Consider the following 55,447-nt stretch of genomic DNA (forward strand, 5'->3'; position numbering starts at 1 on the left):
GAGGGCATTCTCAATCACACCGATGACGGTGCGATGGATGAAGGCACGATGCGGCAGGTCTGGGGGAAGTGCCTTCTTCACTTGGGTTTTCGCACCTAATCCCTGCAGCTTCCTCGTTTCCCCCTTGTAGGACAGGATCACGTTCGCGACGTGGGCTACTGCCGGGCCGAATCGGAAGCTCTGGGACAGAGAGTGCGTTTCCGCACCCTCCATCCAGGGTGCATCGAGTGCATCCTCGGCGCCACGGAAGCGATATAGCTGCTGGTGGGGATCCCCAACAGCGACTCGCCGTATCTTCTGGATGCGCACAATATCGGCGATCACGGGGTTCACGTCCTGGGCCTCGTCCAGCAGGATGCAGTCGAAGCGCTGGCTCAGGTCAGGTTTACTCAACTGGTACAGCTTCAGGTAACCATCGTGGGGGATCAGCATGCTGGTGTCCTGCAGATCCTTCATTCGCGCCCAGATCGAGCGGGTGGCACCCAGCGCCTGCACGAGATAACGCTCCTGCGCTGTTGTCAGCATCTGCCTGCCCTTGAAACGCGGGAAGTGACCGCGGTCGATCTCGTCATCCGCGCTGGCCATGAAATTGTTGAGAGTGGACAGCACGTCCCTGACCAGCTCCCAGTCTTGGGTATTGAGCGCGCGGGCAATGTCAGTGAGCCGCAGATTCTTGGTCTGTTTGTGGCTGTATTGGGTCCCATAGACGGCGTAGGCCAGGCCGTGTGCGGTCTTACTTACCACGTTTTTTCGAGGGAAGCGGCTGCGCGCCGCCAACTCTACGGAGCTGTTGTAGCAAAGGTAGAGAATACGGAGCTCAGGGTGATGCTGTGCATAGCCAACCAGCGTGGTCGTTTTGCCCGTGCCGGCGAACGCCAAGATCCTGAGCTTGTTGGCTCGCGATCCAATGATGGGCTGTTGCTCTGGAGTCCACTGCATATCGTGCTCCTTAGAGGTACTTCTTGAAGCTGGCAGCTGTGATGCTGACCGAAACACCGAGCAGCGCTGCACAGGGCAGCAGGACCAGGAGAGGGCTGATGCTGATCGGGATGGCGAGATACAGCGTCCAGGGCAGGATCGCCAAGGGAAGCATCGTGCTCCTGGCCTTGTGGTACAGGTAGCTGGATTCCCGGCCGGCGCCGAACTTACGCAGGTCGCGCCGGACCAGTCCGTCGACCAGACCGGTGAAGGCCGCCATGGCGAAGAGCGGGATCGTCAGCACCAGGACCACTGTCCTGACGCAGAAGGTCAGAATTGTGAAGAGTGCGGCCAGGGCATAGGTCTGCACGGTGGACACTCCCTGGGCGGCGAGGTAGCGGACGTCGAATTCCGATCTGGGGCCTGCCTGCGCCACCGAGGACATCCCTTGCATCCAGTCAAAGAGGCCGGTTTTCACGATCAGCCACTCGTAGATCAGGCCCACGATCCATTTCGCCGTGTGGCCGGGTTCCTGGACCAGAACGCTGTGCAGAAGTCCCTGGGACAGCCATCCCAGCTCGTAATTGAGCATTTCCTGGGCATGCTGCCAGCCAGCCTCTGGCCAGAAGAAGTAGAGGCAGAGCCACTCCACTACCACCGCTGCCAGCAACGAGCCGAAGAGCACGCCGGCGAGCTGGAAGGGGAGGCCAATGATCGTACGCAGGAGGGACTCTGGGCGCTCCTGCTGGGTCTGGGCTCGTTCAGCGATTTCAGCCATGGTTCATCTCTCAAGCCGCCTCGTCGCTGCCGCCCAGGTGACGGAAATCGTCGACCAGGTCGGCAGGGAGCCCATCGTTGATGTTCTGGTAGCCGGGGGCCTCCCACCATTCCCCGGAGTTGGATGTCGCTCCTTTGCGCATGCCTGCTGCCATTTCCTGCAGGTTCTTCGGTAAGACCTCGTCGGGATCGTTGGCAGGTAGTGGCATGCGGATCTTCCACAGGTTTCCGCCCTCGATGAGGGCAAAGCACTGTCCCTTTGGCAGGCCTACCACGTGTGCCGGCTCAATCATTGGCACGCTGGTCATCTGCACCTGGTCGTGGGTATTCGAGGTGAATGCCGTCTTGCCGTTGACCGAGTCGTTCGCACTGCTCGCCGGCGTGCTGTTGTAGATCTGCACCTTGGGCAACTGATTGGTCAGCAGCTCGGCCGTAGCTGTCTCACGAACCCGTAGCATGAACAGGTTGTTGAAGTTACCCACGACCTGGCCAGCTTTTGCCCGGGAGCCGATCTTGGCCTCGATGTCGCTCAGGGTCTGCGTATACGCGGTCACCTGGATGCCGGCTCCGCCTGCCTTGTTGACCATGGGGATGAACTCGTCGCCGATCAGCTCGTTGAACTCGTCGGCGTGAAGGTTGATACGCACCTTGCCTGCGGCCAGGCCGCCGGGAAGGCCATCGTCGAGACCATGCTTGTAGATGTGGCCGGCAACCGAGACCAGGTCGCTGAACATCGAGTTGCCGACGGCCGAGGACACCTCGGTATCCGACAGGGCGTCGAGCCCAATGTAGACGACAGCGCGCTTCCGGATGACCTGCATCCAGTCGAAGATTGGCCGCGAGTCGTTGAGGTCCAGGTAGTCGGGTGAGAGCAGCTCTGCGATCCGGCCGGTCGTGAGTTTCTCCAGGAGCGGCAAGAGAGACGCGACGATCTTGTCGAAGTAGGTTTTGTCGTAGCGCACTGCGCTGCGCAAGCCATCCATGACGGAGTCCGAAATGCGCTTCTGCGTAAGGTAGGCATCGATGGCCACCACCCGCAGTGGCCGGTCTTTCATTGCGAAGCTGAGAGTCTTCCGGTCGATCTTGCCCTCGATGGCCACGATGGCTTCCCAGGCCTTGGGATCGTGATCGGCGAAGTATTTCTGCGCGTATTCCACAAATAGTTCGTCGATGTTGATGACGTGTCGGCGGATCTGCTCGTAGTCCGGACGCCTGCCTAGGGCGACCAGGGACTGGGCGATGATGTTGACGAATCGCCAGGCAAATTCTCGGAATGCCGCGCTGTTCCCCTCGCCAGACAGTTGCCCGGCGATGCGAGTCGCCACTTCGCTAATGCGGCCAAACCGCCCGACAGCATTGTAGCGGGCGGAAATGTCGGGCCAGCCCAAATGGAAGACGTAGAACTCATCCAGTCTTCCCGCACGGGCGCACTCGACGTACATGCGCTTGAGTAGATCGGCATCGCCCTTCGGATCGAAGACGATTACGACCTCGTGATCGGGCTGCTCGCTTTCGCGCCGACGTCGGTGGCCATGGTGAACGGTCTGGGTACGCCGCCCCATCTGGACGCGCCGGCGCCGGCGATGGGTTCGACGGATATCTTGGGTGATGAACAACTCGGCGAGTCGGGTCTTGCCCACCCGAGTTGTGCCCAGAACAAGCGTGTGGCCCGGCCGCTCCCCCAGCGGCAAGCTGACGTCGTGCTCCTCTGGCTCGATACCATGTAGCCGTGGCAGGCCTCCAACGGGTGGTAGAGGCCGCGCTGGGTTCCAGGATGAGTCCCACGATGTGGCCTTGGCCAGAACGCTCAGCGGGAATGGTGCGAACTCCAGTCGCTCCTCGAGGCGCCGCGCGCGCTGGTACAAGGGCGATGGCTCTACATAGGTGGCGAACTGAGGGAGGTAGGTATCAGCTAGGCGTTGCGTATGCTTTTGAGTCCAACGGAATCCCTTGCCGATAAACAAACGCTCGTTGCTGATGGGCATCTCGGCGCTGGTCATCGTGTAGTGCGGTAGTCGACGGATGTTCTTCTGGTAGCGAAGAACTCGAAGCGCTTGCATCAGCCGGATCGTTCCCAGGTAGGCGAACATCAGCGCAGCGATCAAGCCGAAGAGCGGCGTAAGGGCTAGTGCCCAGGGCGCTAGGACACAGAGCGCCGCGGCCATGTAGCTGATGGTGGTGGTGTATAGCTCCACAGGAGGGCGCAGTAGCGCATCCAGCGTGTACGTGGCGGCCATGGCAATTAGCTCCCCGGAGACGTGATGCTTTGTTGAGGATCCTGCTGGTTTCCTGTTGCGAGCCGTTCGCGCAGACGCTGGAGCATGGCTAGGAGGTCGTCCTCGGTTCTCCAGGCAACGCGGCCGCCGAAAAGAGTGATGACGTGTTGCATCTGGTCGAGCATGAGGTCCTGGCGCCGCACGTCCTTCGGCAATTCGATCATCAGGGTCATGCGTGGAGAGTTGAGCGACGACAAGAGCGCCTCCTACTGCTGGACGGTGGTCGATGTGATGAGGACGGGGTAGTGGCGTAGGCCGAGTCGACCGGCGATGTCCGATCCCGGCGTGGGGAGCAGTTGTAGGCCCGGTCCCCACTTCCTCACTTCGGCCAGACGGCTCGGCCCGCTGACGTTTACTACCAGCCCTACCGCCTGCAGTTGTTGGAGCTGCTGCAGGTGCTGCTGCAGCCAGGTCCTGGAACTCTCATCGTCCCCAACCAGGAACAGGGGCTGGAGCCCTGGAGCGTTGATCACCCGACCCTGAACTAGGCCGGGAGTCATCTCCGGCGTTACAACGGGAAAGGCTCCGCCGATTTGGACGCCCTGTAGTGGAGGGCGCTGGGCGTCAGCCGGATCAGGTACGAGGTCCTGGTAGTAGGGGAGGGCGGAAACACCACCATGATCCTCGACGACAACCAGTTGGCCAGCGGATGCCAGGGTGTAAGGGAAGGTTAGGCTGAGCGCGACCAGGCAGCGCGCGAGCGGAAGCTTCATGGGTTGGTCACCAGGAGGTTGATGCCGGTTACTCGGCTGAGGTGGCGGGCGAACGACTCGCGATAGCGCGCAGCTGGTGCGCCACCGGCAGGCCGGTGGTAGCGACCGGCAGCGTCAATCCAACTGCCTCCCTTCGCTTTTTGCTCGCTGAGAATTTCGGCAGTAACAGCCAGGTTCTTGTAGGGGTCGAGACCTTCGCAGGGGGAGCTGTAGCGATGGCCATTCGCGCCAATATTGGTTTGCCCGAGCCCGACGTCGACGCGAGCGGGGCCGGCTGTGATGAGAGCGATCATCAGCGCCTGGCAGGCGTCTTTCCGCGTGGCGAACCGGTAGCCGGCGCCGGCGACGTTCAGCGTCCAGGGCCATGGCACCAGTTGGTCGCGGATCCGCGCGCCACTCTCCTGCAGCGCGACGGAGTAGAGGACTACCGACGGTACGCCATGCGCGATCGCTATCGTCTGATAGGCCGGTGGTGGCTCTTCGGCGGCGTGGGCTGATACACAGAGCAGCAACGCGGTGACGAGGGCAAGGAAGCGGATCACTGGCGTTGCCATTGCCCGTTGACCTTCATGACGGCGGCGGGCAGCTCACCTCCCAAGCTCAGGCCAAGCCAGCGGCCCTGGTCATGGTTGAGCGTGATCTGCCGGCTCTTCACATTTGCCGGCTCGATGCCGGCGAGGATCGCCCAGCGGCGGATTCGATCGTCATCGCCCTGGCTACCTACGAAATACAGGTCGAAGGAGCGTTTTTCCGTCTGCAGCGCGCGCACCTGGTTGATGCACGGAGCGCAATCGTCCTTCACAAAGACTGCCAGGCGCCCGCTGCTCTCCAGGGTTGCCTTGCCGGCCGCGCCGTTGCGGCTGGAGCTCGGGGAGATCTGGATGACCTTTTCACCCGGGTACATGCGGGTGTTGGCTTCGTCGTAGGCACGCTGGTACGCAAGCTCTTTTTCGACACGCTGTCGTTCTGCTTGCACCTGCAGTTGGGCATACCGTTGCCGCTCCGCGTCCGATTGCGCCTCGATGCCCAGCGCTGTCAGCGGGTCAAGGCCTGGGGAGTAGATTCCGCGGGGACCTTGCATCAGCAGCTGATATCGCTCGTATTCCTGCTCAGTGAGCCCCCATTCACGGGCCAACTGGTCTTGCTGGGCCTGCTGACCGAGGTTCTGTTCTGCTGTGTGTTGCCACTGCGAGGCGGCGGACTGGGAGCTTTGCTCGGCGCCCGACGTGCAGATGCTTGCCAGCATCAAGCACGCCGAGGCAGCTGCTATTGCGAAGTGATTGAGAGCTCGTTTATGCATGGTCGGACCTATGGCTGCAGGCTGATGGTCTTGGTTGTGCCGGCGGCGTCGAACCGAGCGGCTCGGTCGTCGAGAGAGTTGAGTCGCCAGGTAGTGCCGGCGACTGCGTCGCCGGGGCGAATCAGGTAGATCTGGCTCAACCGCGTGCTGCCCGGTGGGGCGACCGAGAGGAAGCGTTCGCCTCCACGGTACTCGATGCCCACGATGTGGAACGGCGGAGGTTCCGGCGGAGAAGGTTTCGCTTTAGGAGGGGAGGGCTTGGCTTTCGCGACAGTGGATTTCTTGGTTGGGGCCGGCGTTGAGGCCAGTTGGGCTTGGGGCTTCTTCAGTTCCTGAACGGAGTTGCTGAGCGTCTCCAAGTCGGCCTTCAGTACCACGATGTCCCCTGCAGAGGCTGCCGTCTGCGCGAGCTGGTTCACGTTGTCGGCTGCTTGCTTGGCATATGCCTGAGCCGCGTCTATCCGGTTGGATAGCGCTTGCTGGGCAGCTCGGAAATCCTCGTCGCTGACCATGTGCTGGCCGGCGAAGGTGTCGACTCGCTCGTCGAGCTTGCCCATTCGGCCGAGAAGAGCGTTGATCGACGTTTTTTCGGCAGCACCTTCCAAGGAGCCTCGCATATTGACCAGCTGGTACTGCTGGTAAGCCGCGAGGCCCCCGAGGGCAAGAAATCCTATCGTGATGAGCAGCGATGATCGGGTAGGGCGCAGGTTCATGGGTGTCCTCTCGAAGCCGGGAACACCCTCGCGCATGAGGGGGTAGGCCTGCAGCAAGAAATGCGTAGCCCACCCACATGGATTTTTTCTGATGTTGGTTGACCTTAAAATGAGCTTCTTGACGTGACGTTGGGACCGCGGCGCCTAGATTAGGAAGGGAAACTATCTTTAATATTCATTGAGGCCAATCTCGGTTTTTTTGTAGAAAAGAATTGGCTGGGGCATGTGGTAGAGGAGCTGGACAGTGGGAACTGCAATCACATTGGATGTCGGAGGGTTGGAACTCTGTTACTCCAAAAATCATGTTGGGATAAATCACGGAGCTCTATTTCAGGAAATTGATAGAAAAAGAACTCGTGGTCGAAATATTAGTGATTATGGTGCGCGAGACGGCCTGGAGGATGATGCTGCTGAGTTGGAGTGGGCGTTTAGACGAACTTTGAGGCATGTCAAACCGAGGCTGGAGTTGCTCGGTTACACATTGAGGCGAGCAAAGTTCGAGTACGAGAATTATCTTGCCTCTATAGTTGATTCGGATGAGGGGGAAGCCTCTCCGATGAGTTTTGAAGAGCTCCTTGCTTTCATTAAGTCGCGGCCTCTTGAGACCTTTGAAGATATTTATGAAGGAGGTGTGGATTTTGAGTGGATGAAGGGGAATCTACTGCATGATCCACGGCTGGAGAGAATTCCTACCATTGAGAGTTATGATAATAATTTTTATTCTGAGCTGAGTTATTTTCGGACGCTTATAGATTTTTTGCATCCTTATTTGTTTATGCGAATGCTTTGTGAGAACTCAGACAATCTTAGATGCGAGGTGGTTTGGGAGTACGGCCCTTTGGTGGATGCTGGGTGGGCAAGTGAAAGTGATTTCAATGCCGGGGTCGAAAGAGCGGATAAGTTTCTAGTTGTGACAGAGGGAACGTCCGACGCGCTGATAATCTCCAAAGCGCTTAGTATCCTTAGGCCTGATGTGGCAGATTTTTTCAAATTTATTGATGCCGCAGGGCATCCCTTCTCTGGAACTGGAGGTTTGACAAAGTTTGCTGAGGGGCTAGTTAATATTGATGTTCAGAACCAGATAGTCTTTGTGTTCGATAATGATGCTGAAGGAGTAGAGGCTTATGGCAAGGTTGGAAAGCTAAAGCTCCCGAGTAATATGCGGAGGATGTGTTTGCCTGATCTTGTCGATTTTGAAAGTTTTCCGGTGTTTGGGCCGGAGGGTGAGGGTGTGGCTAATATTAATGGTAAGGCGGCTGCAATTGAGTGTTATTTGGATCTTGAGCTGCTGGGGTATGATGCGGCGCGTGTTACTTGGACTAATTATAAGCAGTCGCTAAAGTTGTATCATGGTTCTTTAGATTTTAAAGAGTCGTATACGCGGGATTTCATGTCCCTTGCTCCTGAGGAAATAAAAAATAGAAGTTACGACTTTCACAAGATTAGCGCTGTGCTTGATAAATTGCAGAAAGAATGCGTTCTCATGGCGCAAGGACCGGTGCTGTGAGGCTATTAACCTCGCAACGGAATGATTATAGATGGGTCATCCCTTCGTTGGCTGACAGCCTTGCTCACGCGATAGAACTCGAACTCGTCCGCCGGCAGGCCTTGATGCAGGAGCTGCTCGGCTCGCTGCGAGTTGGTCTGCAGGTCGAGCCACTCGCGAGCTTGAGTCGCGGATAGCACTACTGGCCTGCGGTCATGCACATCACGCATGCCGCCGGCGGCATCATCGGTAATCATGCGGAAGCCATCGGTGTCGCGTGGCTCATCCCCAGGATGAGGAAACTGGCCGACTGCCGGAATGAAAAGCACCGCACCATCACCGCGTCGCAAGAAGTACGGCTGCTTGTCCTTGGCGTCGCTCGGGTTTGCCACCCACTCGTACCAGCCGTCGGCGCAGATGATCGCTCTGTGTGGCCAGATTGCCCTGTAGAACGGGCTGGTGGCCACCTTATCGAGACGCGCGTTGAATTTGTTCCGCGGCCCGCCGCTACCTGCCCAGGATGGCTCCCACCACCATCGCACCGCTTGGAAGACCAGGCCGCCTGGCTCAGCATGTAGCAGCTGCGCTCGGGACTGAGGCATGACGTTGTAGCGGCCGAGCGGGGTTTCGTCCCAGCCGCTGATGACGTGCTGCTCGCTCATCAGCTCAGCGTAATAGTCAGAAATCGCCTGGTACTGGGCGAACCGTCCACACATTCTGAAGCCCTCCGTCGCGCGCTCGTTGTCAGAATAGCCTGATAGCGGATACTGTATATTAATACAGTATTGGAGAATTCCCCATGAACGCCACTCTGCTGGGCGCGCTCTCGGAGTCGCGCCACGAGCTGCCGCTGTACCTGTCCTGCGTGCGGGCCGGCTTCCCAAGTCCTTGTGAGGACCACATCGAGGCGACGCTGTCGCTCGATGAGCTGTGCATCACCCATCCTGCAGCGACGTACCTGGTGCGTATTCGAGGTGACAGTCTGCGCGATCTGGGCATCCTGGATGGGGATATCGCCGTAGTCGATCGCTCGATTGAAGCCCGGCAGGGCCAGGTGGTCGTCGCGGTGGTGCGCGGTGAGTTCACCGCCAAGGTGCTGATGTTCGAAGGCGGCATACCGGTGCTGCGCGCCGCGAACGCGGACTATCCCGATATCCGCCTCCAGCCGGAGGAGGACCTCGAAGTATTCGGGGTGGTAACCAGCATCGTTCGCCGTGGCCTGGTTGCGGCATGACGCGCCAGGTCTTCGCTCTGGTCGACTGCAGATCATCCGGACCCTTACTAACCGTTAGTACTGATTTTATTCTTACAATTCAATTCTTTACTGTTAGTAACTATTTATAGATTTTTCGAGTTCCGTATTCTACTGAATCCAGCCAATGGCAAGGATCTGCATGGCGCCACTCGAAATACTGCTTCCTTCATCGGCAGCAGTCGATGAAGGAAGCCGGCTGCGGCAGGCAGAAACCGGCCAGAAGCGGTCGTTGAAAGCGGCAAAAGAGAGGGCATACCCGCCGCCCCCTCGCATAGCTAGCCTTGTAGTGCCGGCATCACCACTTGCTGCACGATCTCACCGCCCTCCGGTGTACTCCAGCTGCCGGCCAGCTCGGCGATCACCTGATTGGTGCTGGAGAGCGTGACGCCAGCCTTCTCCATGCGGCGCAGAGCCATGTCGTCGCCAATCGCGCTCGGTGAGCCACCGGCATCGGCAATCACCTGTACTTCGTAGCCATCGCCCACCAGGCTCAGAGCCGGGAAGACTGTGCAAACGTCATTGGTCACGCCGGCGATGATGATTTTGCGTCGCCCGGTCGCACGAACAGCCGCTGCAAAGTTTTCGTCGTCCATCGCATTGACGATGCCGACCCGCTTGATACGGGCGGCGAACTCGGCCGGTAATATGCTTTCCAGCTCGGCCAGCAGCGGCCCTTGAGCGTATTCCTCCATGCTGGACGTCAGCACCACGGGCATCTTGAGGATGCGAGCGGTCTTCGCCAGCATCAGCGCGTTGCGCTTCATCTCCTCGAAGGGGATGGACTTGACCCAGCCCATGGTGCCGACCTGATGGTCGATCAGCAGCAGGGCGGAATTGGCAGCATCGAAACGTTGAAAAGCCATGGTCGTTACCTCTCGCTAGGTGGCACTGGGATAAAGGGGCACGCCGGCGAAGATCATCGCCTTGGCGGCCCCCTGGGGGGCCTGCAGCAGCAGGACGCGCTCGCTGCTGTCGGGTTGAAAAACAGGCAGTTTGATGGAGTCCCGCTCGAACAGCTGACCGTCTACCGACAGAGCGCCATGGATCGGCATGACGATGACGACATGCCCGGCCGCCAACGGAACCGTCAGCGCGGCGCCGTCATCCAGAGATACATCGAGCAGTGTCACCTCGGTTGGCGGTCGCAGCGGTGAAGCGGCTTGGCCGAACCTGCCAGCGGCCACTCGCACCTTGGCACCCGGCAGGCGCACCACGGGTATGTCCTGCGGCTCCAGGCTCAAGGCGAATGGAGGGCCGTCCCGATGTTCGGGCGGCAAAGCGACGAATATCTGCAGCGAATGCACCGTCATGTCCGGCTCGGCAGGGATTTCCTCATGGACTATCCCGCTGCCTGCCGCCGCCCAGTGCAGCCCACCCGGCTGGATCAGGTTGTGGTTGCCGAGCGAGTCCTTGTTCTCGATACCCGTCTCCGAGTCGAGAAACACATAGGACACCGCCGAGAAACCGGCATGCGGGTGGGGCGCGAAGGTGGGCGCGCTCATCCAGGCGTGATCGATGCCGAGGAACGGATCGAGCAGTTGCTCCTGGCCGCGCAGTGCGTAGACCCGGAAATAATTGCCCTTGCTGGCCCGCTGTAGCGTGGCGAGGGTTGTCATATCCGCAACCTCAGTTCGCCGCCGCGCCGTACAGCGCCGGGTAGTCGATATAGCCCTGTGCGTCGCCGCCGAAATAAGCCGCTCGATTGGCTTCGTTCAACGGGGCAGCATGGTACAGCCGCTCGACGAAATCAGGGTTGGCCAGAACCATCTGGCCATAGGCTTCCAGATCGGCCAGCCCTGCTGACAAGTCGGCACCGATCTCTTCGCGTGGCCGCCCTGGTCGGTTGAGAATCAGCGTGTGCCGCCACAGCTTTCGAATGTCGGCCAGCAGAGGTTCGTCACCCTGCTGCATGACATGCAGGTAGGCCAGGCTCAGCTTGTCGAGTTCAGCTACCAGGTAGCGGTACAGGTCGGGGCCCTCGGCTCCCTCGTCGATGCCCCACAGCGTGGTGCCAGGCGACAGGCGGATGGCCGTACGATCGGCGCCGATTTCCTCGGCGATGGCACTTGCCACCTCAATGGCGAAGCGGGCGCGATTCTCGATGGAGCCGCCATACTCGTCGGTGCGGGTGTTGGCACTCGGGGCAAAGAACTGCTGGATCAGGTAGGCGTTGGCAGCATGAATCTCGACGCCGTCGGCCCCGGCCTCGATGGCGCGGCGGGCGGCGAAGCGGAAGTCGACGACGGTCTGGCGAATCTCTTCGCGGCTAAGCGCGCGGGGGGCGGGAATGTCCTGCATACCCGTCGGGGTGAACATCTGGGTGTTCGGCGCGATTGCCGAGGGGGCGACGCCCTGACGATGGTGTGGTGTGTTGTCCGGGTGCGACATACGCCCGGCATGCATCAGCTGAATGAAGAGGTGGCCGCCCTTGGCATGCACCTGCTCGGTGACTTTCCTCCAGCCCGCAACATGGGCGTCGGTGTAGATGCCCGGGGTGGTGAGATAGCCCTGGCCATCATCCGACGGCTGGGTGCCCTCACTTACGATCAGGCCGAGACCGGCACGCTGTGCGTAGTATTCGACGGCCAGTTCTCCTGGTGTGCCGTCCGCTTGCGCGCGACTGCGGGTCATGGGCGCCATGACCAGGCGATTGCGCAGGGAGTAGCGGCCTACGTGGATGGGGGTGAACAACTGCTGCATGGTGAATTCCTCGAAGCGGGGGAATGGGGATTCGCTTGGAGCTATCTTCTGCTTCGCGCATCATGGAATAAATACGTTATATTGGAGAGGATTGATCCAATTTTGAGGCAATAGTCATGGAGCTCCTGAATGACATGGCCCTATTCGTCGAGGTGGTGAAGGCCAAGGGCTTTCGCGGTGCCTCCGAGGCGACCGGGGTGCCCAACTCGACGCTGTCGCGGCGCATTAGCACCCTGGAAAAAGCTATAGGCCTGCGCCTGCTGCATCGCACGACGCGCAAGGTCGAGGTGACGGAAGCCGGCCAGCTCTACTTCGAGCGCTGCAAACGCATCGTCGACGAGGCGCGACTGGCCCATGAGCAACTGGGCGAAATGCTGGCGCAGCCCAGCGGAGTGCTGCGTGCCTCGCTGCCGGTGGATTTCGCGGTAACTTACCTCGCGCCGTTAATCGCCGAGTTCGCCGACCTGTACCCAGGCATCACCTTCGATTTCGACCTCACCCCGAGACGCGTCGACCTGGTCAGCGAACCCTTCGATGTGGCCATCCGCATGGGCGAGCCGGAAAACTCGCAACTTATCGCGCGGCTGCTGGCGTCTCTGACGCCCAACTTGTATGCCTCGCCGGGCTATCTGCAGCGTGAAGGGGAACCCTCCAGCCCGGCCGACCTGGAAGCACATCAGTGTTTGGGCATCCTGAAAACCGGGGCCTGGACGCTACTGGATGGCCTGCAAACAGTCAGCGTGTCAGTGGGTGGGCGCTACCAATTGAATAGCGTGGGGATGATTCGGCGTCTGGCGACGCTCAATCAGGGCATCGTCCTGATGCCAGAAGAAATAGTCGCGGATGAACTAGAAAACGGCAGGCTGCGCCGCATCATGCCGAACTGGCGGGGACTGCCGATGCCAGTGTACGCCATCACTGAGACACGTCTGCTGCCGGCCAAGACGCAGCGGTTCATCGAGTTCCTGCGCGAGAGGTTGGCTTCAAGAGGGTGATTGATTGACCGCTTGTGGCCGCTAGCGGCCTCAAAGAGGCGCCGGCTTGCGGCGCGGCGCCAACAGGGGAGCATGATCAAACCTCAGTCTGCTCCGCCATCTCCAGAGCGTCATCAACCTCGATACCCAAGTACCTAACAGTGCTCTCCAGCTTTGTATGGCCAAGCAACAACTGCACTGCTCTCAGGTTTTTCGTTCTGCGATAGATCAGTGATGCTTTGGTTCTACGGAGCGTATGGGTTCCGTAGAGCGTGGGGTCTAGACCGATTGTAGTTACCCAGGCTTTCACAATGCGGGCGTACTGCCTTGTGGATATGTGAGCTGAGCGACGAGCACGACTGGGAAAGAGATAATCGTCGTTGCGACGGCGAGCAGCACGGATCCAAGCTTCAACTGATGCTCTCGTCTGAGCGGTGATTTCGAACTGCACCGGACGCTGAGTCTTCTGCTGCATCACGATCGCGCGCGTCGACACGTGATCACCATGAGCTATGTCCCTGACGCGCAGCTTCGTTAAATCGCAGGCTCGAAGCTTGCTGTCGATGGCAAGGTTGAACAGCGCCAGATCACGATCCTTGTTTGCGATTTCCAGTCGCACTCTGATAGCCCAAATGTCCCGAAGTCGCAGCGGTGCTTTCTGGCCGACCAGTTTGCCTTTGTTCCAAGGTTCGCGAGCTTTCGATGTGAGTGTGGCCATGATTTGTCCTCCACATGGGTGAAGGACTAGGGTGCATCGCTCGTAGCCTCAGGGCCGCTTCCGGCCAGAAGCAGCCAATTCATTAGCTGAATAATCTAATTTGCCCCCCTTTTCACGGCGTCCTGAATGTTGCTTGGGTGCTTCACGTGTCGCCAGGAACGCGCTGCGGTTCTATTCCGGCATACCACATGCTGCGGGCTGATTTCAGCCGAGCGCGAAGCCAGACAGCACTCTGGGCATGTCAGCCCGGAGACCTATGTCCGGCGATCTACTGGGAATTGAGTCGATAAAGGCTTGGATGGCTGGGCAGTCCAGGCTTGACCGTGCATAGCGACAGCCATTGCCAGCCGCCCGATAGTTATTCTGCGGCTCATCGTGATCTCCTTTCGAGCGTTTCCTCTTGCGGCGTGCCTGCGTTGTGATAAGTTAGTAACTGATTACTTACTTCTGGAAGCGCAAGTGATGAGCGGACACCCTAAGCATCTACCAGCCGATGAGCGGCGTGTGGCCACCATCGAGGCAGTCGTCGACCTGGCTGCCGAACAGAATCCCAGCGACATCACAACCACTGCCATCGCGCAGCGCATGGGGCTAACCCAGGGCGCACTGTTTCGTCACTTCCCGAATAAGGACGCCATACTGCAGGCGGTGATGTCCTGGGTCACGGAGCGCCTGCTGGCTCGGGTGGACAAGGCCGCAGAAGGCGCTACGTCGCCGCTCGCAGCCCTTGAGGCGATCTTCAAGACGCACATTGACTTCGTGGCCGAACACCCGGGTGTGCCGAGGATGCTCTTCGGAGAATTGCAGCGACCGGGAGAGTCTCTACCCAAGAAAATGGTGCAGACATTGACCCGTCAATATGGCGAGCGGTTGCGTCGACTGCTCGAAGCCGGCAAGGCGCGAGGCGAGCTGTATTCAGAACTGGATGTGGACGCGGCCGCCGTCTTGTTCATCGGCACAATTCAAGGGCTGGTAATGCAGTCATTGCTTGCGGGCGATGTAGCGCGCATCCGCCGTGACGCAGCGGGCGTGTTCGCCATCTACCGCCGCGGTATCAGCCAACCGGAGGCCGGGCGATGAAGACCAACGGTTTTTCCAACAAAGCCAGACGTACGATCATCGTTGCAGCCCTCTTCGCGATTGCCGGCGGTTTCGCATTCTTCTGGCTGCAGCGCGCCGGTACTGCTGACAGTCAGTTGCTCTTGTATGGCAACGTCGACATCCGCGAGGTGCAACTGGCCTTCCGTCAGCCCGGGCGCGTGATGCAAATGGCTTTCGATGAGGGCGATACCGTTCGCGCCGGCGAACGCATGGCGACGCTTGACGCGCAACCCTATCGGGAAGCCCTTGCGGCGGCGCAGGCCCAGGTACAGGTGGCGAAGGCGGAACTGGTCAAGCTGCGCCGCGGCCTGCGGCCGCAGGAGATCACCCAGGCGCGCGAGGCCCTAAGGCAGGCACAGGCGCTCGCCACCGAGACCGAGCGCAATTTCCAGCGCCAGAGTGGCCTGCTGGCATCGGGCGCCAGCAGCCAGCGTACGGTCGATGCCGCCCGCACGGCACGAGACCAGGCAGCCGCTGGCGTCGAAGCAGCCAAGGCGGCCCTGTCGCAAGCATCCGAAGGCTTTCGCAAGGAAGACATCGCCGCGGCAGAGGCTCGCCTTGCGGCTGCGCAGGCTGCCGTAGCGCAAGCCACAACAGCCCTGGCGGACACCGAATTGATGGCGCCCAGTAGCGGAACCGTCATCGCACGGGTGCGTGAGCCCGGCAGCATGGTTGCAAGCCAGAACGCGGTCTATAGCCTGAGTCTGGACAAGCCGGTTTACGTGCGCGCCTACGTGGGCGAGTCGGACTTGGGGCGCATCGCACCCGGCACTGTGGTGCGCGTCAAAAGCGATTCATCGGAGAAGGTCTATCGCGGCCAGATCGGCTTCATCTCGCCACGCGCCGAATTCACCCCCAAGACGGTGGAGACGACGGATTTGCGCACGGATCTGGTGTACCGCCTGCGCATCGTCATCGACGCTGCCGACAGCGACGGTGCCTTGCGGCAGGGTATGCCGGTGACGATCGAGGTCGATGCGAAAGCCAGTACTATTATCCCGGCGGGGGAGCGTTGAAATGCAGGCACGCCCCGCCATCGCCGCCGCGCCTGCTGATGCGGGCGAAGACGCAGCCGTCGTCATCGAAGGCGTGGACAAGCATTTCGGCGACGTAAAAGCCCTGCGGGGCTTGAACGCGCGCATCCACTATGGGCGGCTGACGGGGCTGGTCGGCCCCGACGGCGCCGGCAAGACGACGCTGATGCGGATTCTGACCGGCCTCTTGGTGCCGAACGCCGGCCACGTCACCTTGGCCGGCTATGACGTGGTGAAGAACAACGACGCCATTCACGTCGCCAGCGGCTACATGCCGCAACGCTTTGGTCTGTACGAAGACCTGTCGGTGATGGAGAACATGCGCCTGTATGCGCAGTTGCGCGGCATGGATGCCGATCGCAACGCCGATCTGTTTGCCGAGCTGTTGGAGTTCACGCGGCTAGGCCCCTTTACCAAGCGCTTGGCCGGCAAGCTCTCCGGCGGCATGAAGCAGAAGCTGGGCCTTGCCTGTGCGCTGATGGCGCGGCCCAAGGTGCTGCTGCTGGACGAGCCCGGCGTGGGTGTCGACCCGGTCAGCCGCCAGGATTTGTGGCGCATGGTGCAGGCGCTGACCGATGAGGGCATGGCCGTGGTCTGGTCCACCGCCTATCTCGACGAGGCCGAGCGCTGCGAGAGCGTGCTGTTGCTGAACCAGGGGCAGCTCCTGTTCGATGGTCCGCCGCAAGCACTGACCGCGCAGCTCGAAGGCCGCAGCTTCCGTCTGGAAGACGTCGGTGCTGAGCGTCGGAAGGTTCTGACCGAGGCACTCGACCTGCCCAGCGTGAGCGATGGCGTGATCCAGGGCGCCGGCGTGCGCGTGGTGTTGCGCGAGGGCGCAGACACGGGACAGGTCCAAGCTCTTTCCGATCAGGCGCAGGTGCGGCTGGTGCAGGTGCCTGCGCGCTTCGAAGACGCCTTCATCGATCTGCTCGGTGGCGGCCCCGGCGGCACTTCGACGCTGGCCGAGCGTCTGTCGCCGGTTGAGCTGGGTTCCGACATTGCCGTCGTGTCGTGCCGAAACCTCACCAAGCGCTTCGGCGAGTTCACCGCCACCGACAACGTCAGCTTCGAGGTGCAAAAGGGCGAAATCTTCGGCCTGCTCGGCCCTAACGGCGCCGGCAAGTCCACCACCTTCAAGATGTTGTGCGGCCTGTTGAAACCAACTGCTGGCGAAGCGCATGTGGTGGGCCATGATCTGCGCCGCGCCACCGGCGCAGCCAAGAGCCGGCTCGGCTACATGGCGCAGAAGTTTTCGCTCTACGGCCTGCTCTCGGTGCAGCAGAACCTGGAATTCTCGGCCGGCGTCTACGGACTGGAAGGCAACACCCGGCGCGAGCGCATTGCCGAGATGATCGAAACCTTCGATCTGGGCGACTGGCTGTCCGCCACGCCCGATTCCCTGCCGCTGGGCCACAAGCAGCGCCTGGCATTGGCTTGTTCGCTGATGCACCGGCCGCCCGTGCTGTTTCTGGATGAACCCACTTCGGGCGTGGACCCGATCACCCGGCGCGAATTCTGGACCCACATCAACGGACTGGCCCGCAAGGGCGTGACCATCATGGTCACCACCCACTTCATGGACGAGGCCGAATACTGCGACCGCGTGGCCATGCTCTCGCGTGCGCAACTGATCGCGCTGGATACGCCCGACGCGCTCAAACGTTCGGCGGTCAGCCCCGAACGACCCGACCCGACGATGGAGGACGCCTTCATTCACCTGGTGGAGTCGTCAGACCCCGAGCTGGAGGCCGCCACATGAACGGCGCCACAATGCACAAAGACGGGAATGGACCACTGCAGACCGACCTGCGCCATTTTGATTTGCGGCGCTTAATGGCCTTGGTCACCAAGGAAAGCTACCAGGCGCTGCGCGACCCCTCGACGCTTCTGATCGCGTTCGTGCTGCCGGTGGTGTTGTTGCTGTTGTTCGCCTATGCGGTGTCGCTGGATGCGAAGGATGTCCGCGTCGGAGTGGTGCTGGAGTCGCAGGGGGCGTCGGCCCAGGCGCTGGCGGCAGCCTTTTCCGCCACCGACTATCTCGATGCGAGCTTTGCCCATGATCGCCGGGAGGTGGCCGACAAGCTGGTGTCCGGCGAGTTGCGCGGCTATGTGGTCATCCCGCAGGATTTCGAGCAGCGCCTGGCCCAGCGTGGCAGCGAGCCGCTGGTACAGATCATCACCGATGGCTCTTACCCCAATACGGCCAATTATGTCGAAAATTACGCCCGCGGCGTGGTGCAGTCCTGGCGTGCCGGGCTGGACGTTGCAGCACCGGAGCAGTCCATCGTGCTGGAGCCGCGCTACTGGTTCAACCCCGAACTGGAAAGCCGCCGCGCACTGATTCCCGGCGCCATCGCCATCGTCATGACCATCATCGGCACCATGCTGACTGCACTGGTGGTGGCGCGCGAATGGGAGCGCGGCACCATGGAGGCGGTGCTGTCCACGCCCGCCTCGGTGGCCGAAATCCTGATCGGCAAGCTGCTGCCGTATTTCGTGCTCGGCATGCTATCCACACTGGGTGCGGCGGCGCTGGCGGTGTTCGTGTTCGGCGTGCCGATGCGAGGCTCGCTGGCGGCGCTGCTACTGCTGTCGGCGGTATTCATGGTACCGGCGCTGGGTCAGGGTCTGCTGATTTCCTCATTGGCACGCAACCAGTTCCTGGCCGCGCAGATCGCGCTGTTCACGGGTTTTCTGCCGGCTTTCATGCTGTCGGGCTTTCTATATGAGATCGACGCGATGCCCGCGCCAATCCGGGCCATCACCCGGCTGGTTCCGGCGCGTTACTTCGTCGATTCGCTGAAGACGGTGTTCCTGGCCGGCGACATCTGGGCCGTGTTCCTGCCCAACCTTGCGGCCATGGCGGCGATCGGGGTGCTGTTCTTCGTGATCGCCAAGCGCGCCACGCGCAAGAACCTGGAGTGACGCGATGTTGACTTCCGCATTCTCGTTCACCCGCCTGCGCGCCCAGTTCATCAAGGAAGTGCTCAGCGTCCTGCGCGACCCGCGCAGCCGCATGGTGGTGTTCGTGCCGCCGATCCTGCAGTTGCTGGTGTTCGCCTTTGCTGCGACGCTGGAAGTGCGCAACGTCGATATCGCCGTCTACGATCAGGATGCGGGGCGCTGGTCGCACGAACTAGTGCAGCGCCTGGACAGCGCGCGCTTCATCACCCACGTCCGGCATGTCGACAGCCAGCAGCAGCTGCACGAGCTGATCGACCGTGGCGAGGTGATCGCCGCGCTCGCCATCCCGGTGGATTTCTCGCGCTCCATCGCTGCCGGCGAAAGTGGCCGCGCCCAGGTACTGGTCGATGGTCGGCGCAGCAACTCGGGGCAGATCACCGTGGCCTATCTGTCTACCATCGCCGCTGATGTCGGCGCTGAGGTCGTGCCCGACGCCCAGGCACCGACGCCAGTGGTCGTGCGCCACTGGTTCAACCCGAATCTGGTCTACCGCTGGTTCATCGTGCCCGGCCTCACGGGCATCCTGGCGCTGTTCAGCGCGCTGCTCATCACCTCGCTGTCGATTGCGCGCGAACGTGAACTCGGAACCTTCGACCAGTTGCTGGTGTCGCCCACCTCGACGCCAGAGATCATCATTTCCAAATCACTGCCGGCACTCGCAATTGGCACTGCGCTGGGCCTGTTCATGATCAGCGCGGGCGTCTTCCTGTTCGGCATCCCGTTTACGGGCTCGTTTGCGCTCCTGCTCGCCAGTCTGGTGCTGTTCATCCTGTCGGTGGTCGGCATCGGTCTGATGATTTCCGCGGTCAGCATGACGCAGCAGCAGGCCATCCTGGGGGCGTTCGCCGTCGGCGTGCCGGCGGTGCTGATGTCCGGCTTTGCGACGCCTGTGGAAAACATGCCTGTCGTCCTGCAATGGCTGGCTCAGGCCATTCCACTGACCCATTTCCTCATCATCGTCGAAGGCAGCTTTCTCAAGGCCATGCCGCCCGGTGACATTCTCGCCAGCCTGTGGCCGCTGGCGGTCATCGCCCTGGCCACGCTGACGATGGCCACCGTATTCGTCCGAGGACGCCTGCAATGAAATCCAAGCCCCGCACTCCCTTTCTTCGCGCAACCGTCACCGGCCTGACCCCTGGGCGCGCGCGTCCGCTCGCGCTGGCCCTGTCCTGCGTGCTGCTGACTGCCTGCGCAAGCGTGGGCCCCGACTACCGCGAGCCGCCGCCGGTCGACGTCGGCAGCGGCTGGAGCTTGCCGTTGGCAAGCGAATCCCAGTCCGCAGACTTGAGCCAATGGTGGTCTGCACTGGACGATCCCATCCTCGATCGCCTGATGGCCACGGCGCTGGCACAGAACCTGGATCTGCGCCAGGCTGCGGCACGCATCGATGAGGCACGCGCCCTGCGCGATCGTGTGGCCGGCGAGGCATTGCCCACCGCCGCCGCTGGCGCGAGCGTCAACCGGCGCCGTCAAAGCGAGAACGGACCCCTGCCCGTAGGTTCGATCCCCGGCCTTGACGCCACGCAGACCATCTACGACGCGGGCTTCGACGCGGCCTGGGAGGCCGACTTGTTCGGGGCCAAGCGGCGGGCGCTGGAAGGCGCCAGCGCCCGCCTGCAGGCGACCGAAGCCGAGGCGCAGGGCGTACGCATGCGCATCGTGGCCGAGGTCGCGCGCACCTGGTTCACCGCCGTCGGCGCCCGCTACGAGTTGCACGCACAACAGGCCACACTGGATACGCTGCAGCAGACCTTGGAATTGGTGCGCCTGCGGCATGCGCTGGGCGACGCGTCGGCCGCCGACGTGGAGGCGGCGTACGCCCAATGGACAGCAGTCAACGCGCTCATCCCGGATATCCAGGCGCGTCAGCGCGCCGCGATACTCAGCTTGGGCGTGCTGCTGGGCGCGCCGCCGGAGCGGGAGCTGGCACTACTGGATGGCCCCTTGACGCCGAGCACGCTGCGGGCGCTGCCGGTGGGCGAGCGCGCAGAGATGCTGCGCCGGCGCCCGGACGTGCTGGCTGCGGAACGTCGCCTGGCAGCGAGTTCCGCCGACATCGGCGTGGCCACGGCCGAGTTGTTCCCCAAACTCTCCATCGGTGTCGGCGGCGGGTTCCAAGCGCTCAGTACGGGCGATTGGTTCGATGCATCCAGCTCGCGTTTTTCCATCCTGCCGCTGATTTCCTGGCGCCTGTTCGACGGCGGCCGTGTGCGCGCCGAAATTCGGGCACGCGAGGCGGCCGAGCGGCAGGCTGCGCTGGCCTACGAGCAGGCGGTGCTGGCGGCGCTGGGCGATGCCGAGCGCGCGCTGGGCGACTATCACGGCGGGCTGGACACACTGGAGCGCCGCGGCATGGCACTGGATGCCACGCGCGTGAGCTACGGCCACGCCAAGGCCCGCTACGCCGCGGGCGACATCGCCCTGGTCGAACTGCTGGCAGCCCAGCGCAGCCTGCACGAGGCCGAAACCGCAGCCGCGCGGGCGCATACCAACGCCGCCGTGCAATTGGTGGCGCTGTACAAGGCCCTTGGGGGTGGCTGGGGCGAGTCCATGGCTGTGCAGCAGCAAGTCAGCTGGCTCGCCACGGTGCCCGAGGATGGCTAAGCGCTGCGTTGGCTGGATTGTTTAGCGAATGGGCGATGAACATCTCAAGGATTTCGCGCCTCTCCACCATGCGCGAGTTGTCAACGTAGCGCCTTGCGTACGAAGACATCGAGCTTCCCAAGCCTGGATGCTTCTTGCACGAACATAGCAACCGTTCGTCAGACCCAAAGTCTTCATCAACAACATCAACGGAGAAACTCGTGAGTCAGCCCTTAAAACTAGGATCGTTCTTCGCCGTCTCGCTTTCCGTGATTTTGGCAACCTTCGCCACGTCACTTGGTGCGCAGTCCGTAGAGACGGCAAAGCCAATGGGGCTTCGGACCATAATGAAAAGACTTGACCATGATATGCAAGCCGTCACGGGCGCGATCTCCAAAGAAGATTGGTCATTGGTTGCCGAGTTGGCACCAAGAATTGCCAAGCATGCCGAGCCACCTATTTCGGAAAAGATGCGCATTCTCGCCTGGCTTGGAGCAGAAGCCGGAAAGTTTCGAGGCTTTGATGGAAGGGTGCATGATGCCGCGACTGCCATGGGTGAAGCTGCTAAGCGGAGTGACGGCCAAGCAGTCATCGTGGCCTTCGCCAAAACACAGCAAAGCTGCCTAGCCTGCCACCAAAGTTTCCGTCCCTCGTTCGTTAAACATTTCTATGGGGAGCAGTAGCATGGGCGCACCTGTGCGGTCTGTAATAGCTTCGAGCCGGCGACGTGAGCCGCTATCCTCTGGCCGATCCCGGCCGGCGGACAGCGCATAATTGGCGGAGCCATTGGAGCATTATCAGTAGCGGGTTTAGAGCATGACTGCTGTCGGGATTACGTCAGAGTATGCACGGGACCAGATCGACCACCTTGGAGTCGCTCTGCTTTGCCTGTAGAACTCGGTTCTCGGCTATCAAAACCTCGTTGATGGAGGCGAGGCGGGCGACCTTGGCGCGCAGTTCCTCTATCTCCTTGCGAAGCGCGCGATTCTTCTCACGCTCCGCACGGAGATCTTGGTGCTTCACATCGCGTTGGGCGCGACTAGAGCGCCCCTGAGCATCGCGGATCGCCTCGGCGATTATGGGGTAGTGGTTGTGGATCAGCGCTGTCGAAACGCCCGCCTCGCGCGCCACAGCGGCGATAGTGACCTTGGTTTCCCCGGTATGTGCCCGACCACGCTGGATGCGGGCGAGCGCGAGTTGCAAATCCCGCTCGCGGGCGTCCGAGGGCTTGCGTATGGTCGTCATGCTACGTTCGCCTCCGGGTCGTATCCAAGCTGCACAAGCACGTCACGGCAGCGCCCCAGGTCGCGCAAGATGCGCTGGCGGCCACCGTCACCAATGTCGTTGCAATCCAGCAACCCCTTCAGGTTGTCGTAGAGACGCTGGTATATGCCAACGTGGCCGCGCCCAATCACGGCGTTGTTGCAGTCGCCGCAGCGCGTCCGCTCCAGGGTGTTGCCGACGCAACGGTCGTCGCTGGCGGTACACCAGGCGTGGCCATTGCTGCGGATCGTGGTGCTCTCGGCAATTGAGGTCACCATCGAGGCATGGCTCTTGAAGATGGCAAGGTTCGCCGGATCGCGCCGCCAGCGTTTGATCGAGCGACCGTAGCCGCCGGCCAGCGGTTCGTCCCCCATCCAGGTGTCAACGACGCCGAACTTGATGTCTTCGAGTTCGGCCTGGATGTCGTTGTACAACTCGATGTCGAAGTGCTGGCCCCAGTCCTGGTCCATGGCGTAGCCCAGCGTCATGTCCATGGACCAGTGCGCGTAGTGCTCGCGGAGGTAGCGCAGGTCGCCGAACTGGCTGTGCGCCGCGTAGTTGGCGAATTTGCGGCGGAATTGATGGCTGGCGAGGTTCCAGTCCAGCGCACCGCCCTGCGCGAACGCCTTGAGGGCATCGTTCCATGCGATGCCCGACAGGGTGCGAACCTGATTACCCTTTGCAGGGCTCACCCCGAGAAAGAGCGCATGCTGATGCTTATGCGCCTTGGCGATTTCTGGGTCGCGCGGGTTGACCCTTCGCCGCTCGGCGATCTCGGCGGCGATCATGGCCTGATACGGCTCGGCCCAGCGCTCCATCAGGCGTAACACGTGCACGGCGACCTCGGGGATCATCCAGTCGTGGACCCCAGTGTCGGTCTTATCCGACCTGGAACGCAGCCAGTGATAGATCGTGCCCTCGTCGTCCTCGGTGCGGTGGTGCGCACCCGACCGAACGTTGGCCAGTTCGTGGTTGCGGCAACCGGAGGTGCTGGCCAGCACGATGTAGCAGGCGGTTCGTAGATCAAGGATCGCCTGGTTGAACGCCCCCAGGCCGCCTTCCCAACCAAAAGCGGTGAGGTGGCGGTTTTTAGCCTCTATGACTGTTCTAGTAACCTGTCTTCTTCGCTCTGTGGCGACGGCATTGAGGGTGTCGCGCAAATCGAGTAGGGCCTTACCGTGCTGAACCTGCTCATAGGCCCTCTCGAACAGGGTGCAGAACACCTCATCCGGCATCAGAGGTGTTTTGCCGCCCTGCTTGCGGACCGCCCAGCTGCCGGCCATCGCATTCGCCGAGGTATCGGGCCAAGGATGCTGAGGGATCGGGTCGTGGGTGTACTGGCTCAGTTCATGAAGCGCCTCGACCGCCATGAAGCGACGCTCAAGGGCGCTCTGGGACAGCGGCTTGCCCCGGCTTCGGCGCGTCTGCCGGTGCGCCCGACACTCGGTAACGTAGTTCGCGCAAACCATGGGAGTCACCGCGCCGAAGTAGCTGAGTTTGAGCGCGTTTAGATGCCGTAGGAAGGGCAGCGCATTCTCAAAAAAATTGCGCAAAGTGCTCGCTTTGGGCCGCTTCTGCCCCGCGCGACCGCGCCGCAGGTAGCGGTACAGCAGGGCCTTCATCACCTCCTTAAACGCAGCGGGCACGCGACTGAAGTCTTGGTGCCGCAAGTTGTCTGGCACGTTGTTGGTAAAGCCGTCCAACTGCCAAATGTCGTCGCCATAGCGGCTGAGGATGACCCAGTGTCCATCGACTTGGATGGCGCTCACGATGAGCGCGTCGCGGTCGCTCTCGGGCAGCCCGCGTACATCCCCCGGCCGTGACTCGATGCTCGCCCAAGGCAGCATGACCACGTTGTTGTCGCTCATGCAAAGATCTCCAACTTCTCCACCACATCGGACGACCAGAACGGGTGCGGCTCGCGGTGCGCACGCTCTCGGGCAGCTTCGACGGCCGCCGGCTTGAAGGTCCCGCGTCGCAGCCCCTCTGCCACGATATAGTCGTCAATCAATCGAGGAATGTGCGCGTATTCCCGCGTCCAGCGCCGCTTATCCATGCGCGTACGCTCCGCGAATACGCGGAAGTAGAAGCTGAATAGGCGGTGCAAATCTTCCCCCGTCACCGCGTAATGCTTGCAGCGCAGACAGTTGAGGAACGAGAAACACGCTGTCCCTTCACGTTTCGGTGCGTACTGGCCGTTCACCGGGTCGCCACAGCGCCCCATTGGGGTGGTCTGGTAGGTCGCGCCGATGGTGCGGGTCAGTAGCTCTTGAACCAGTATCTCGCCCATAAATCGCCAGTTGCGCCTCGCGTCTCCGCTAGGTGCCAAATAATTTCGCTCGGCCACCTGGGGCGTGTTGCCAAGCGCGATGGCCGTGGTCACCAGGTCGCCCGCTAGTAACTCGAAAATTCGGTTGGCGAACGTTTTGCGTAGGCGAGAGACGTTGATGCGCAGCGGCTGGCCGTCGATATCGGTGAGCGCGTGGTCGGCCACGAGTTTCTTGATCGCCAACTTCAACGTCCCATCATTCAGTGCAATGACGCTGCCGCGCCCTGGGCCGCGGTGCACGCGATACAGCCACACACGCTCCTTGAGGTCGTCCGAGGCCTCCGCACGCAGCGGTTCGCTGTGGGCAAGGACGCGCCGAATCAGGCGCTCGACATTGGTCTTGACGGTTGGCGTGGACTCCAACAGGTGTGCAGCCGTGCTCTCGGCGCGCAGCGCCACCTTGTGGCTGGTGTGCCCACGGCGCTTCCAAAGGACCAGGAATACGCTGTTATCCTTGGGATGAGCGCGCAGGCAATCGCGCTCCATCTCCAGCAGCGGCGTGGAATTGCGCCCGGTGTGCAGCGCTACGGTCAGCAGGGCATAAGCCAACAACTCGCCGGTTACCGGGGCGTCGTCGTGCCAGATCGGCATGACCGCTTGCCTGAGCGCGGTGGTGAACGCCTGCCGCTGACGCTTCGGCAGCGGCGTTTCGCCTTTACTCTTTCCGCTGCTGTTCGGGAACGGGTTTGGTGGAAAAGTCGCATCGTCCCCTGTGGTGACCAGAGAAATTAGCCCACGCTGGCCCAACGCGTGAAGGACGGACTTCGTGCTGGTGTAGTGGCTCCTCTGGCTAAGGGTGGTTATGCCCAGTCCGGCGAGGTGGCCAAGAAACCCGTCAATTACGGCGCGATCAATGTCGTCCAGGGTCAGCCCGCGCCTGAGCGCGGTTGCGCGCAGCACTATGTAGTTGAGGAAGTGACGTAAACCACCTTTACAGATGCTCGCTACGGAACTGGCCTCGAGCCCGCCGTCCTGCCGGGCCAGGAAGCGCTCAATCTGCCGCTGGCAGGCGTAGGTGATCGGATCGATGCCCGTGCCGTACCAGGGTGCGAAGTCGAAGCCCCGGGAGCGCGTGGCATTGCGCCCGAAGGCGACCGTAGTCGTGGCCGGCGGAATCGCCTCGGGGAGAACGACGACACGACCCGCCGAGTCGCGGCTGTGCTCGACCTGCGGGACGCTGAGGTCGGTCCTGTTGAATACCTTACGTTTGCCCATCAGACCGATCCCAACCCTTCGTTCAACTCATCGTCGTAGGCCAGCACCGCGTCGTCGGCCAGTTCGTTGACCAGGTGCAGGTACACCATCGTCGTCTGGATCGAGCTATGGCCGAGCTGCCGCTGCAAGAACACCAGCGGCTCCACGCTGCCTCGGTTGCGCTGAAGCGCGACCAGGGTATGGGTGGCGTAGGTGTGGCGCAGCATGTGCGTATGGACTCTGATACCGGCCCGCTTGCCGGTTTCCCGGACGATACGCTCAATGCGCTTGCCATCATCGGCGAAGGGTTCACCAAACTGGTTCAGGAACAGCGGCTCGTGCTGGGTGCGGTTCAATGAGGCCCGCTCACCGCGAACCTGCACTACGTAGCGATGCAAATCGGCGAGGAAGCGGCGACTTATGTAGATGTCGCGCGGCTTGCTGCCCTTGGTGCGCATGCCATGGCCATCGTGAGGATCGAGGTGAATCCGGATGTTGCGCTCGCGCCTACCGGCTTTATCCGGATCGAAGATGTAGGCAAGCGGGAAAGAGGCGATTTCCTCCCGGCGCAGTCCAGTCTGAAGTCCGAGCCGAATCATCATTCGGTGATGCGGATTTTCCTGCGTCGCCAGCAACGCCTTGATTTCATCCATGCTCAGAAACCTCGGCAGCGCCCGATGCTTGCGCGGCATGATGTCGTTCACCATGGCCTTGCCGCCGCTGGCATCGACGTGGGCAAGGAAGCCGGGGGCACGTTTGACCGTCCGTTCCTCATAGCCAAACGGCAGTCTGCTCACCCATCCCTGCTGCTGTGCATACTCGTAGAACTTGCACACATAGTGCAGCCGTTGACGGGTTGTTGATGGGGCCAACTTGCACTCCACCAGGCAGTAGTCCCGGTAGGCCGCTACGACACTCTTGGCCTCGCCACGGTCCACGTCGCGCCAGTCAAGGTCATGCGCCTGGAGGAAACTGAAAAAGTCGTATAGCGCACGCCCCGGGCTTGGCCATGACTTCCGTGACCCAATAGCTCCACGCAACAGGTAGTGGCGAAAGAATTCATTGGCGGGGACGCAACTGTCCAGCGTGTCCCAAAGCAGGATCGGAAAGCCTGGATAAGGACGACCGGCAATCACCAAATCCTCGGTAGCCCACACAAGCTCCATCAACCTACCCCCAGCCTCTGACCTATCCCTATTGCTGCTAAAGCTATTTTTAAATCATTGTTTATAAAGCTACTTAATTTCTAACCTTTAGCAAGCCCCTGAACAACAATTTCTATGTCTCTTGCGAGAGGCTGTTCCGCCCCGACCTGCGCGGCCGGCCGGTGGTGGTGCTGAGCAACAACGATCTGAGGGATTGCTTCCGTTAGTAAATGAATTACAGTCCGCACCACCTTGATAGAAGCCTGAGAAATTACATTCCAGCCTCTGAAGGGGAGTCATCTGGATGGTGTTTAAGGCTGTGAAATGAGGCTGGTGTTCGCAACAAAAGACCTTGCTGTAGCGGGTCGATCATTCGAAGGTTTCCCTCTGTTGGTTGGCGCCGACGGTTGGCCAGTGGAGCCGGCGCAATCTTTCCTTTGGCACACGCTAGTCGAGTCAGGTGAGGCACTCAGTGCTCTGACGTGGGAGGCCTATGGACGCCGTCTGTTCGACTACTTCGCCTTCCTCGAGGCCAATGGTCTGGCCTGGAATGAGGAGAGTCAGGCAGATGGCCTGAGCGTCCTGTCGCGGTATAGAGACTGGTCGAGCGGTGAGTTGGAACTAGATCCCAGCACTCTGAACAAGCGACTGAACCTAATTGTGAGGTTCTACCAATGGGCCAAGCAGCGTGATCTGATCGCAGCGCTGCCCTTTGGCGAGCGAAGGGTCAGAGCGACTCCGCATTCCGGCTTCCTCAGTCACGTAGCTCGTCCTAACGCCGAGAGTACGAAGCCCTCAGTGATGGTGCGAGAGCGTAAGCGATTGACCAAATTCCTGACCAAAGATCAGGCTAAGGTTTGCCTCGCCCTCGATGCCGATCCAAGTCACCGGATCTTGTTCCATCTGATGGTTCGCACTGGTCTTCGCTCCTGCGAGGCGCGCACTTTCCCTTTCAAGTACGTCTTTAATCCTCGGCTGAAGAAGGGCCTCCGCCCTGGGCAAATGATCAGCGTGGCTCTCGAGCCATCGGACATGCATCTCAAGTACGGCCGCCCTCGAACAATTGACGTGCCTTGGTCGCTGATGGAGGAAATGTGGTCGTACACGCTTCATGAGCGCGAAGTACGGAAAGCGGCCGGCAACGGGCGCGCCACGGCCTTGGTGCTGACAAGGGAGGGGCGGCAGTACACGAAAGACTCCATCGTCGACGTGATGAAGGCGTATGAGCGCAAGTGCGGATTTTATGTTAGGGCCCACATGCTTCGTCATACCTATGGGACTTATACCCTTCTTGCCCTGAGGAAAAGCCGAGACTTTAAAGGAGAGCCATTGCTCTATGTCCGAGACAGGATGGGACACTCCGACGTTCAAACAACGATGGTGTACCTGCATCTCATTAATCAGCTAGAGGCTCAGTCTGTCCTTGCTCATGAAGACGAGATAGACATGATGTTTATGGCCGTCTCTACTCCAAGCATCTGAGGTACTACTGTTGGCCCGAAAGAAAAACTATAAAGCTGAAATGCAATCGGTCACTAAAGGATTCGAGACCGTAGAGAATGAGCTTAGAATCGATCTTCCGAAAAATCCCCGGAATGTAACTAAGATTGATCACTCTCAGTACATTGGGTTTGGCTTTGACGCATGGGCTATTCAGAGTATTCATGTAATCAGAGCACTGGTCAATGGAGGGAATTTCTCCCTGGCCACTCTTGTAGGGTACTCCAGCAATGGCCTTCGATATTTCATGGCCTTCCTGAAAAGCGGAACGATTGATTCTCCGCCGTCAACCCCGAACAGCCTGACCAAGCGGCATCTTGAGCGATATGTTTCGTGGCTTAAGCTCAAGTATCCAAACGGGTCAACTGCGAAGAACTATTACACGTCGCTGAAGTCATTGATCATCAGCCTAATTGAATACGGATTCGTTGAGGCGGATAAAGATGATCTACTTCCAGCCGTTCCTTTCCCCCATACCGCGAAATCGACCAATGACGCGAAGCCGCTCAGTCTCTCGGAAATGCAGGGGCTCATCACTGCGCTAAAGTCAGATTTAGTAGCCATTCATAAGGGCTTATTCTCTGGAAATGACGCCGAAGCAATGACGGTCTTATTGCTGATTACTGCGGCCAGATCTGGAATTAACACTACGCCGCTTCTGGAAATGTCTAGAGATGCACTCCAGCCGCATCCATTCATCCCCAATCTTCGGCTCTTGAACACCGTAAAAAGACGCGGCAAGGGTGCTCAGAGCAAAACCATTCGACAAACTGAACTGCATGACGGATATAACCCAATTCCTTTAGATGGGGTGGCTGTTGTAAATAAGGCTTTGGCAATTTCTGAGCCACTGGTTGGGTTTGCGCCTGAAAAGCTTAAGTCGCATGTTTGGCTTTACCGCGCCGGACAGAATGGGCATGGTCATAGGGTAGTCGCGCTGGCTTCCAGTACGCTATTTCAATCAACAAAGAGTATCTGTGCGCGGCATGCTTTGAAGGACGATCAGGGCCAACCGCTGATCGTTAATCTCAGTCGTCTTCGAAAGACTATGGAAAGTAGGCTTTGGAAGCTCAGCGGCGGCGACCTACTGGAGGTGTCCGCTGTGATGGGCCATTCCCCTAGCGTTGCTGATAACCACTATTTGAAGATAAATGACGAGATCAAGGTTGAGGGTGCCACCTTCGTAGGGGAAGCATTCACCGATCAGCTGCGTGGCATCAACGTCACACCGACACCCCCAGGAGGTTGCAAAGATAGCCTCTATGGAAGCCTGGCACCCAAAGATGGCGTTACCCATTGTTCCGAGTTCATTCATTGCTTGACATGTCCTAGTTACGCAATTGTAGGGACTCTCGGAGACTTGTATCGACTGTTCAGCTATCAGCAGTTTTTGCACGCTGAGATGGAGTATTTTTTAACAGATGAGTGGGCGGCATGGCGGAAACGCCAGGGCGATTTCATCAGGCTTATTGACGAGTTTACGTCTCGAAAATTCAAGATTGAACTGATCGAAGCGGCTAAAGCCAAAGCGAAAGCGTCCCCTCATCCGTTCTGGGGATGCAAGATTGAGTTTATGAGGAAAGTTCGAGGTGACGCTCTTGTCGGCTAATCGGAACTCTAGGGCCGCCCTTAAGGCCTATGATGTGCTATTCGCGCAACCTGTAACTGCCTCGGGCCTCAGCAAGGCTGAGCGTGATGCGATAGTTATTAGTGCCATTGTTAATGATCGTGGCGAAACTCTTGTATTAAGCCGCTTTGGCGATGCTCGCTGGGATCTTCGACCTTTCTTTGATCAATCTAACGTAAACGAGGGGCACAAGTACGTCAGTTGGGATTTTAATCTCCCACCTGAGATGATTGATGACTGCAAAGCAGTTGCGTATGCATGGTTCAAGAGAGGGCTTCCAGGGTCAAAGCCACCTGTCGCACGGGGTATTACAACTCTCGTCAGTGCCAGTGTCATTCCATTTATTCGTTGGCTTAGCGATTTAGAGCTTGAACGATTTTCCGATGTTCGGCCCATACACATTAGTAATTATATTCACCATTGCAAGTCAGAGTCGTTAAGACCAATGCCTCTTTATTCCAGGCTGCGGATAATTGACTTTTTATGGATATTCTCTGCCGAAACCCTTTCCCCTCTTCAGTGTTTTCCGTGGGGGGACTCGTCCCTGTGGCGAGTCAGCGGAATTGGAGAAGCAAGGGGTACTTCGGCTGCCAATAAGAATACGGGTAGAACGGATATAATTCCGCCAGATGATCAGGCGAAGATCTTCAACTATTGCGAGCAGATCGTTCATAAGACGAAAGAAGATCTGAAAGCCACCGGAATTGACACTTTCACTCGCCGCAGCCCCAAAATGATTCGTTGCCGCGATGCTGTTTTGTACATTGCATCCATTACCAGTGGCATGCGTAACGAAGAGGTCATCGGGATTGAAGTCGGTGCGTGGCGAAAAGAGGTAGTGGATGGCGTTACTTACTGCTGGGTAACCACGACCGAGCATAAAACGGGAAAGGGACGAGTCGACTATCTTGTCCCTGAGCTTACGCTGGATGCGTTGAATCTCTTCGCCATGTGCTCAACCCCCATGAGAAGGGAGCTCGAGGCGGAGTTGAGTGACCTTGAACTGTCATGCAATTCAGTTGACTCCGCTGATCTTTTGCTTCGATTGGAGAAAGCCAGAAAGGACTCGAAGAGACTGTTCCTCTGCTTGAATGGGTACGGCAACAAAGCCGAACGTGTTGGACACATCGAAGTGCTCAGCGCCGCAGGTTCCAATGAAGCCTTCAAGCGCGTCGCAAAAGCGGCTGGAAGTGATTGGCCATTGCGGACTCACCAGTGCCGTCGCACCTATGCCCGGTGCTTCGTTGAGTCTCGCATGGGGCGTACCTCGCTCGTCTTCCTCAAGTGGCAGTTCAAACACAGCAGTATGAGCATGACTCAGCTCTATGCCTCCAACCCCCTACAGGATCTCACCCTGTTCGATGAAATCCTCCAACAGATGACGGAATTCAAGATCGATCTCATCGAGTCGTGGTTGGATGATCAGCCACTTGCTGGAGGGGCGGGTGAGAGGATCATGGAGCTACGTGCCATTCCGATCAAAGATCGGAGTGCCTTGCTGGCCCAGACAGCCCCCCATGCAAACATTCGAGCGACTGGTCATGGCTGGTGCATCGCGACAGAACGGGGCTGTGGTGGGGCTGGTTTGTATGAGGCAACCCGTTGTCCTGGCTGCAAACACTCTGTGATTGACGAGACCTTTGCCACCACGTGGCAGGGGATCTACTCGCATCAGCTGGAGCTGATGGAAATCGACGATGCCGGGCCGGCTGTAAGGCAACGGGCAAAACGTGATATGCAGGTCGCATTCGACGTAATCAGCAGCCTTGGCCTGTCTCCTTTGGACGCTCGCGACAGTGACCCAACGCGAACTTGAAGGTGCCGACTTTGACCAATAAGCCAACTGCGCAACGATCCTCCGGACGCTCCAGACAGAAGACCTCGGAGATGCTCGATAAGGTCATCGACGGCATCCTTTCAACAAACGGAAAGCTGTCCATTTCTGGCGTAGCGAAAGCGGCAGGGGTCACTCCAGGTCTCATCCACAACACCTACCCAGCCGTGGCTGAACGCATTCGTGGTCTGATGGGGAAATCAGTCCGAGCACAGCGCGATTCGAAGCACCAAGCATTGTTGAAGGAGAGGGAGCTGAACAGAGCATTGCGCGCGGAGAACGCACAGCTAAGCCAGGATCTGGCTCGACTGGCCTCAGTGAATCAGACCCTGATTCTCGAACTAGCTCAACTGAAGGGCGTAGCCACTGGTAAGGTGGTTCTTCTGAGCAGTAAGCCGGCTTCCTAGCAGCGCTGGGGTGTGCCTCACCTCACTGTCCAGAGCTGATCTAACCGTGTGGTATAGCTTGGGCCGAGCATTTCCCGACACATCCCCAGTCAGGAGTCACCGGCACCCCGCCCAGGCGGAGCGTGCCTCGACCCCACTTGGAATTGATCCGATCCATCACCTGCATGACCTTCTCAGAGGCGACGGGCTGTACGGCGGCGATCACGATGTCACGAGAGCGACCGAGCAGATTGTCTCCATGCGCGACAAGGCTGACGCAATCCTAGTGGCGGAAACCGTCAAGAAGATTGAACAACTGGGCGCCACGGCGGCAGGCCGTGGCGAAGCGAAGCGCAGCCCGGCTGTCCGCCTGCAAGGTAGATATGTGCTACTCGACCAGATGCAACGTGGGCCCGCCCCACTGATGCACAAGGGCAAATAGCAGTACCAACCTAGGGCCTTTGCAAGTGCTCCTTTGCCCAGTCAGCGGCGCTCAATGAGCGCCGCTCTTTCCACCTTCAGACCGACAAACAGAGAGCCCTGACAAACGGGAAATCGTGGGCTAACGCGCGAAGTGCGGGCGGTCACTTGCTCGCTTGCAGCGAAACGATCAGCGGACAGCTCACTGTCCCTTGGCTCGCGCAACAGTCATCAACCAGCTGCGCCAAGACCGACTCGATCCGCTGAAGATCCGCGAGTTTCTCACGCACATCCTCAAGCTTCTGCTCGGCGAGCACACGCGCTTCGTCGCAGTGCGCGCCGTCGTCCAGTCGCAACAGTCCGGCCACTTCATCAAGGCTAAAGCCCAGCCGTTGCGCGGACTTCACGAATCTCACCCGTGCGACATCCGCCTCGCCATAGCGGCGAATGCTGCCGTAGGGCTTGTCCGGTTCGGGTAACAGCCCCTTGCGTTGATAGAACCGAATGGTTTCCACGTTAACCCCGGCTGCCTTGGCAAAGGCGCCGATGGTCAGGCTTTCCACCGCGTTGTGCATGCCGCTTGACCCCGTACCTAACTACGGAAATAACCTTAACCCATCGATCAACCACTCGGAAGGATGAACGTATGTCTGAATCGCGAAATGGGCGCGGTGCACTCCTCACTGGAGGTCTGGCGGCAATCCTCGCGTCCACGTGCTGCCTGGGGCCGCTGGTGCTGATCGCCTTGGGCTTCAGCGGTGCCTGGATCGGCAGCCTCACCGTTCTGGAACCTTACCGCCCGTTCTTCATTGGCGCGGCACTGGTTGCGCTGTTCTTCGCTTACCGGCGCATTTTCCGCCCGGCTCAAGTCTGCATACCCGGTGAGGTCTGCGCTGATCCCCAGGTAAGCACCATCTACAAGCTCGTTTTTTGGGTCGTGACGGCCTTGGTGCTGGTCGCGCTCGCTTTCCCCTACATCCTCCCCTTGTTCTACTAATCAGGAGTTGGTCATGAAAAAGCTGCTTGCCGCTCTCGCCCTCATTGCCGTGGTTTCCCCAGTGTGGGCCGCCTCCCAAATCATCACCCTGTCGGTGCCGGGCATGACCTGCGCCGCTTGCCCAATCACGGTGAAGAAAGCGCTGACCAAGGTCGAGGGCGTGACCAAGGCCGAGGTGAGTTATGAGAAGCGCGAAGCCATCGTCACCTTCGACGATGCCAAGACCAGTGCGCAGGCGCTGACCAAGGCGACAGAGGACGCCGGCTACCCGTCCAGCGTCAAGCAATAGGCGGGCATTCCGATGGCAAATTCTTTCAATCTGTTCACACGGATCGGTGACAAAGCCGGTTCCGTCGGCGTGCTGGTTTCCGCCATAGGTTGCGCCTCGTGCTTTCCCGCCCTTGCCAGCCTGGGCGCCACGATCGGACTGGGCTTTTTGAGCCAATGGGAAGGCCTGTTCATCACCACGCTGTTGCCGTTGTTTGCCGGCGTGGCTCTGCTCGTCAATGCCCTCGGCTGGTTCAGTCACCGGCAGTGGCGACGCGCTGCGCCTGGCCTGATCGGCCCGGCCCTGGTGCTGGTAGCGGTGTTTTTGATGCTGGCTCACGGCTGGCGGAGCGGCTGGCTGCTCTATATCGGCCTGGCCGTCATGTTTGGGGTGTCCATCTGGGACTTCGTGTCGCCCGCGCACCGCCGTTGCTCCCCGGCGTCCTGTCCGACGCCGCCAAACCAGTGAACCTGACAAGAGACGATTCAATGAGTAACGTTATGACCGAACTGAAAATCATTGGCATGACCTGCGCATCCTGTGTCGTGCATGTGAAAGAGGCCTTGGAGAAGATTCCGGGCGTGCATCGGGCGGATGTTTCCTACGCCAGTGGGAGGGCCGAATTGAAGGTCGACGAGGCCGTAAGCCGTGAACAAATGCAGGCCGCCGTCGAGGCCCTGGGGTATCGAGCGGCGTTCGAAGACATCACGCTACCTACCCGTCCCGGCCTGCTCGATAAGGCACGGGGCTGGCTGAGCGGTGGCACTGACGCCGGGAAAGAGGGTGACAGGCTTCACGTGGCGGTTATCGGCAGTGGTGGCGCCGCCATGGCGGCCGCGCTCAAGGCGGTAGAAAGGGGGGCCCGCGTCACCCTGATCGAGCGCGGCATCATCGGCGGCACCTGCGTCAACGTCGGCTGCGTGCCCTCCAAGATCATGATTCGCGCCGCGCACGTGGCCCATCTGCGCCGCGAAAGTCCGTTTGATGGCGGACTGCCCGCCACGCCGCCGCTTGTCTTGCGCGAACGGTTGCTCGCCCAGCAACAGGGTCGTGTCGACGAACTGCGCCACGCCAAGTACGAAGGCATTCTGGAAAGCACCCCAGCCATCACCGTGCTGCGTGGCTCCGCCCGCTTCCAGGACAGCCACACGCTCAGTGTGGAACTGGTCGAGGGGGGCGAGCGCATCGTGACCTTCGACCGCTGCCTGATTGCCACCGGCGCCAGTGCGGCCGTGCCGCCGATTCCCGGACTGCAAGATACCCCCTTTTGGAACTCGGAAAAGGCGCTGGCAAGCAGCAGTATTCCGCAACGGCTCGCCGTGATCGGCTCATCCGTGGTGGCCTTGGAGCTGGCGCAAGCCTTTGCCCGGCTGGGTAGCCGCGTCACCATCCTGGCGCGCAACTCGCTGTTCTTCCGTGAAGATCCGGCCATCGGCGCAGCGCTGACGGCGGCCTTCCGCCTGGAGGGCATCGAAGTGCTGGAACAGACGCAAGCCAGCCAGGTGGCCCATGCCAACGGCGAGTTCGTGCTGACCACCAAGCACGGTGAAGTGCGGGTCGACCAACTGCTCGTCGCCACCGGACGCACGCCCAACACCCACGGCCTGAACCTGGAAGCGGCCGGCGTGCAGCTGGATGAACGCGGTGCCATCCAGATCGACCAGGGCATGCGCAGCAGCAAAGCGGATATTTATGCGGCCGGCGACTGCACCAACCAGCCGCAGTTCGTCTATGTCGCGGCGGCGGCCGGCAATCGCGCGGCGATCAACATGACCGGCGGCGAGGCAATGCTCAATCTCGACACCATGCCGGCCGTGGTGTTCACCGATCCGCAGGTGGCCACCGTCGGCTTCAGCGAAGCGGAAGCGCACCAAGCCGGCCTCGAAACCGACAGCCGCACCTTGACCCTGGACAACGTGCCGCGCGCTCTGGCGAACTTTGACACACGGGGGTTCATCAAGCTGGTCGCCGAAACGGGCTCGGGCCGACTGCTGGGCGTGCAGGCAGTGACCCCGGAAGCGGGCGAGCTGATTCAGACGGCCGCCCTCGCCATCCGCGCCCGGATGACGGTGCAGGAACTAGCCGACCAATTGTTCCCCTACCTGACCATGGTCGAGGGCCTGAAGCTCGCGGCGCAAACCTTCAGTAAGGACGTGAAGCAATTGTCCTGCTGCGCCGGGTAAAGAATGCGAGGTGCAAACATGAACATTAAGACTAATGAACTCGGCAGGGGTGACAGCCTGCGCCAGACATGGCAGGTGATCAGCTTCTGGGGGCTGCCTGCCGTTGTCGCGACGCTAACCATTCTTCTGGCAGATCGACACCCCACGCTATTCCTGGCCGCAAGCGCCGCGCTGGCGGTGATGGGTGGCGCCTGCCTGGTCAATGCCGCACGCTGCCGCCGACTTCACTGCTACCTCACGGCGCCGTACTTCCTGTTGCTCGCGCTCGGCGGGCTGCTGGCTTATGGCTTCGACCCGCATGGCGAGCAGTTCTCCAGACTGTGGCTATTGCTGGCACTGGGGGCGGCACCCTTGCTCATCTGGCTGCCCGAGCGCCTGGCCGGCCGAAAGTACCTTGGCGCTCCAGGGTGCGGAGAAGGCCGGGAGTGTCGGTGATGTAGGCCCTCTCAGCAGCCCTGATTGGCCGGGAACGCTTCGGTCTCCGTAATAGTGCTGCGAGCCAAGGACGTTATGCGAGGACTCCGTGTGCTTTTCGGTTTCGCCTGCTCTTCCGAACAACCGAACGACTCCAGCCGACAACAGATGTGCACGCTCATGAAGTTCATTCAAAGTTTTTTGGGGCCTCGCGGCCCCAGGGACACGACATTCGAGGCGGGCAGCTAGTTGGCCGCATGGGGGTGGGTCGGACTGAAAAGCCCTGATTTAGGCTGCGAAGGACGAAAAATTGTTAGCGTAACAATATCGTTAAATATCAATATGTTATGCACTACTAACTGTTAGCGTCATTCAGATACAACGACGGCTGTGTCGTCAGCCGGAGCAACGAGGCCAAGGCCCTCGGCATTGCTATGGGGGAACCTTTCTTCAAGATACGGGATCTTGTCGAGGAGCAAGGCGTCGTGGCATTCAGCAGCAACTACGCGCTGTATTAAGTTAAGTGGAATGCTTTTGAGCTAGTCTGACTCCGTGTACGCTCAGGGGGGCGCCCATGACCACTACCCCACTGCATGAGCAAGTGTTGAGCCGCTATCCCAGTGTTCAAGCGTGGCTGGTGTTACTGGGTAATCTGGGGCGTGCGCCGGCCACGCTTGATGCCTATGGCCGCGGCCTTGCGCATTACTTATTGCATTGCGAAGGGAGTGGGTTGGAGCCCGAATTCGCGACATTCGAACAAGTTACGCTCTACATCCGTAAGCTGTTGCCCGGTGAAAAGAATGCGGTAGCAAATGCAACCTTGCACCAACGGCTTACCGCCATCCGTTTGTGGTACGACCATCTAGTTTTTCAGGGTCTCTGCAAGCAAAACCCTGTACCTCGTGGACAACATGGTCGGCTGCTCCAGGTGCCTGGACATGAAGGTTTTGTCAGGGGCTTGGTTCCGCGGCTCATTAAGCTGCCAGACATCCCCACCGATGAGCAGTGGCGGCACTTTCTCAGTATCGCGGCCAGGTCGTCTATCCGGGACCGGCTCATGCTGTCGTTGGCGTACTTCGGGGCTCTTCGCCGTGCCGAGTTGGTGGCCTTGCGGATTGAGGATTTAGACGTTGCACATCGGCTGATCTCGGTGCGAGCGGAAACGACCAAGGGCAAACGCAGCCGCGTCGTGTGCTACAGCCCAGAAATTGCCCCAGTATTAATCGAGCATCTACATGCTTTGCACGGAGCAGGCTGGACGCGAGGTTCGTTGTTTCGATCAGAATCAGATCGCAATCGAGGCTCGTCTCTGACCCGTTGGACGTGGAGTAAAACGGTTGAAGGGTGGGCCAGGGAAGCGGAACTGTCGCACCTGAGCACTCACACCTTTCGCCACCTTCGACTTACCCATCTGGCCCGTGCTGGCTGGAAGCTCCATGAATTGACCACATATGCTGGCCATCGAGACCCCAGAACCACTTTGGTTTACCTGCACCTATCGGGCGCGGATCTCACAGCGAAGATGGCGCACTCTGTCGGTAGTCTCGATGCCCGGATGTTTTGTGAGCTCTTTGGGGCAGGGGCATCGCAATGAGCGCTCCTTCCGTCACCCCTTATGTTCCGTTCGACTCGAGCCAGTACGAACGTCAGAGCGATCTATCGAATCTGGAGCTGACCATACTTTCGAATCGCCTTCACCGTTCAGACTGGCGCTACCTCCAATCAGAGCTACCTGGGCTCATGAGGCCGCTGGCTGATATAGCGGCTCACAGCGGCGTTTCTCAACGATTAGCGATTTCCTCCGTGGCAACCATTCTCTGGAATGTCAGCAAGACTGGTAAACCCTACTGGTGTTGGTCTGAGTCGCAGTGGCTGACTTTGCTCAGTAGTCGAGCAGGATCACGACCTTACCTCGCTTCCGTTGCCTACCACCTCGGCGGTTTTCAAACCCCGCAGCGTATCGCCAAATTCCGGCAGCCGGCTATCTATGCTTCTTTTATCTTCGGCCATGAAGTATTCAGGCGTGAGCACGCTCGCTTGAGCCAAGCGTTGAGATCATTGGGCTACGCTGCTCGCCATCTTGAGCAGTTCCTTTCCAGTGTGCTGGGCACCTTGATGCTGGAGAACGGCGATCCGCGGTTGGAAACGTTCACTGAGGAACTGCTGCTGAAGGGCCAACAGCATCGAAGCGAAGGTGTCGCGAGATCGGTCGGAAAGGTGTCTCACGGCCTCGCTGCCATGGGGATTTTGGCGAAACCTCTGCGCATGCGAGGCTATACCGGTTGGCGGGAGAAAAGCATCGAAGGTATCGACCCTGCTTGGGTGATGTGGTGCAGTCGCTGGCGAGACACTTCCACCTTACGTCCCCGCACACGTGAAAGTAATTACAGTTTTATCTTGAGGACCGGGGTCTGGTTAGCGCGTGAGCAACCGGGAGTTGCGGCGCCCACCGATTGGAGCATGTCCACTTGCGCTGCGTTTATTGCCGCTGTTGACCGGATGACGGTCGGTGAGTGGGCCTTGGAGTCAGCGAAGGGAACACAGCTCAAAGGGCTTGGCCAGCCTATCGCTGCCAACTCAAAGCGCGGCTTTCTGCATGCCTTGCGACGGTTTTTTACAGACTTTGAACTCTGGGGCTGGGGGCGTTTGAAGTTCAGTCCCCGGCATCACCTAGCCACGCCGCGGTCCGTGGCGTTTAACTCAGGCATCAACCCACGCGTTATTGATGACTCGACCTGGCTCAAGCTGATTTGGGCGAGCCTCAATCTCGAGCGTAACGATCTACTTTCGGAGATTCACTATCCCCTGTCGATGGTTCAAGCCATTGCTGTGGTGTGGACGCACGCGGGCCTGCGCAGCAATGAAATTATGCGGTTGGACAAAGGATGCGCGCATCCTCAGGCCAATGATGTGGTACACGAGGATGGAACCATCGTTCCAGCAGGAACCTTATGCTATCTCGATATTCCTGCCAGTAAGACATTCAGAGCTTTCGTCAAACCTGTAGCGGTGGTCGTGAAAGAGCGCATTGACGCCTGGCTGGAGGATAGGCCTGCCAACCAAGCCGCATTGCTCGATGAGCGAACCGGGGAAAAAGTTAGCTACTTATTCCAGTTTCGCGGCAAGCGCATTGGCTCCAGCGTCATCAATGGCACCATAATTCCAATGTTATGCGCCAAGGCGGGAGTGCCAGTGGAGGACAGTCGCGGGCGCATCACTAGCCACCGGGGGCGTGCCTCCGCAGTGACAGCGCTTGCCAGCGTCCCTCAAGGCATGTCGTTGATCGAGCTGATGCAGTGGTCAGGGCACAGCTCGCCGAACTCGACTTTACATTACATTCGAATTCGGCCTACCAAGCTGGCCGCATCCTTTGTTAAAGCCGATCAAATGGCTCACATGGTCTCCGTATTGATCGACCATGACGTAATTGCTAGCCATTCAGATGAACCCTACACCTTCTATGACTTGGGTGACTCGTATTGTTCGAATCCCTTCTGGAGCAGCTGCCCACACCGTATGGCCTGTGCAGGGTGTGACTTCAACTTGCCGAAAGACAGTGCTATGGCCCAAGCATTGGAAAGTAAATCGTCAATCAGACGGTACTTGGAGGCCGTACCTTTGACTCCCGATGAACGCGCCATTGCGGAGGGCGACTTGGAAAAGCTAGAGAGCCTTATTCGCAAGCTCGATAATGTACCTACTCTGGACGGCAGGAAACCAAGCGAAATTGGGTTCAAGAAACCGAGTAGTTGAGGCGTAATTTGCCCTCATGCGCAATGGCACTTACCTAGCCACCTGATTGCACTCGACTTGATCAGTTATTTACATCGAATCTGACACATCTAATGCGTGGCCACGACGGGCAGAGAACAGCCCATAGTGGACACCTAAACATCGGACCGAACGAGTAGATAAGTGGCTGTCACTCCAGTAGCGACGTATCGGGCCAGGCGAGTTACTGAAAACGTGGTGCATTCCTACGCTTTCGCATTGAGGCCTAACACTTCGCGAAGTGACTCGTTATCAGGCCAGTGGCGATGAATCAGCCACCAAACGCAGCCCTGCCCGATGGCTCGACTTATGCCACCTATGCCTTGTAGGTGGATAACGCTCAGATCCACGATTTCTGATTTTTCTCTGGGGCTTTCGCTGTGACCATGCGTCTCAAGCGATAAAAATCTGTAGAAAACGGTGTACAGGTCCGCAACGTCTGCCTCCTTGGCTTTCTGCTGAATACTGGGTGGGGAGCTTCGCTTCACCTGTTCGCGCTCTAGGTATCGAGCCGTTACTTCCTCACCTGTGCTCCGATCGAAGACCTGGGCGGTACCTGCTTCTAAGTTCATCTTGAACGCTTTTGCCAATTGAGCAGTACCAGCGTTGCTTTGCGACTCTGCATTCTCAATGGATCGAATGCCCCACAAGACCGTTATCAACTGCTCCAGCAGACTTCGGCTCAAGATTCCCAAGCAGGCAGGGTTTGCAATGGCGCCCAAAGCTGCCGCTCCGCTCACCAGCTCGGCTGCTCGCCTCAGCTCTTGACGAACAAAGTTGTCGCGAGGATCGGGTGCTCCTGTTGCTTCAATCTCCGAGGATCTGATCAGCAACGAAGCATGCGTCCTCAACGATTCAACAAGTCCGTCCAGTACTGATGAAGTGCTCATGCGGTTCTGACACCTTCTGATCTGGGGTTAGTGCTGGTCAATGTAGCTGCTCGGGGATGCCAACGAATCAGGGTAGTGGTAACGTCTGGCACATCCGACAATAAGGGATTGGCGTCGTGATTGAGCCCAAAAGACTGCGTAGTGCAGGGGATTTCCCCAACAAATCGTCAGTGGAGTACGCGACCATCCGGGTCGAGATTCCTCATCGCCTTGTCCCGTCGAATCTTCAGAATCCGCATTACAGGGATGAAGACATCGTCGCCGGGCTCTATGCGACCCCTACAGGTCGTCTTTCCTACAAGACGCTTTACTTGGACAGCGTCGAGCTGGCCGAGCTTTTTGTGGCGCACCTCCACCAGGTTTTTCAGCGCCGTCCTTACGCGAAGGAATACGCGCTCAAAATTGAGGTGATCACCACGACCCAAAAGGTCACTGCGACGAGGGGGAGGGCGAAGCATTCTGCTGCTGTCGCCGAGACTCTCCGGGGAGATGCTTCCTAGCAGGGCGCTCAATCATGCCGGCATGGGGTTGCCAACGACGAGGAGCACGAGAGTGGTTCAGATCAACATGACTCGCGACGAGAAAGACGCGGTGAATGAAATCGATAGGAGCCAGCTGCAGAAGCTGATCGACCAATGCATCTATGAGGAGCGAACTGGAGGGATTCATGGCATTGGACTCAGCCGTTGCGGGGCGTATGTAGCCGCAATGCTTCGCGATTTTGAGCGTGCTCTGGGGGACTACTGTAAAGCGAGATCCTCCAAAAAGCGCGAGGAGACGAGAACCACCGTGCTGCGAGCTGGAAGCAACTTGGTACACGCCGTCCAAACCATGAAGGATCGAGCAGCAATCGAGCAGCAAGATGGCCAGTTCTATTACGTCGAAGATCAGATACCGTCGCCCGTGAGCCTTCGCGAACAGTTGACGGTTCGGATCAGCTACAAATGGCGGCGTTCTGTCGAGGACAACTGGACCCACAGCAGCATCATCTTTTCACACACCGCAGCATCTCGCCCGAATTACAGCCAACCTGCCCCCTTGCGGAAACCAAGTGCTGAAAAGGTGCGTCAGGAGCGCGAGGCGAGGCTCTATCGAGAATGGGAGCACCTGCGGGATCTGGCGCTCTGTTCCGTTCGAGACTTCTTTAAAAACGGGGGGGACGGAGACTCAATCCCGACGGCGTATTCGGCTCAGCCCGATAACCATAGTGGTGGGCTCAATAACTACAGTGCAGATTTTTGGCGTGATCGCGTCACAGCTAAAGATGACTGATCGCTTCCCCTATTGGCTGGTTTATGCCTGACTCAACCGTTCGCTTTGGCGTGACTCAGCGGTTACGAGAGGCAGCTATTGGCCGACACCCGCCTGTCTCGGTCGGCGGCTCCCGACCCGAAGCAATGGGATGGACTCCCCCTCGCCTCGGCATCTGAGTGCCAGACTGAAGGTGCGAACCACAGTTAACAGCTAGAAGGAGTCCACACATGAAGCTTATGCGCATTGGGGTCGACTTGGCCAAGAACGTGTTTCAGATCCATGGCGTTGACTGTCACGAGAAGCCGATTTGGCGGCAGCGCTTACAACGCGATCTATGGCTACAAGCCTTGCTTGAGCAGGCTGAGCCAGGCTGTGTAATTGGCATGGAAAGTTGTGGCGGTGCTCACCATTGGGCGCGGCAACTTGAGGCTCGTGGATTCCAGGTCAAGTTAATTGCTCCCCAATTCGTCAAACCCTACGTCAAAAGCAACAAGAATGACGCCAATGATGCTGAAGCAATCTGTGAGGCGATGAGCCGGCCCAGCATGCGTTTCGTAGCTATCAAAACAGTCGAGCAGCAGGACATTCAGGCGACCCATCGAATTCGTGCCGGGTTAATTGAGCAGCGTACGGCAAAAGCCAATCAGATCCGTGGGCTGGTCGCTGAGTACGGTCTAATTGCACCGAAAGAATTGCTCTCGCTGCGTCGAGCAATACCGTGCTGGCTGGAAGATGCAGACAACGGTTTAACGCCGCGTTTCCGACATCTACTGGATGGCTTGTGGGGCGATCTGCGCGCACTGGATGCACGGGTGAGAGAGCTTGATAGCGAGATATCCGTGATCGCGGCAAATGAGCCTGACGCTCTATGTCTACAGCAACTGCGTGGTGTCGGCCCGATGATCGCCACTGCACTCGTCGCTGCCATCGGTGACGCTCGTCAGTTTGCCAATGGCCGGCAGTTTGCTGCTTCGCTGGGATTAACGCCCAAACAACATAGCTCCGGCGGCAAAGATCGATTGCTCGGCATTAGTAAACGCGGCGATGCCTACTTACGGACACTGATGGTTCATGGCGCTCGATCAGCGTTACGTACAGCCAATTCCAAAGACGACCGACTTAGCCAGTGGATCGTCCGCCTGGCTGAGCGATCACATGCCAACGTGGCAGCAATCGCGCTGGCCAACAAAACCGCGCGCATGGCTTGGGCGATACTGCGTAACGGCACCGATTACCAACCGGATCGGGCTGCTGCCTGACCCACCAACCAGCACGCTCAGCAAGAGAGTAACCGTCACCCACGATTGCGAAGCAACCTGAACGATGGCAAACCGGTCGAACCGGCGCTGGCAAAACCCTCAAATGTCCATGTGCGAAAAGCACGTAGAAGCGATTGGGAGCCAGCGCGCGAATAGCCCATCATGGCCCAGCATCAAAGAGATGCCGAAGTCAGAGGCCGAATATACGTGTGCAGTCGGCACGGGGGCCAAAGCGAAGGGGCTTGCAATGAGGGGGAGTCCATATACGGACATGCGGAACGAAAAACTGGCATATGACTGACAGGGATCTAAGCCTTGCGCTCAGTAACTCTTGGGGATTTAGATATTTGCCTAAAAAAAGCCTCGACGAACATAGTTCATCGAGGCAAGCCAGAGGAGTAACACGCAACGCGATAAATCAGAAGGACTTGCTCACGCCAAGTACTAGGTTTGAGCCACAGACATCGTCGAAACCGTTGTAACTAGCGCACTCATCATTCGACAAGTTGGAGTCTACATAGGCTAGCGACCAGTCAAGACCAAGTAATTTCTTGCTTAGCGAAACCTGCCATTCATTGTAGGTGGAGGCAGTGCTGCCGTTTCCATCAACCAAGATGTCATCTTTGAAGTCAACCAAACCGTAACGGATATTAAGTCCAATATCCATAGGGAGTGCGGTTTCATAGCCGACAAAGCTGTACAAGTAACTCTGGTCGCCTCCCATATCACCTGAGTAATATCCTCCTGCATAGATCCCGTATGCGGAAAGCTTTGCGTAGGTTTCGCTGTAGTTAAGCTTGCTTTCTTTCGGGTACTCATACTCGAAATAAGCAAGGTCGAGGGATACATTGTCGGTTATTTTCCAGTAATAGCCTGCGTAATAGTCTATTTCTTGGCGAGTCTTACTGCCATAACCGAAATCGACGTTGGAGCTCCATACTCCGGCGTACAGCCCACTGGAGTGAGAAAGCGTGACGGAACCCTGAATGGCTGGATCGTTCTGGGTTTGTGACATACCACGACTGTGGTAGTCACTGTAAGCGCCAATATTCAAATCTAGGCTAAGGTCATCATTCAACTGGAATGCTTGGCTCGCCCCCCACGGCGCCAGCAATATGCCAGCAATGCAAAGCTTTGATATGTGATTCATGCAGTGCTCCCTACTTTTATTTTCTAGTTTTGTAACGACGCCTTCCGACTAAAAGCCCCATCACTAGAAGGTGCCGATGTTTCTTCTTGCTTCGCGAGAGTCTTATCGCCCCGGCTGCCGTGTACGACCACCTGGTACTTTTTGGGCATGAGAGCTCGCGCGAGCAGGTGAGTCGCAAACACTAGGAAGTTCGTTAATGGCTGATTAAAGCCTGCTGTAGTTGGTGAGCCCCAACCCAACAACTGACCCAAGTGGACTAGTGCAGCCTTCAGCCCCCTATATCTTTATTCCAGCGTTCCAAGTACGTATCGATGATGGCTAGCAATCTTTCGCGGCCGAAGCTGGCTTCGTGTCCGGCATGCACAACATCAACCTGAAGCCCCCGCAGGCGTTCTAGGGACGCCGCGTAGTCGCCAATATTCGCGTGCGGAATGGAATCAAGCAGATCGGCGTCGTACACCACATCTCCAGAAAACAGCGTTCTCGTACTCTGCTCGTACAAGGCAATGCTGCCTGGGGAGTGTCCGGGCAGATGGAGCACCTCGAAATGACGGTCGCCCAGATCGATGATGTCTTGGTCTACTAAAAGTCCGGTAGGCGGCGCCGGTAGCAGTGCCCACTTCGCGGGGTCGAAGCCAGGCCCTGGGAGGGCATCGATTACCAGGCGGTCGCAGCCCAAGTCTGACATGTACGTCGCTAGCCAATGATCATCATTGATAACCAAGCGGTTATCGCTGTTTGGCTGAGAAAAATACTCTGCCTCTGCGGCGTGACATAGCCTGCATTCGAACTCGTGCAGACCTCCCATGTGGTCGAGATGGCTATGAGTTGCTACTGCGCACACCGGTTTCAGAAATAGGTTGCGTGCTGCTTCGCGAAGGCTGGCAACACCTAGTCCGGTATCGATTAGCAGGTCGCGATCGCGCCCAGGGACATGCCAGATATTGCAGCGCAACATGGGATGTACATGAGGTTCCCATAGCAACGTGACTCCATCATCAAATGTCCTTTTCTCGAACCAAGCGTCTGCCACTTTGAGCGTCATGTCGCTAGTTCCCGACATTGGTTCTGAAACTTGCCCAGGTCCGAGTCCGCTCGCGTAATGTCCGGGCCGGCAACGGTTCCTCGCCGAACAATGTCTTGCGGCTTTCGGCGGATGGGAACAGAGTTTCGTCGTTGCGTAGTACCGGGTTGACCTTGTCGAGTGATGCCCGATTGGCATTGGCGTAGTACAGAGTGTTCGTCATCTCTGCCATTCCCTCGGCCTCGGTCACAAATTCGATAAATTCCTTCGCTTCCTCAACGTGGGGGGCGTCTGCGGGGATTGCGAAGTTATCAATCCAGGCCAGGGTTCCTTCTTTGGGAATCTGATAGCCGATAGCGAATGGTTTATTGGCCGCGACAGCCTGCCCCTTGGCAGTCATGGCGTCACCGTTATAAGACAGAGCCAGGCATAGGTCACCGTTAGCCAGATCATTGCTCTGCTTGCCGAATGCAATATAACGAAGGTTCGGCCGCAGCTTGTCGAGCAATTGTTTGGCGGCTATATAATCGGCCGAATTTTGGCTGTAAGGATTCTTTCCGAGGTAGTGCAGGGCGATACTCATGACTTCTTGGGGGGAGTCGATGATAGCGATGCCACAGTCCTTCAGCTTGCTGGTGTATTCCGGCTTGAACAGTAGGTCAAAGCTGTTTAGCGGTGCATTTGGAATGCGTTTCTCGATGGCGTCCTTGTTGTATGCAAGGCCAGTAGTGCCCCAAGCATAGGGCACAGCATAGAGGTTCCCGGGGTCGACCTTCTCGAGCTGAGCGAGCAACTGGGGATCGTACTGCTCTTTCGTTTTATATTGCTGCATGCCCGATGGCTGTAGCGCTTTGGCCCGAATCAAGCGATCAAGCATGGCGACGCCCGGTTGGACTACGTCGTAACCGGTGTGTCCGGTCATCAACTTAGCTTCTAGGACGTCCGCGCTATCAAAGCTGTCGTACTTAACCTTGATGCCAGTCTGTTTTTCAAAGCGAGCCAGAGTCTCTGGTGCGAGATAACTCGCCCAGGCGTAGACGTTGACTGTTCGTACGGCATCGGCCGCCACAGAGTTTGAGGCGATTAGCAACATTCCAGTCGCTGTTGTAACAAGTGAAGCGAATCGCAGGCTTTCCATCGGCAATGCTCCAGATCGGGAGTGGTAGCCAATTCTTCGCAAGCGTAATAAGATCAGACAAGCTATATATTTTAATGATTTATTGTTGAGGCTGGCTAAACGATTCCCATGCACATTCCTGCACTAAATAACTTGCGTGTGTTTGAGTCCGTCGCCCGTCTTGGTCATGTGGGGGCTGCGGCTGCGGAGCTGCACATCACTCCAGGTGCCGTCAGCCAGCAGCTCAAGAGCCTGCAATCTGCTCTGGGTGTGGAACTATTCAGTCGCCAAGGGAGAAACATAGTTCTCACGCAGGCGGGGTTGGCGCTACACCGCTCGGTTGCCAAGGGCATGCATGAGATTAACGATGGACTCAATCAGATCATTAGCCAGTCGCAACAGGCCATACCGACGACAACTCTGACCATTTCGACCGAACCGGTATTTGGTTCGTCTTGGCTGATACCTAGTTTGTTAGGGTTCAAGGAGGCCTATCCGCACATCCGCCTTCGCATTATCGCCGCCAACCATGTCACGGAAGTGGATTGGAAGAGAGCTAATGTCGCTCTGCTGTACGCAGCCCCGCCCTGGGAGGGGCTGTGGTGGCGCCCTCTACGCACCCTTCACATGTTTCCGGTGTGTAGCCCACAACTGTTGCGGGGGCCCAACGCATTGTCTAATCCGTACGACCTAGTACATCACCGACTACTGCATGAGGATGACGGCACCCTCTGGCGTCGTTGGCTGCTGGAAGCGCGCGTACCCTACCCAGGTGAGTCAGATCTGCATATCGAGAGCTTTAGCATGGCCTTGCAAGCTGCCCGCGACGGTTACGGAGTGGCCCTCTCGGATGAGTTTAACTCGCGCCGGGATCTAGATCAGGGTCTGCTCGTGCGGCCCTTCAATCTTGAAGTACCTGCTGGCCTCGGTTACTACTGCCTATGTCCTGAAGAGCAACGGCACATAACAGGAGTGGTTCAGTTCGTAGACTGGCTGATAGCCCAAACTGCCCTGGATGTACAGCAACTTAGCGGTCGTTCCTAGGTGGTGGGAACGTCTGCTCTTGGCCGGTTAGCGCCCATTGCTATTGCTGGTCCACCCTTGTCCTCCCTTCACGTGGAGGACAAGCCATGAACACCACTGCCACCTTCAGCCACCAGCCTTGGAACAAAGGAAAGCTAGTCGGACAGAAAGCCCCGCTCCGGCTCAGCGATATATGGGCCATCAGGGTAAGGCTCCAGATTGCGGAGAGAACCCGGGATCTTGCTCTATTCGACTTGGCCATCGACAGCAAGCTGCGAGCCTGCGACTTAACCAAGCTTCGTGTGCGGGACATAGCCCATGGAGAACACGTGTCGCCGCGAGCCATCGTGATGCAGCAGAAAACACAGCGACCAGTGCAGTTTGAGATCACAGAGCAAACCCGGGCGGCTTTGGCGGTCTGGATACATCAGGCCCAGCTCCGCAGCGAGGATTGCCTGTTTCCGAGCCGGTTGCGAGGCTCAGATCATCTCTCCACCAGGCAATACGCTCGAATCGTTAAATCCTGGGTGACAGCCATTGGCCTTGATCCGGCCATGTACGGCACCCACACTCTGCGGCGTACGAAGGCATCCCTGATCTACCGCAGGACGAAGAACCTGAGGGCAGTCCAACTCCTTCTCGGCCATACGAAGCTTGAAAGCACCATCCGATACCTGGGAATTGAGGTCGATGACGCCTTGGAAATGGCGGAACAGACCGAGGTCTAACCACGCATAGCGACGGTCGAGACCAGACCGTCGCTATGCGGCCAATAGCGGACATCGCGCAGCCCTCAAACCAACGACCTTGTCGGTAGCTTGAGGCTTGCGAACAATGCGATGGCGACCAGTACTGCCATCAGCTCGAGCATCACCGATGCTCCTTGTCTACTCAGCACAAACGCTGCCGCGAATGGCCCGGCGGCCTGCGCCAGAAGCATTGGTCGTGCTAAGACTCCCATCCTCGCTCCATAGCCTTCGGCGCCGAATAGCACCAGCGGCAGTGTTCCTCTCGCAATAGTGAGGATTCCGACCCCTGCCCCGTAGAGTGTGGCAGCGACGAAAGCAAGCCATGGCGTGCCTGGGATGAGTAAGCAGATACCGAGTAGGCTTATCAGCACGCCAACGCGGGCAGACCAGGTCGGATGGAGATGTCGCGCAAGGTAGAACTCCAACACCCTCGCCACCACTTGCGCCGGGCCGATAACCATGCCGATTGCCAGCGCCGTTACGGTCGGAATGCCAAGCTGCTGCAATGACGTCAGCAGGTGAACCGAAAGGCTTGCCATAACGAATGCAATGACCGTCAGCAGGCCAGCCATTAACCAGAAGAGCCGCCGAGTAGATCGATCCTCAGCGAGGGCAGTCTGCCTCTGCTTCGGCACTTCGCTCAACGCGTTGACTGGCTTGGGGACTGCCAGCCAATGGATCGGCAGGCCGATCACTGCATGTACTGCTGCGAGCACCCAGCAGGTCTCCCGCCACCCGCACCAGGATTCAAGTGCAGCCATGGCGGGCCACCCGGCAGTGCTCGCGAACCCGCCAATTAGGGTGAGTCCCGTGATCGCCCCACGAGCGCGCGCTCCCAGCAGCGTACCTAGTGTGGCGAAGGCCGAATCGTACAAACCAGTGGCCATCCCCAACCCAAGAATCGACCAGGACAAGTAGTAGACCCACAAACTGTTTGCCGTGGACATCACCAAGAGACCCACGCTCAGCATCAACGAACTGAACGCGAGTACGACACGCCCTCCGTGCCGATCAAGCAGGCGGCCAGCAACAGGCGAGCAGAGCCCTGCCACTAACATCCCCCAGGAGAGACCACCGACAACGGCCGATAGAGACCAACCGGTGTCCCGTGCAATTGGGCTCGCCAGCACTGCCGGCAGGTAGAAGGTGGAACCCCACGCGAAGATCTGCGTTATGCCCAGTGCGGACACCAACCGCAGACGATTAGGGGCGGCTGGAACGTGTGATTCGAGCTGAGTCACGGTACCCTGCACGCATAGTTGTTAGTAGCAACCAAACTAGACTAACGTGGCCTTTCTGGTCAATCGGAGGCGGCAATAGCTTGACCGCTGTATCCTCTCGGAATATTGTTGCAGGTAACAACTAATTGGAAATGACATGCCGAACAAGCGTACCGACGACCTGAGCCAGGATGCCGAAGCCCTGTATGAAGCGCTGAACCAACTGGTGCGGGTCTACCAGTTCAGAGACCGCGACCGTATTTGCTGCTACGACGTTTCAGTGACTCAGTGCTACGCCGTTGAGACGTTGGTGAAGCAAGGGCCGCTCCGCCTCCAGGCACTCGCTGAGGAGATGTTCCTGGACAAGAGTACTGCGAGCCGGGTGGTCGATACCCTCGAGCGCAAGGGCTACGTGTCGCGCGTTGACGATCCAGATGACCGCCGTGCAGTACGAGTTCAAGCTACTGAAGCCGGCGCAGATTTGTACGAGCGCATTCGAGCCGACCTGATCGCCGAAGAGAAGGAAATGATCAGCGGCATGCCAGCCGAGGTTCGCCAGGGTGCGCTGACTTTACTGCGTCAGCTCACTCGGGCTGCCGAGATTCGTTGTGGCCTTGTCAGTGAATGCTGCCCAGGCCAGACCAAGGACAAGTGAGGGGGTAGCTCCCCCCTTTTTTAACTAAATTGTTGTTACTACCAATCAAAAGGAAAGCACGATGCTAGTCCGCCTCGCAAAGCTCAGTGATAGCCAAGCCATCACCGATATCTACAACCAAGGCATCGAAGATCGCAGCTCCACGTTCGAGACCCAGCCGCGCACCGTCGAGGACATGCAGCCCAAGGTAGCCGATATGTCGCGCTACCCAGTTCTGGTGGTTGAGCTTGATGGTGAGGTGGTTGCCTGGGCGAACTTGAGCAGCTATCGCGCGCGCTCCTGCTATGACGGTATCGCTGATTTCTCGATCTACCTGCGCCGGGATGTGCGAGGTCGTGGTATCGGGAAAGTACTCTTGAATGCGCTGTTGGCGGAGGCAGAAGCACGCGGATTCTGGAAAGTCCTTTCTCGGATTTTCACCTTCAACGAGGCGAGCCTGGCGCTCTGCCGCTCCTGCGGGTTCAGGCAGGTTGGCGTCTACGAGAAACACGCTTGCCTGGAAGGCCGCTGGCTGGACTGCGCCATCGTCGAGCGGGTCATCTCTTCGAATCAACCTGTCTCTGGAGAATCAGCATGAGCCTGACTGACCTTCCCGTTGTCGTTATTGGCGCCGGCCCAGTTGGACTGGCCGCTGCTGCCCATCTCCTGGCCCGTGATCTGAATCCGCTGGTCATTGAGGCAGGAAATCAGGCTGGAGCAAGCATCAGCCAGTGGGGGCACGTCAGCATGTTTTCGCCCTGGGAATACAACGTGGACAAGGAGGCGGCCAAGCTTCTGGCCGCGACTGGCTGGGAAGCTCCGCGTCCTGACACATACCCCACCGGGCGCGAGCTGTTGGATCGCTATCTCCTGCCGCTCGCTGCTCTTCCGGTGATCCGGGAGCGGACACGTCTGAACACTCGCGTCCTCGCGGTGACCAAGGCGGGGGCTGATGTGCTGAAAACCAAAGGGCGGATTACCTCACCGTTCCTGGTGCGTATTTCTGGCCCCAACGGTGAGCAAGACATCCTCGCTCGCGCTGTGATCGATGCCTCCGGTACCTATGAAACTCCGAACTGGATGGGCGCCTCAGGAATTCCCGCATTGGGCGAGCTGGAAGCAAGCTCGCATATTGCCTATGGCATTCCCGATGTAGCCGGCGGTGCACGTGAGCGCTATGAGAGCCGCCGTGTATTGGTCGTGGGTGGCGGCCACTCCGCCTTCAACGCCTTGCAGGATCTGGTTGAAATGCCTGGCACCAAGGTGTTCTGGGGCATCCGTGGCCACTCTCTGGAGAAGATTCTGGGCGGCGGTGCCAACGACAAGCTCGCCGAGCGCGGCAACCTGGGCCTGCGCATCCGAGCTTTGCTCGAACAGGAAAAGATCACTCTGTTCCAAGGCATATCGATCAACCGGGTTGATACCACTGGCCAAGGACTCGTCGTCCACAGCAATGGCGAAACACTGCCGGAAGTCGACGAAATCATCGTAGCCACGGGCTTCCGGCCCAACCTTCAGCTGCTGGGCGAGCTAAGGCTGGCAATTGATCCTGCCACTCAAAGCCCAACCCAACTGGCCCCGCTGATTGATCCGAACGAGCACAGCTGCGGGACGGTTCGCCCACATGGCATCGATGAACTCTCTCATCCTGACGAGGGGATTTTTATTGTCGGAATGAAGAGCTACGGCCGGGCCCCTACCTTCCTGATGCTAACGGGCTACGAGCAAGTTCGCTCTGTAGCGGCAGGGCTCGCGGGCGACTGGGAGGCTGCCCGGCGTGTCGAGCTCGAACTACCCGAAACGGGAGTCTGCAGCCTTCAGTTCGAAGAGCAGGAGCAGTCGTCGAGTTGCTGTGCACCCGCAGCACCGGCGCAGGCCAGTTGCTGTGGTACGCAAGAGTCTCCCGCTGCAGTTGTGGCCCAGAAATCGACCTGCTGCACACCAACGAGTCGCTCATAAAAACTCGTTTCCCATCGACGCTTCGCCGGCGTGCCCTTGATCAAAACCGGCGAAGCGAAGCTGGCATATAACAACCACAAGCCTTGGTGCTCTTTGACTTTTTATCAGTCGTCATTGGAGAACCAGCATGCATCTCATCCAGATATACGATCCCGCCTTGTGCTGTAGCACAGGCGTTTGCGGGGTTGAAGTGGATCAGTCCCTTGTCACCTTCGCGAGTGATGTCGAGTGGGCAATCCGGCAAGGCGCCAATGTTCAGCGTTTCAATCTGGCGCACGAACCTCAGGCCTTTGCCGAGCAATCCGCTGTCCGTGAATTTCTGCAGCGTTCCGGCCAAGGCAGCCTGCCTTTGACCTTGGTGGATGGCGAAATCGTTATGGCAGGCCGCTATCCATCGCGCACAGAGTTGGCTCACTGGGCCGCCCTTCAAGCCTCACCCTCTACGGACTCGGAGAGCAACGGATGCTGCTCTTCTGGTCGTTGCTGCTGATAGGAGGATTCCATGCAATTTCTTCAATCCCCGCCCCGCTTCCTCTTCTTCACTGGCAAAGGTGGCGTGGGCAAAACTTCTATCGCCTGCGCTGCTGCCGTCCAACTGGCCGGCGAGAACAAGCGCGTCCTGTTGGTCAGCACTGATCCGGCGTCCAATGTGGGCCAAGTGTTCAGCACGGAAATCGGTAACAAGGTCACCGAGATTCGGGAAGTGCCCCGACTGGCTGCGCTGGAAATTGATCCCCAGCAGGCAGCTCAGGCATACCGCGACAGAATTGTTGGGCCGGTGAAAGGTGTCCTGCCCGAAGACGTCGTGAAAGGTATCGAAGAGCAACTTTCCGGGGCCTGCACCACCGAGATCGCGGCCTTCGATGAGTTCACCTCACTACTCACCGACGACGCGCTGATCGCTGAATTCGACCACATCATTTTCGACACGGCGCCGACTGGCCACACCATCCGCCTTCTGCAGCTTCCTGGAGCCTGGAGCGGCTTCTTGGAGAGCGGTAAGGGCGATGCCTCGTGCCTCGGGCCACTCGCCGGGCTGGAAAAGCATCGCGCACAGTACAAAGCGGCTGTAGCAGCGCTGGCTGATCCCGTACGCACCCGCCTGATACTCGTTGCACGAGCCCAAAGTGCTGCGCTCCGCGAGGTTGCGCGCACCCATGAGGAGCTTGCCGATATCGGCTTGAAGCAGCAGTACCTGGTTGTGAATGGTGTGTTGCCGGCCGCCGCTGCAGAAGGCGACGAGCTTGCCGCCGCCATCTACCAGCGGGAGCAACAGGTTCTAGCGAAAATACCGGAGGTACTTCGTAGCCTTCCGCTCGATCAGGTGGCACTCAAGCCCTTCAACCTGGTGGGGCTCGATGCGCTGAAGCACCTGTTCCTTGATGTGGCCATCGGGCCAGTCGCAGAGACCAGCACGAGCACCGAGTTGCACTTGCCGAAGCTGTCACCGCTCGTCGATGACATCGCCGCCGAAGGGCACGGCCTGATCATGCTGATGGGCAAAGGCGGTGTAGGAAAGACCACCATGGCCGCAGCGGTGGCGGTCGACCTGGCCCGCCGAGGCCTGCCCGTACACCTCACGACTTCCGACCCGGCAGCGCATCTCGCGGAGACGCTTGAAGGCGTCATGGAGAACCTCACGGTCAGCAGAATCGATCCTCAGGCAGAGACCGAGCGATACCGGCAGCACGTACTCAAGACAAAAGGCGCCAGTCTCGATGCGGAAGGCCGTGCCCTACTGGAGGAAGACCTGCGGTCGCCCTGCACCGAAGAGATTGCTGTGTTCCAGGCCTTTTCCAGAGTCATCCGGGAAGCTGGCAAGAAGTTCGTCGTGATGGATACCGCCCCTACAGGACATACCTTGCTTCTTCTGGACGCCACGGGGGCCTATCACCGCGAGATTGTCCGCCAGATGGGCGACACGAAAGTTGGCTATACCACGCCGATGATGCAGTTGCAGGATCCGAAGCAGACCAAGGTGCTCCTGGTAACGCTTGCCGAAACCACCCCCGTTCTGGAGGCGGCCAACCTGCAGGACGATTTGCGCCGTGCCGGAATCGAGCCATGGGCTTGGGTGATCAACAACAGCGTCGCGGCAGCAGCGCCAAGATCCGCATTGCTGCTCAGGAGAGCAGAGAATGAGCGCCGCGAGATCAATGCGGTTGCTACCAAGCACTCCTCCCGCTACGCAGTTGTCCCGCTGCTGAAAGATGAACCTGTCGGCATAGATCGTCTGCAATCGCTGGTCGGACACAGCTAGAGGCTGCGCCGAGCGCCACCAAGGCTGAGAGGCTTCTGGGGTGCTCGGCATTTCCTTCGAATGAG

55 protein-coding genes and 2 pseudogenes (1 of these 57 running past the window's edge) are annotated in these 55,447 nt (G+C 58.9%); 33 read left to right on the forward strand and 24 right to left on the reverse strand.

The features are described from left to right. From ACYCAX_RS08455 to ACYCAX_RS08490, 8 genes are all read right to left on the reverse strand, one after another. A protein-coding gene (locus tag ACYCAX_RS08455) for a UvrD-helicase domain-containing protein (protein ID WP_460247788.1) crosses the window boundary here: on the reverse strand, positions 1–939 show its 5' portion. It extends 540 nt beyond the left edge of the window; only the first 939 of its 1,479 coding nucleotides appear in the window; the start codon lies at positions 937–939; the stop codon falls past the left edge of the window. Positions 940–949: 10 nt separating this feature from the next. Next, complete coding sequence (locus ACYCAX_RS08460; RefSeq protein ID WP_460247789.1) at positions 950–1,696, reverse strand: TIGR03747 family integrating conjugative element membrane protein; 747 nt, start codon at positions 1,694–1,696, stop codon at positions 950–952. Between the two features lie 10 nt (positions 1,697–1,706). Next, positions 1,707–3,932 carry a type IV conjugative transfer system coupling protein TraD gene (gene traD, locus ACYCAX_RS08465; protein WP_460247790.1) on the reverse strand — a complete coding sequence of 742 codons (2,226 nt, stop codon included), beginning with the start codon at positions 3,930–3,932 and terminating at the stop codon, positions 1,707–1,709. A 5-nt stretch (positions 3,933–3,937) separates the two neighbouring features. Next, the gene (locus ACYCAX_RS08470) at positions 3,938–4,168 is read right to left on the reverse strand and encodes a hypothetical protein (protein WP_141678572.1); all 231 of its coding nucleotides are present in this window, start codon (positions 4,166–4,168) and stop codon (positions 3,938–3,940) included. Between the two features lie 9 nt (positions 4,169–4,177). Continuing rightward, positions 4,178–4,684 carry an integrating conjugative element protein gene (locus tag ACYCAX_RS08475; RefSeq protein WP_460247791.1) on the reverse strand — a complete coding sequence of 169 codons (507 nt, stop codon included), beginning with the start codon at positions 4,682–4,684 and terminating at the stop codon, positions 4,178–4,180. Further along, a complete protein-coding gene (locus tag ACYCAX_RS08480; RefSeq protein ID WP_460247792.1) occupies positions 4,681–5,238 on the reverse strand; it encodes a lysozyme family protein in 558 nt (185 codons plus the stop codon). Before ACYCAX_RS08480 ends, ACYCAX_RS08475 begins: the two co-directional genes overlap by 4 nt. Further along, entirely contained in the window at positions 5,223–5,930 is a 708-nt protein-coding gene (locus tag ACYCAX_RS08485) for a TIGR03759 family integrating conjugative element protein (RefSeq protein WP_460247793.1), read from the reverse strand. Before ACYCAX_RS08485 ends, ACYCAX_RS08480 begins: the two co-directional genes overlap by 16 nt. 62 nt (positions 5,931–5,992) lie before the next feature. Then, on the reverse strand, positions 5,993–6,697 hold the full coding sequence (locus ACYCAX_RS08490; RefSeq protein ID WP_460247794.1) for a methyl-accepting chemotaxis protein: 705 nt from the start codon (positions 6,695–6,697) through the stop codon (positions 5,993–5,995). A gap of 244 nt (positions 6,698–6,941) precedes the next feature. Here ACYCAX_RS08490 and ACYCAX_RS08495 point away from each other — a divergent pair, with 244 nt between their 5' ends. Then, the gene (locus ACYCAX_RS08495; RefSeq protein ID WP_460247795.1) at positions 6,942–8,204 is read left to right on the forward strand and encodes a HEPN/Toprim-associated domain-containing protein; all 1,263 of its coding nucleotides are present in this window, start codon (positions 6,942–6,944) and stop codon (positions 8,202–8,204) included. A gap of 5 nt (positions 8,205–8,209) precedes the next feature. Here ACYCAX_RS08495 and ACYCAX_RS08500 read toward each other — a convergent pair whose 3' ends face one another. After that, on the reverse strand, positions 8,210–8,899 hold the full coding sequence (locus ACYCAX_RS08500; RefSeq protein ID WP_460247796.1) for an SOS response-associated peptidase: 690 nt from the start codon (positions 8,897–8,899) through the stop codon (positions 8,210–8,212). 83 nt (positions 8,900–8,982) lie between these two features. Between ACYCAX_RS08500 and ACYCAX_RS08505 the strand changes: the two genes are divergently transcribed. Continuing rightward, the gene (locus ACYCAX_RS08505) at positions 8,983–9,417 is read left to right on the forward strand and encodes a LexA family protein (protein ID WP_460247797.1); all 435 of its coding nucleotides are present in this window, start codon (positions 8,983–8,985) and stop codon (positions 9,415–9,417) included. 296 nt (positions 9,418–9,713) lie between these two features. Here ACYCAX_RS08505 and ACYCAX_RS08510 read toward each other — a convergent pair whose 3' ends face one another. The 3 genes from ACYCAX_RS08510 to ACYCAX_RS08520 are packed head-to-tail and all read right to left on the reverse strand — an operon-like array spanning position 9,714 to position 12,138. Then, positions 9,714–10,301, reverse strand: a complete 588-nt coding sequence (locus ACYCAX_RS08510; protein ID WP_015475658.1) for an isochorismatase family protein — start codon at positions 10,299–10,301, stop codon at positions 9,714–9,716. A gap of 15 nt (positions 10,302–10,316) precedes the next feature. Next, positions 10,317–11,054, reverse strand: a complete 738-nt coding sequence (locus tag ACYCAX_RS08515) for a pirin family protein (RefSeq protein ID WP_015475659.1) — start codon at positions 11,052–11,054, stop codon at positions 10,317–10,319. Between the two features lie 10 nt (positions 11,055–11,064). Continuing rightward, positions 11,065–12,138, reverse strand: a complete 1,074-nt coding sequence (locus ACYCAX_RS08520) for an alkene reductase (protein WP_015475660.1) — start codon at positions 12,136–12,138, stop codon at positions 11,065–11,067. A 116-nt stretch (positions 12,139–12,254) separates the two neighbouring features. Between ACYCAX_RS08520 and ACYCAX_RS08525 the strand changes: the two genes are divergently transcribed. Beyond that, positions 12,255–13,133 carry a LysR family transcriptional regulator gene (locus ACYCAX_RS08525; RefSeq protein ID WP_015475661.1) on the forward strand — a complete coding sequence of 293 codons (879 nt, stop codon included), beginning with the start codon at positions 12,255–12,257 and terminating at the stop codon, positions 13,131–13,133. A 76-nt stretch (positions 13,134–13,209) separates the two neighbouring features. On the opposite strand, the gene ACYCAX_RS08530 is transcribed toward ACYCAX_RS08525, so the two are convergent. Next, positions 13,210–13,830 (reverse strand): tyrosine-type recombinase/integrase, encoded by a 621-nt coding sequence (locus ACYCAX_RS08530; protein WP_196708768.1) that lies wholly within the window; start codon positions 13,828–13,830, stop codon positions 13,210–13,212. A 504-nt stretch (positions 13,831–14,334) separates the two neighbouring features. On the opposite strand from ACYCAX_RS08530, the gene ACYCAX_RS08535 reads away from it, so the two are divergent. The 7 genes from ACYCAX_RS08535 to ACYCAX_RS08565 all read left to right on the forward strand — a co-directional run bounded on the left by ACYCAX_RS08535 (position 14,335) and on the right by ACYCAX_RS08565 (position 22,195). After that, positions 14,335–14,910: a TetR/AcrR family transcriptional regulator gene (locus ACYCAX_RS08535; RefSeq protein WP_460247798.1), complete on the forward strand. Its 576-nt coding sequence runs from the start codon at positions 14,335–14,337 to the stop codon at positions 14,908–14,910. Beyond that, entirely contained in the window at positions 14,907–15,947 is a 1,041-nt protein-coding gene (gene hlyD / locus ACYCAX_RS08540) for a secretion protein HlyD (protein ID WP_312727315.1), read from the forward strand. The genes ACYCAX_RS08535 and hlyD overlap by 4 nt, the downstream gene beginning before the upstream one ends. A 1-nt stretch (position 15,948) precedes the next feature. Continuing rightward, complete coding sequence (locus ACYCAX_RS08545; RefSeq protein WP_370601985.1) at positions 15,949–17,724, forward strand: ATP-binding cassette domain-containing protein; 1,776 nt, start codon at positions 15,949–15,951, stop codon at positions 17,722–17,724. Next, positions 17,721–18,890, forward strand: a complete 1,170-nt coding sequence (locus tag ACYCAX_RS08550) for an ABC transporter permease (RefSeq protein WP_370601986.1) — start codon at positions 17,721–17,723, stop codon at positions 18,888–18,890. Before ACYCAX_RS08545 ends, ACYCAX_RS08550 begins: the two co-directional genes overlap by 4 nt. Positions 18,891–18,894: 4 nt before the next feature. Continuing rightward, entirely contained in the window at positions 18,895–20,013 is a 1,119-nt protein-coding gene (locus ACYCAX_RS08555) for an ABC transporter permease (RefSeq protein WP_247724250.1), read from the forward strand. Then, positions 20,010–21,533 (forward strand): efflux transporter outer membrane subunit, encoded by a 1,524-nt coding sequence (locus tag ACYCAX_RS08560; protein WP_370601987.1) that lies wholly within the window; start codon positions 20,010–20,012, stop codon positions 21,531–21,533. The genes ACYCAX_RS08555 and ACYCAX_RS08560 overlap by 4 nt, the downstream gene beginning before the upstream one ends. A 200-nt stretch (positions 21,534–21,733) precedes the next feature. Then, the gene (locus ACYCAX_RS08565; protein WP_370601988.1) at positions 21,734–22,195 is read left to right on the forward strand and encodes a cytochrome c; all 462 of its coding nucleotides are present in this window, start codon (positions 21,734–21,736) and stop codon (positions 22,193–22,195) included. 154 nt (positions 22,196–22,349) lie between these two features. On the opposite strand, the gene ACYCAX_RS08570 is transcribed toward ACYCAX_RS08565, so the two are convergent. Genes ACYCAX_RS08570 through ACYCAX_RS08585 form a run of 4 tightly spaced genes read right to left on the reverse strand, consistent with a single transcriptional unit; the run spans position 22,350 to position 27,464 of the window. Then, positions 22,350–22,757, reverse strand: coding sequence for a TetR family transcriptional regulator (locus tag ACYCAX_RS08570; RefSeq protein ID WP_370601989.1), 408 nt, complete (start codon positions 22,755–22,757; stop codon positions 22,350–22,352). After that, entirely contained in the window at positions 22,754–24,643 is a 1,890-nt protein-coding gene (locus ACYCAX_RS08575) for a site-specific integrase (protein WP_370601990.1), read from the reverse strand. The genes ACYCAX_RS08570 and ACYCAX_RS08575 overlap by 4 nt, the downstream gene beginning before the upstream one ends. Continuing rightward, the gene (locus ACYCAX_RS08580; protein WP_370601991.1) at positions 24,640–26,319 is read right to left on the reverse strand and encodes a hypothetical protein; all 1,680 of its coding nucleotides are present in this window, start codon (positions 26,317–26,319) and stop codon (positions 24,640–24,642) included. The genes ACYCAX_RS08575 and ACYCAX_RS08580 overlap by 4 nt, the downstream gene beginning before the upstream one ends. Continuing rightward, complete coding sequence (locus ACYCAX_RS08585; protein WP_370601992.1) at positions 26,319–27,464, reverse strand: tyrosine-type recombinase/integrase; 1,146 nt, start codon at positions 27,462–27,464, stop codon at positions 26,319–26,321. Before ACYCAX_RS08585 ends, ACYCAX_RS08580 begins: the two co-directional genes overlap by 1 nt. 98 nt (positions 27,465–27,562) lie before the next feature. Between ACYCAX_RS08585 and ACYCAX_RS08590 the strand changes: the two are divergent. From ACYCAX_RS08590 to ACYCAX_RS08610, 5 genes and pseudogenes are all read left to right on the forward strand, one after another. After that, a pseudogene (locus ACYCAX_RS08590) lies at positions 27,563–27,649 on the forward strand (Y-family DNA polymerase); the annotation flags it as partial. A 118-nt stretch (positions 27,650–27,767) separates the two neighbouring features. After that, entirely contained in the window at positions 27,768–28,925 is a 1,158-nt protein-coding gene (locus ACYCAX_RS08595) for a tyrosine-type recombinase/integrase (protein WP_010794485.1), read from the forward strand. 10 nt (positions 28,926–28,935) lie between these two features. Beyond that, on the forward strand, positions 28,936–30,552 hold the full coding sequence (locus ACYCAX_RS08600) for a hypothetical protein (protein WP_010794484.1): 1,617 nt from the start codon (positions 28,936–28,938) through the stop codon (positions 30,550–30,552). After that, on the forward strand, positions 30,533–32,386 hold the full coding sequence (locus ACYCAX_RS08605) for a site-specific integrase (protein WP_010794483.1): 1,854 nt from the start codon (positions 30,533–30,535) through the stop codon (positions 32,384–32,386). Before ACYCAX_RS08600 ends, ACYCAX_RS08605 begins: the two co-directional genes overlap by 20 nt. Positions 32,387–32,457: 71 nt before the next feature. Further along, positions 32,458–32,811, forward strand: coding sequence for a hypothetical protein (locus ACYCAX_RS08610; RefSeq protein ID WP_008567186.1), 354 nt, complete (start codon positions 32,458–32,460; stop codon positions 32,809–32,811). A 17-nt stretch (positions 32,812–32,828) separates the two neighbouring features. Here the strand turns inward: ACYCAX_RS08610 and ACYCAX_RS08615 are convergent. Together ACYCAX_RS08615 and merR are read right to left on the reverse strand one after the other, a co-directional pair. After that, positions 32,829–33,016 (reverse strand): annotated as a pseudogene (locus tag ACYCAX_RS08615) (DUF4113 domain-containing protein); the annotation flags it as partial. A 358-nt stretch (positions 33,017–33,374) separates the two neighbouring features. Beyond that, positions 33,375–33,785, reverse strand: coding sequence for an Hg(II)-responsive transcriptional regulator (gene merR, locus ACYCAX_RS08620; protein ID WP_008567182.1), 411 nt, complete (start codon positions 33,783–33,785; stop codon positions 33,375–33,377). Between the two features lie 71 nt (positions 33,786–33,856). On the opposite strand from merR, the gene merT reads away from it, so the two are divergent. The 8 genes from merT to ACYCAX_RS08660 all read left to right on the forward strand — a co-directional run bounded on the left by merT (position 33,857) and on the right by ACYCAX_RS08660 (position 40,825). Then, complete coding sequence (merT, locus tag ACYCAX_RS08625) at positions 33,857–34,207, forward strand: mercuric ion transporter MerT (RefSeq protein ID WP_008567181.1); 351 nt, start codon at positions 33,857–33,859, stop codon at positions 34,205–34,207. 13 nt (positions 34,208–34,220) lie between these two features. Continuing rightward, complete coding sequence (merP, locus tag ACYCAX_RS08630) at positions 34,221–34,496, forward strand: mercury resistance system periplasmic binding protein MerP (RefSeq protein ID WP_008567180.1); 276 nt, start codon at positions 34,221–34,223, stop codon at positions 34,494–34,496. Between the two features lie 12 nt (positions 34,497–34,508). Then, entirely contained in the window at positions 34,509–34,943 is a 435-nt protein-coding gene (gene merC, locus ACYCAX_RS08635) for an organomercurial transporter MerC (protein WP_008567179.1), read from the forward strand. A 32-nt stretch (positions 34,944–34,975) separates the two neighbouring features. Further along, positions 34,976–36,658 (forward strand): mercury(II) reductase, encoded by a 1,683-nt coding sequence (gene merA, locus ACYCAX_RS08640; RefSeq protein ID WP_008567178.1) that lies wholly within the window; start codon positions 34,976–34,978, stop codon positions 36,656–36,658. A gap of 18 nt (positions 36,659–36,676) precedes the next feature. Then, complete coding sequence (locus tag ACYCAX_RS08645) at positions 36,677–37,093, forward strand: hypothetical protein (RefSeq protein WP_008567175.1); 417 nt, start codon at positions 36,677–36,679, stop codon at positions 37,091–37,093. Positions 37,094–37,431: 338 nt separating this feature from the next. Then, a complete protein-coding gene (locus tag ACYCAX_RS08650; RefSeq protein WP_373875006.1) occupies positions 37,432–37,590 on the forward strand; it encodes a Y-family DNA polymerase in 159 nt (52 codons plus the stop codon). A 56-nt stretch (positions 37,591–37,646) separates the two neighbouring features. Then, on the forward strand, positions 37,647–38,666 hold the full coding sequence (locus tag ACYCAX_RS08655) for a tyrosine-type recombinase/integrase (protein WP_196708770.1): 1,020 nt from the start codon (positions 37,647–37,649) through the stop codon (positions 38,664–38,666). Then, a complete protein-coding gene (locus ACYCAX_RS08660; RefSeq protein ID WP_196708769.1) occupies positions 38,663–40,825 on the forward strand; it encodes an integrase in 2,163 nt (720 codons plus the stop codon). Before ACYCAX_RS08655 ends, ACYCAX_RS08660 begins: the two co-directional genes overlap by 4 nt. Positions 40,826–41,049: 224 nt before the next feature. Here ACYCAX_RS08660 and ACYCAX_RS08665 read toward each other — a convergent pair whose 3' ends face one another. Beyond that, on the reverse strand, positions 41,050–41,733 hold the full coding sequence (locus ACYCAX_RS08665; RefSeq protein ID WP_023101915.1) for a DUF5677 domain-containing protein: 684 nt from the start codon (positions 41,731–41,733) through the stop codon (positions 41,050–41,052). A gap of 116 nt (positions 41,734–41,849) precedes the next feature. Between ACYCAX_RS08665 and ACYCAX_RS08670 the strand changes: the two genes are divergently transcribed. The 3 genes from ACYCAX_RS08670 (at position 41,850) to ACYCAX_RS08680 (ending at position 44,246) form a co-directional block, all read left to right on the forward strand. Continuing rightward, positions 41,850–42,233, forward strand: coding sequence for a hypothetical protein (locus ACYCAX_RS08670; protein WP_370601993.1), 384 nt, complete (start codon positions 41,850–41,852; stop codon positions 42,231–42,233). Positions 42,234–42,285: 52 nt separating this feature from the next. Beyond that, the gene (locus ACYCAX_RS08675) at positions 42,286–43,005 is read left to right on the forward strand and encodes a hypothetical protein (protein ID WP_017516605.1); all 720 of its coding nucleotides are present in this window, start codon (positions 42,286–42,288) and stop codon (positions 43,003–43,005) included. Positions 43,006–43,214: 209 nt separating this feature from the next. Next, positions 43,215–44,246, forward strand: a complete 1,032-nt coding sequence (locus ACYCAX_RS08680) for an IS110 family RNA-guided transposase (RefSeq protein ID WP_015475652.1) — start codon at positions 43,215–43,217, stop codon at positions 44,244–44,246. A 418-nt stretch (positions 44,247–44,664) separates the two neighbouring features. Here the strand turns inward: ACYCAX_RS08680 and ACYCAX_RS08685 are convergent, their stop codons facing one another. From ACYCAX_RS08685 to ACYCAX_RS08695, 3 genes are all read right to left on the reverse strand, one after another. Further along, complete coding sequence (locus ACYCAX_RS08685) at positions 44,665–45,396, reverse strand: TorF family putative porin (RefSeq protein ID WP_015475653.1); 732 nt, start codon at positions 45,394–45,396, stop codon at positions 44,665–44,667. Between the two features lie 268 nt (positions 45,397–45,664). Beyond that, positions 45,665–46,441: an MBL fold metallo-hydrolase gene (locus ACYCAX_RS08690; protein WP_041711727.1), complete on the reverse strand. Its 777-nt coding sequence runs from the start codon at positions 46,439–46,441 to the stop codon at positions 45,665–45,667. 4 nt (positions 46,442–46,445) lie between these two features. Further along, a complete protein-coding gene (locus ACYCAX_RS08695; protein ID WP_015475655.1) occupies positions 46,446–47,558 on the reverse strand; it encodes an extracellular solute-binding protein in 1,113 nt (370 codons plus the stop codon). 108 nt (positions 47,559–47,666) lie between these two features. Here ACYCAX_RS08695 and ACYCAX_RS08700 point away from each other — a divergent pair, with 108 nt between their 5' ends. Together ACYCAX_RS08700 and ACYCAX_RS08705 are read left to right on the forward strand one after the other, a co-directional pair. After that, positions 47,667–48,581: a LysR substrate-binding domain-containing protein gene (locus ACYCAX_RS08700; RefSeq protein ID WP_015475656.1), complete on the forward strand. Its 915-nt coding sequence runs from the start codon at positions 47,667–47,669 to the stop codon at positions 48,579–48,581. Positions 48,582–48,667: 86 nt separating this feature from the next. Then, a complete protein-coding gene (locus tag ACYCAX_RS08705) occupies positions 48,668–49,288 on the forward strand; it encodes a tyrosine-type recombinase/integrase (protein ID WP_015475657.1) in 621 nt (206 codons plus the stop codon). Positions 49,289–49,353: 65 nt separating this feature from the next. On the opposite strand, the gene ACYCAX_RS08710 is transcribed toward ACYCAX_RS08705, so the two are convergent. Continuing rightward, positions 49,354–50,562 (reverse strand): MFS transporter, encoded by a 1,209-nt coding sequence (locus ACYCAX_RS08710; protein ID WP_370601994.1) that lies wholly within the window; start codon positions 50,560–50,562, stop codon positions 49,354–49,356. Positions 50,563–50,686: 124 nt separating this feature from the next. Here ACYCAX_RS08710 and ACYCAX_RS08715 point away from each other — a divergent pair, with 124 nt between their 5' ends. From ACYCAX_RS08715 to arsA, 5 genes are all read left to right on the forward strand, one after another. Continuing rightward, positions 50,687–51,184 (forward strand): MarR family winged helix-turn-helix transcriptional regulator, encoded by a 498-nt coding sequence (locus ACYCAX_RS08715; protein WP_196708766.1) that lies wholly within the window; start codon positions 50,687–50,689, stop codon positions 51,182–51,184. Between the two features lie 61 nt (positions 51,185–51,245). Next, positions 51,246–51,761: an arsinothricin resistance N-acetyltransferase ArsN1 family A gene (locus tag ACYCAX_RS08720; RefSeq protein ID WP_196708765.1), complete on the forward strand. Its 516-nt coding sequence runs from the start codon at positions 51,246–51,248 to the stop codon at positions 51,759–51,761. Continuing rightward, positions 51,758–53,122 carry an FAD-dependent oxidoreductase gene (locus ACYCAX_RS08725; protein ID WP_370601995.1) on the forward strand — a complete coding sequence of 455 codons (1,365 nt, stop codon included), beginning with the start codon at positions 51,758–51,760 and terminating at the stop codon, positions 53,120–53,122. The genes ACYCAX_RS08720 and ACYCAX_RS08725 overlap by 4 nt, the downstream gene beginning before the upstream one ends. A gap of 127 nt (positions 53,123–53,249) precedes the next feature. Continuing rightward, on the forward strand, positions 53,250–53,612 hold the full coding sequence (arsD, locus tag ACYCAX_RS08730; protein ID WP_196708763.1) for an arsenite efflux transporter metallochaperone ArsD: 363 nt from the start codon (positions 53,250–53,252) through the stop codon (positions 53,610–53,612). A 12-nt stretch (positions 53,613–53,624) separates the two neighbouring features. Then, positions 53,625–55,382, forward strand: coding sequence for an arsenical pump-driving ATPase (gene arsA / locus ACYCAX_RS08735; protein ID WP_196708762.1), 1,758 nt, complete (start codon positions 53,625–53,627; stop codon positions 55,380–55,382). Positions 55,383–55,447 lie beyond the last annotated feature (65 nt).

It is taken from the genome of Pseudomonas sp. MT3 (genome assembly GCF_054720805.1).

Excerpts from the sequence above, each read along its gene's own strand:
- ACYCAX_RS08580 (WP_370601991.1), bottom strand. The coding sequence starts at position 26,319 with ATGGGCAAACGTAAGGTATTCAACAGGACCGACCTCAGCGTCCCGCAG.
- ACYCAX_RS08545 (WP_370601985.1), top strand. The coding sequence starts at position 15,949 with ATGCAGGCACGCCCCGCCATCGCCGCCGCGCCTGCTGATGCGGGCGAA.
- merP (WP_008567180.1), top strand. The coding sequence starts at position 34,221 with ATGAAAAAGCTGCTTGCCGCTCTCGCCCTCATTGCCGTGGTTTCCCCA.
- ACYCAX_RS08560 (WP_370601987.1), top strand. The coding sequence starts at position 20,010 with ATGAAATCCAAGCCCCGCACTCCCTTTCTTCGCGCAACCGTCACCGGC.
- ACYCAX_RS08720 (WP_196708765.1), top strand. The coding sequence starts at position 51,246 with ATGCTAGTCCGCCTCGCAAAGCTCAGTGATAGCCAAGCCATCACCGAT.
- ACYCAX_RS08515 (WP_015475659.1), bottom strand. The coding sequence starts at position 11,054 with ATGACAACCCTCGCCACGCTACAGCGGGCCAGCAAGGGCAATTATTTC.
- ACYCAX_RS08655 (WP_196708770.1), top strand. The coding sequence starts at position 37,647 with ATGACCACTACCCCACTGCATGAGCAAGTGTTGAGCCGCTATCCCAGT.
- ACYCAX_RS08725 (WP_370601995.1), top strand. The coding sequence starts at position 51,758 with ATGAGCCTGACTGACCTTCCCGTTGTCGTTATTGGCGCCGGCCCAGTT.
- ACYCAX_RS08555 (WP_247724250.1), top strand. The coding sequence starts at position 18,895 with ATGTTGACTTCCGCATTCTCGTTCACCCGCCTGCGCGCCCAGTTCATC.
- ACYCAX_RS08475 (WP_460247791.1), bottom strand. The coding sequence starts at position 4,684 with ATGAAGCTTCCGCTCGCGCGCTGCCTGGTCGCGCTCAGCCTAACCTTC.
- ACYCAX_RS08500 (WP_460247796.1), bottom strand. The coding sequence starts at position 8,899 with ATGTGTGGACGGTTCGCCCAGTACCAGGCGATTTCTGACTATTACGCT.
- ACYCAX_RS08645 (WP_008567175.1), top strand. The coding sequence starts at position 36,677 with ATGAACATTAAGACTAATGAACTCGGCAGGGGTGACAGCCTGCGCCAG.
- ACYCAX_RS08520 (WP_015475660.1), bottom strand. The coding sequence starts at position 12,138 with ATGCAGCAGTTGTTCACCCCCATCCACGTAGGCCGCTACTCCCTGCGC.
- ACYCAX_RS08680 (WP_015475652.1), top strand. The coding sequence starts at position 43,215 with ATGAAGCTTATGCGCATTGGGGTCGACTTGGCCAAGAACGTGTTTCAG.
- ACYCAX_RS08660 (WP_196708769.1), top strand. The coding sequence starts at position 38,663 with ATGAGCGCTCCTTCCGTCACCCCTTATGTTCCGTTCGACTCGAGCCAG.
- ACYCAX_RS08700 (WP_015475656.1), top strand. The coding sequence starts at position 47,667 with ATGCACATTCCTGCACTAAATAACTTGCGTGTGTTTGAGTCCGTCGCC.
- merA (WP_008567178.1), top strand. The coding sequence starts at position 34,976 with ATGACCGAACTGAAAATCATTGGCATGACCTGCGCATCCTGTGTCGTG.
- arsD (WP_196708763.1), top strand. The coding sequence starts at position 53,250 with ATGCATCTCATCCAGATATACGATCCCGCCTTGTGCTGTAGCACAGGC.
- ACYCAX_RS08550 (WP_370601986.1), top strand. The coding sequence starts at position 17,721 with ATGAACGGCGCCACAATGCACAAAGACGGGAATGGACCACTGCAGACC.
- ACYCAX_RS08665 (WP_023101915.1), bottom strand. The coding sequence starts at position 41,733 with ATGAGCACTTCATCAGTACTGGACGGACTTGTTGAATCGTTGAGGACG.
- ACYCAX_RS08490 (WP_460247794.1), bottom strand. The coding sequence starts at position 6,697 with ATGAACCTGCGCCCTACCCGATCATCGCTGCTCATCACGATAGGATTT.
- ACYCAX_RS08530 (WP_196708768.1), bottom strand. The coding sequence starts at position 13,830 with ATGGCCACACTCACATCGAAAGCTCGCGAACCTTGGAACAAAGGCAAA.
- ACYCAX_RS08570 (WP_370601989.1), bottom strand. The coding sequence starts at position 22,757 with ATGACGACCATACGCAAGCCCTCGGACGCCCGCGAGCGGGATTTGCAA.
- ACYCAX_RS08510 (WP_015475658.1), bottom strand. The coding sequence starts at position 10,301 with ATGGCTTTTCAACGTTTCGATGCTGCCAATTCCGCCCTGCTGCTGATC.
- ACYCAX_RS08480 (WP_460247792.1), bottom strand. The coding sequence starts at position 5,238 with ATGGCAACGCCAGTGATCCGCTTCCTTGCCCTCGTCACCGCGTTGCTG.
- ACYCAX_RS08705 (WP_015475657.1), top strand. The coding sequence starts at position 48,668 with ATGAACACCACTGCCACCTTCAGCCACCAGCCTTGGAACAAAGGAAAG.
- ACYCAX_RS08460 (WP_460247789.1), bottom strand. The coding sequence starts at position 1,696 with ATGGCTGAAATCGCTGAACGAGCCCAGACCCAGCAGGAGCGCCCAGAG.
- ACYCAX_RS08685 (WP_015475653.1), bottom strand. The coding sequence starts at position 45,396 with ATGAATCACATATCAAAGCTTTGCATTGCTGGCATATTGCTGGCGCCG.
- traD (WP_460247790.1), bottom strand. The coding sequence starts at position 3,932 with ATGGCCGCCACGTACACGCTGGATGCGCTACTGCGCCCTCCTGTGGAG.
- merR (WP_008567182.1), bottom strand. The coding sequence starts at position 33,785 with ATGCACAACGCGGTGGAAAGCCTGACCATCGGCGCCTTTGCCAAGGCA.
- ACYCAX_RS08695 (WP_015475655.1), bottom strand. The coding sequence starts at position 47,558 with ATGGAAAGCCTGCGATTCGCTTCACTTGTTACAACAGCGACTGGAATG.
- merC (WP_008567179.1), top strand. The coding sequence starts at position 34,509 with ATGGCAAATTCTTTCAATCTGTTCACACGGATCGGTGACAAAGCCGGT.
- ACYCAX_RS08485 (WP_460247793.1), bottom strand. The coding sequence starts at position 5,930 with ATGCTGGCAAGCATCTGCACGTCGGGCGCCGAGCAAAGCTCCCAGTCC.
- ACYCAX_RS08525 (WP_015475661.1), top strand. The coding sequence starts at position 12,255 with ATGGAGCTCCTGAATGACATGGCCCTATTCGTCGAGGTGGTGAAGGCC.
- ACYCAX_RS08595 (WP_010794485.1), top strand. The coding sequence starts at position 27,768 with ATGAGGCTGGTGTTCGCAACAAAAGACCTTGCTGTAGCGGGTCGATCA.
- ACYCAX_RS08690 (WP_041711727.1), bottom strand. The coding sequence starts at position 46,441 with ATGACGCTCAAAGTGGCAGACGCTTGGTTCGAGAAAAGGACATTTGAT.
- ACYCAX_RS08575 (WP_370601990.1), bottom strand. The coding sequence starts at position 24,643 with ATGAGCGACAACAACGTGGTCATGCTGCCTTGGGCGAGCATCGAGTCA.
- ACYCAX_RS08505 (WP_460247797.1), top strand. The coding sequence starts at position 8,983 with ATGAACGCCACTCTGCTGGGCGCGCTCTCGGAGTCGCGCCACGAGCTG.
- ACYCAX_RS08715 (WP_196708766.1), top strand. The coding sequence starts at position 50,687 with ATGCCGAACAAGCGTACCGACGACCTGAGCCAGGATGCCGAAGCCCTG.
- arsA (WP_196708762.1), top strand. The coding sequence starts at position 53,625 with ATGCAATTTCTTCAATCCCCGCCCCGCTTCCTCTTCTTCACTGGCAAA.
- merT (WP_008567181.1), top strand. The coding sequence starts at position 33,857 with ATGTCTGAATCGCGAAATGGGCGCGGTGCACTCCTCACTGGAGGTCTG.
- ACYCAX_RS08610 (WP_008567186.1), top strand. The coding sequence starts at position 32,458 with ATGCTCGATAAGGTCATCGACGGCATCCTTTCAACAAACGGAAAGCTG.
- hlyD (WP_312727315.1), top strand. The coding sequence starts at position 14,907 with ATGAAGACCAACGGTTTTTCCAACAAAGCCAGACGTACGATCATCGTT.
- ACYCAX_RS08585 (WP_370601992.1), bottom strand. The coding sequence starts at position 27,464 with ATGGAGCTTGTGTGGGCTACCGAGGATTTGGTGATTGCCGGTCGTCCT.